60 protein-coding genes and 3 tRNA genes (2 of these 63 only partly in view) are annotated in these 53,700 nt (G+C 67.4%); 19 read left to right on the top strand and 44 right to left on the bottom strand.

All coding sequences use genetic code 11. The features are described from left to right. From ACFTSF_RS13900 to ACFTSF_RS13845, 12 genes are all read right to left on the bottom strand, one after another. On the bottom strand, positions 1-875 hold the 5' portion of the coding sequence (locus ACFTSF_RS13900; protein ID WP_380154164.1) for an MCE family protein. The gene continues 343 nt to the left of window position 1, outside the view; the window shows 875 of its 1,218 coding nt (coding positions 1-875); its start codon is at positions 873-875; the stop codon falls past the left edge of the window. Further along, complete coding sequence (locus tag ACFTSF_RS13895) at positions 872-2,071, bottom strand: MCE family protein (protein WP_380154163.1); 1,200 nt, start codon at positions 2,069-2,071, stop codon at positions 872-874. Before ACFTSF_RS13895 ends, ACFTSF_RS13900 begins: the two co-directional genes overlap by 4 nt. Then, a complete protein-coding gene (locus ACFTSF_RS13890; protein WP_380154162.1) occupies positions 2,068-3,078 on the bottom strand; it encodes an MCE family protein in 1,011 nt (336 codons plus the stop codon). Before ACFTSF_RS13890 ends, ACFTSF_RS13895 begins: the two co-directional genes overlap by 4 nt. Then, on the bottom strand, positions 3,075-4,112 hold the full coding sequence (locus ACFTSF_RS13885) for an MCE family protein (protein ID WP_344144563.1): 1,038 nt from the start codon (positions 4,110-4,112) through the stop codon (positions 3,075-3,077). Before ACFTSF_RS13885 ends, ACFTSF_RS13890 begins: the two co-directional genes overlap by 4 nt. Beyond that, positions 4,109-5,437 (bottom strand): MCE family protein, encoded by a 1,329-nt coding sequence (locus ACFTSF_RS13880; RefSeq protein WP_380154161.1) that lies wholly within the window; start codon positions 5,435-5,437, stop codon positions 4,109-4,111. The genes ACFTSF_RS13885 and ACFTSF_RS13880 overlap by 4 nt, the downstream gene beginning before the upstream one ends. Then, on the bottom strand, positions 5,434-6,252 hold the full coding sequence (locus ACFTSF_RS13875) for an ABC transporter permease (RefSeq protein ID WP_344145581.1): 819 nt from the start codon (positions 6,250-6,252) through the stop codon (positions 5,434-5,436). Before ACFTSF_RS13875 ends, ACFTSF_RS13880 begins: the two co-directional genes overlap by 4 nt. Before the next feature lie 13 nt (positions 6,253-6,265). Beyond that, entirely contained in the window at positions 6,266-6,973 is a 708-nt protein-coding gene (locus ACFTSF_RS13870) for an MlaE family ABC transporter permease (RefSeq protein WP_380154822.1), read from the bottom strand. 62 nt (positions 6,974-7,035) lie between these two features. Continuing rightward, positions 7,036-7,983: an ABC transporter ATP-binding protein gene (locus tag ACFTSF_RS13865; protein WP_344144560.1), complete on the bottom strand. Its 948-nt coding sequence runs from the start codon at positions 7,981-7,983 to the stop codon at positions 7,036-7,038. Positions 7,984-8,206: 223 nt separating this feature from the next. Beyond that, complete coding sequence (rplL, locus tag ACFTSF_RS13860) at positions 8,207-8,593, bottom strand: 50S ribosomal protein L7/L12 (protein WP_344144558.1); 387 nt, start codon at positions 8,591-8,593, stop codon at positions 8,207-8,209. Between the two features lie 59 nt (positions 8,594-8,652). Next, a complete protein-coding gene (gene rplJ, locus ACFTSF_RS13855; RefSeq protein WP_344144556.1) occupies positions 8,653-9,270 on the bottom strand; it encodes a 50S ribosomal protein L10 in 618 nt (205 codons plus the stop codon). A gap of 179 nt (positions 9,271-9,449) precedes the next feature. After that, positions 9,450-10,649: an MFS transporter gene (locus ACFTSF_RS13850; protein ID WP_380154160.1), complete on the bottom strand. Its 1,200-nt coding sequence runs from the start codon at positions 10,647-10,649 to the stop codon at positions 9,450-9,452. Continuing rightward, positions 10,649-11,461, bottom strand: coding sequence for an IclR family transcriptional regulator (locus ACFTSF_RS13845; protein ID WP_380154159.1), 813 nt, complete (start codon positions 11,459-11,461; stop codon positions 10,649-10,651). The genes ACFTSF_RS13850 and ACFTSF_RS13845 overlap by 1 nt, the downstream gene beginning before the upstream one ends. A gap of 53 nt (positions 11,462-11,514) precedes the next feature. On the opposite strand from ACFTSF_RS13845, the gene ACFTSF_RS13840 reads away from it, so the two are divergent. After that, entirely contained in the window at positions 11,515-12,108 is a 594-nt protein-coding gene (locus ACFTSF_RS13840; protein ID WP_380154158.1) for a hypothetical protein, read from the top strand. Here the strand turns inward: ACFTSF_RS13840 and ACFTSF_RS13835 are convergent. The 3 genes from ACFTSF_RS13835 to ACFTSF_RS13825 are packed head-to-tail and all read right to left on the bottom strand — an operon-like array spanning position 12,101 to position 14,247. Next, positions 12,101-12,505 (bottom strand): RidA family protein, encoded by a 405-nt coding sequence (locus tag ACFTSF_RS13835; protein ID WP_344144549.1) that lies wholly within the window; start codon positions 12,503-12,505, stop codon positions 12,101-12,103. The genes ACFTSF_RS13840 and ACFTSF_RS13835 overlap by 8 nt on opposite strands. Positions 12,506-12,520: 15 nt before the next feature. Beyond that, positions 12,521-13,255, bottom strand: a complete 735-nt coding sequence (locus tag ACFTSF_RS13830; RefSeq protein ID WP_344144547.1) for an IclR family transcriptional regulator — start codon at positions 13,253-13,255, stop codon at positions 12,521-12,523. Further along, positions 13,252-14,247: a sugar kinase gene (locus ACFTSF_RS13825; protein ID WP_380154157.1), complete on the bottom strand. Its 996-nt coding sequence runs from the start codon at positions 14,245-14,247 to the stop codon at positions 13,252-13,254. Before ACFTSF_RS13825 ends, ACFTSF_RS13830 begins: the two co-directional genes overlap by 4 nt. Positions 14,248-14,384: 137 nt before the next feature. Between ACFTSF_RS13825 and ACFTSF_RS13820 the strand changes: the two genes are divergently transcribed. From ACFTSF_RS13820 to ACFTSF_RS13810, 3 genes are read left to right on the top strand one after another with little or no spacing between them, the layout of a single operon-like run. Continuing rightward, complete coding sequence (locus ACFTSF_RS13820) at positions 14,385-15,680, top strand: amino acid deaminase (protein WP_380154156.1); 1,296 nt, start codon at positions 14,385-14,387, stop codon at positions 15,678-15,680. A gap of 1 nt (position 15,681) precedes the next feature. Further along, entirely contained in the window at positions 15,682-17,391 is a 1,710-nt protein-coding gene (locus tag ACFTSF_RS13815) for an amidohydrolase family protein (protein ID WP_380154155.1), read from the top strand. 12 nt (positions 17,392-17,403) lie between these two features. After that, positions 17,404-18,042 carry a bifunctional 4-hydroxy-2-oxoglutarate aldolase/2-dehydro-3-deoxy-phosphogluconate aldolase gene (locus tag ACFTSF_RS13810; RefSeq protein ID WP_380154154.1) on the top strand — a complete coding sequence of 213 codons (639 nt, stop codon included), beginning with the start codon at positions 17,404-17,406 and terminating at the stop codon, positions 18,040-18,042. On the opposite strand, the gene ACFTSF_RS13805 is transcribed toward ACFTSF_RS13810, so the two are convergent. From ACFTSF_RS13805 to ACFTSF_RS13795, 3 genes are read right to left on the bottom strand one after another with little or no spacing between them, the layout of a single operon-like run. Then, positions 18,035-18,733 (bottom strand): DUF4097 family beta strand repeat-containing protein, encoded by a 699-nt coding sequence (locus ACFTSF_RS13805; protein ID WP_380154153.1) that lies wholly within the window; start codon positions 18,731-18,733, stop codon positions 18,035-18,037. The two genes, ACFTSF_RS13810 and ACFTSF_RS13805, sit on opposite strands and share 8 nt — an antisense overlap. After that, positions 18,733-19,377, bottom strand: coding sequence for a response regulator transcription factor (locus ACFTSF_RS13800; protein WP_344145577.1), 645 nt, complete (start codon positions 19,375-19,377; stop codon positions 18,733-18,735). Before ACFTSF_RS13800 ends, ACFTSF_RS13805 begins: the two co-directional genes overlap by 1 nt. A 5-nt stretch (positions 19,378-19,382) precedes the next feature. Then, on the bottom strand, positions 19,383-20,660 hold the full coding sequence (locus ACFTSF_RS13795; protein ID WP_380154152.1) for a sensor histidine kinase: 1,278 nt from the start codon (positions 20,658-20,660) through the stop codon (positions 19,383-19,385). A 179-nt stretch (positions 20,661-20,839) separates the two neighbouring features. Here ACFTSF_RS13795 and ACFTSF_RS13790 point away from each other — a divergent pair, with 179 nt between their 5' ends. After that, positions 20,840-21,361, top strand: a complete 522-nt coding sequence (locus ACFTSF_RS13790; protein WP_344144533.1) for a hypothetical protein — start codon at positions 20,840-20,842, stop codon at positions 21,359-21,361. Here the strand turns inward: ACFTSF_RS13790 and ACFTSF_RS13785 are convergent. Then, positions 21,358-22,476 carry a hypothetical protein gene (locus ACFTSF_RS13785; protein ID WP_380154151.1) on the bottom strand — a complete coding sequence of 373 codons (1,119 nt, stop codon included), beginning with the start codon at positions 22,474-22,476 and terminating at the stop codon, positions 21,358-21,360. The genes ACFTSF_RS13790 and ACFTSF_RS13785 overlap by 4 nt on opposite strands. Before the next feature lie 223 nt (positions 22,477-22,699). Between ACFTSF_RS13785 and ACFTSF_RS13780 the strand changes: the two genes are divergently transcribed. The 3 genes from ACFTSF_RS13780 to ACFTSF_RS13770 are packed head-to-tail and all read left to right on the top strand — an operon-like array spanning position 22,700 to position 24,242. Continuing rightward, positions 22,700-23,233: a CGNR zinc finger domain-containing protein gene (locus tag ACFTSF_RS13780; protein ID WP_380154150.1), complete on the top strand. Its 534-nt coding sequence runs from the start codon at positions 22,700-22,702 to the stop codon at positions 23,231-23,233. Next, complete coding sequence (locus tag ACFTSF_RS13775; protein ID WP_380154149.1) at positions 23,230-23,937, top strand: AzlC family ABC transporter permease; 708 nt, start codon at positions 23,230-23,232, stop codon at positions 23,935-23,937. The genes ACFTSF_RS13780 and ACFTSF_RS13775 overlap by 4 nt, the downstream gene beginning before the upstream one ends. After that, entirely contained in the window at positions 23,934-24,242 is a 309-nt protein-coding gene (locus ACFTSF_RS13770; RefSeq protein WP_380154148.1) for an AzlD domain-containing protein, read from the top strand. Before ACFTSF_RS13775 ends, ACFTSF_RS13770 begins: the two co-directional genes overlap by 4 nt. Positions 24,243-24,259: 17 nt before the next feature. Here ACFTSF_RS13770 and ACFTSF_RS13765 read toward each other — a convergent pair whose 3' ends face one another. Beyond that, entirely contained in the window at positions 24,260-24,937 is a 678-nt protein-coding gene (locus ACFTSF_RS13765; protein WP_380154147.1) for a VOC family protein, read from the bottom strand. 52 nt (positions 24,938-24,989) lie between these two features. On the opposite strand from ACFTSF_RS13765, the gene ACFTSF_RS13760 reads away from it, so the two are divergent. Continuing rightward, a complete protein-coding gene (locus tag ACFTSF_RS13760; RefSeq protein ID WP_380154146.1) occupies positions 24,990-26,024 on the top strand; it encodes an alpha-hydroxy acid oxidase in 1,035 nt (344 codons plus the stop codon). An 88-nt stretch (positions 26,025-26,112) separates the two neighbouring features. Here the strand turns inward: ACFTSF_RS13760 and rplA are convergent, their stop codons facing one another. The 5 genes from rplA to ACFTSF_RS13735 form a co-directional block, all read right to left on the bottom strand. Beyond that, positions 26,113-26,835 (bottom strand): 50S ribosomal protein L1, encoded by a 723-nt coding sequence (gene rplA / locus ACFTSF_RS13755; protein WP_380154145.1) that lies wholly within the window; start codon positions 26,833-26,835, stop codon positions 26,113-26,115. 83 nt (positions 26,836-26,918) lie between these two features. Further along, on the bottom strand, positions 26,919-27,350 hold the full coding sequence (gene rplK, locus ACFTSF_RS13750) for a 50S ribosomal protein L11 (RefSeq protein ID WP_380154144.1): 432 nt from the start codon (positions 27,348-27,350) through the stop codon (positions 26,919-26,921). A 12-nt stretch (positions 27,351-27,362) separates the two neighbouring features. Then, complete coding sequence (gene nusG, locus ACFTSF_RS13745; protein WP_380154821.1) at positions 27,363-28,226, bottom strand: transcription termination/antitermination protein NusG; 864 nt, start codon at positions 28,224-28,226, stop codon at positions 27,363-27,365. A 370-nt stretch (positions 28,227-28,596) separates the two neighbouring features. Beyond that, entirely contained in the window at positions 28,597-28,839 is a 243-nt protein-coding gene (gene secE / locus ACFTSF_RS13740; protein WP_132175403.1) for a preprotein translocase subunit SecE, read from the bottom strand. A 55-nt stretch (positions 28,840-28,894) separates the two neighbouring features. Continuing rightward, positions 28,895-28,967 (bottom strand) — tRNA-Trp (locus tag ACFTSF_RS13735). A gap of 300 nt (positions 28,968-29,267) precedes the next feature. Between ACFTSF_RS13735 and ACFTSF_RS13730 the strand changes: the two genes are divergently transcribed. From ACFTSF_RS13730 to ACFTSF_RS13715, 4 genes are all read left to right on the top strand, one after another. Continuing rightward, on the top strand, positions 29,268-30,461 hold the full coding sequence (locus ACFTSF_RS13730) for a pyridoxal phosphate-dependent aminotransferase (RefSeq protein WP_380154143.1): 1,194 nt from the start codon (positions 29,268-29,270) through the stop codon (positions 30,459-30,461). Between the two features lie 64 nt (positions 30,462-30,525). Beyond that, a complete protein-coding gene (locus tag ACFTSF_RS13725; protein WP_380154142.1) occupies positions 30,526-31,563 on the top strand; it encodes an adenosine deaminase in 1,038 nt (345 codons plus the stop codon). Further along, positions 31,563-32,135 carry a histidine phosphatase family protein gene (locus tag ACFTSF_RS13720; protein ID WP_380154141.1) on the top strand — a complete coding sequence of 191 codons (573 nt, stop codon included), beginning with the start codon at positions 31,563-31,565 and terminating at the stop codon, positions 32,133-32,135. Before ACFTSF_RS13725 ends, ACFTSF_RS13720 begins: the two co-directional genes overlap by 1 nt. 62 nt (positions 32,136-32,197) lie before the next feature. Continuing rightward, on the top strand, positions 32,198-33,568 hold the full coding sequence (locus ACFTSF_RS13715) for a TrpB-like pyridoxal phosphate-dependent enzyme (RefSeq protein WP_380154140.1): 1,371 nt from the start codon (positions 32,198-32,200) through the stop codon (positions 33,566-33,568). Here ACFTSF_RS13715 and ACFTSF_RS13710 read toward each other — a convergent pair. Beyond that, positions 33,565-34,071 (bottom strand): hypothetical protein, encoded by a 507-nt coding sequence (locus ACFTSF_RS13710; RefSeq protein WP_380154139.1) that lies wholly within the window; start codon positions 34,069-34,071, stop codon positions 33,565-33,567. The two genes, ACFTSF_RS13715 and ACFTSF_RS13710, sit on opposite strands and share 4 nt — an antisense overlap. Positions 34,072-34,324: 253 nt before the next feature. On the opposite strand from ACFTSF_RS13710, the gene ACFTSF_RS13705 reads away from it, so the two are divergent. The 3 genes from ACFTSF_RS13705 to ACFTSF_RS13695 are packed head-to-tail and all read left to right on the top strand — an operon-like array spanning position 34,325 to position 36,934. Next, positions 34,325-35,668 carry a hypothetical protein gene (locus ACFTSF_RS13705; protein WP_380154138.1) on the top strand — a complete coding sequence of 448 codons (1,344 nt, stop codon included), beginning with the start codon at positions 34,325-34,327 and terminating at the stop codon, positions 35,666-35,668. Between the two features lie 2 nt (positions 35,669-35,670). Continuing rightward, positions 35,671-36,297 (top strand): 2'-5' RNA ligase family protein, encoded by a 627-nt coding sequence (locus tag ACFTSF_RS13700; RefSeq protein WP_380154137.1) that lies wholly within the window; start codon positions 35,671-35,673, stop codon positions 36,295-36,297. Continuing rightward, complete coding sequence (locus tag ACFTSF_RS13695; RefSeq protein ID WP_380154136.1) at positions 36,290-36,934, top strand: type IV toxin-antitoxin system AbiEi family antitoxin; 645 nt, start codon at positions 36,290-36,292, stop codon at positions 36,932-36,934. The genes ACFTSF_RS13700 and ACFTSF_RS13695 overlap by 8 nt, the downstream gene beginning before the upstream one ends. A 105-nt stretch (positions 36,935-37,039) precedes the next feature. On the opposite strand, the gene ACFTSF_RS13690 is transcribed toward ACFTSF_RS13695, so the two are convergent. The 3 genes from ACFTSF_RS13690 to ACFTSF_RS13680 are packed head-to-tail and all read right to left on the bottom strand — an operon-like array spanning position 37,040 to position 38,888. After that, the gene (locus ACFTSF_RS13690; protein ID WP_380154135.1) at positions 37,040-38,065 is read right to left on the bottom strand and encodes a UDP-N-acetylmuramate dehydrogenase; all 1,026 of its coding nucleotides are present in this window, start codon (positions 38,063-38,065) and stop codon (positions 37,040-37,042) included. Next, entirely contained in the window at positions 38,062-38,469 is a 408-nt protein-coding gene (locus tag ACFTSF_RS13685; protein WP_380154134.1) for a MaoC/PaaZ C-terminal domain-containing protein, read from the bottom strand. Before ACFTSF_RS13685 ends, ACFTSF_RS13690 begins: the two co-directional genes overlap by 4 nt. After that, entirely contained in the window at positions 38,466-38,888 is a 423-nt protein-coding gene (locus ACFTSF_RS13680; protein ID WP_344144490.1) for a MaoC family dehydratase N-terminal domain-containing protein, read from the bottom strand. Before ACFTSF_RS13680 ends, ACFTSF_RS13685 begins: the two co-directional genes overlap by 4 nt. Before the next feature lie 81 nt (positions 38,889-38,969). Here ACFTSF_RS13680 and ACFTSF_RS13675 point away from each other — a divergent pair, with 81 nt between their 5' ends. Continuing rightward, the gene (locus ACFTSF_RS13675) at positions 38,970-39,716 is read left to right on the top strand and encodes a hypothetical protein (protein WP_380154133.1); all 747 of its coding nucleotides are present in this window, start codon (positions 38,970-38,972) and stop codon (positions 39,714-39,716) included. 62 nt (positions 39,717-39,778) lie between these two features. Here the strand turns inward: ACFTSF_RS13675 and rpmG are convergent, their stop codons facing one another. From rpmG to ACFTSF_RS13660, 3 genes are all read right to left on the bottom strand, one after another. Then, positions 39,779-39,946 carry a 50S ribosomal protein L33 gene (gene rpmG, locus ACFTSF_RS13670; RefSeq protein ID WP_012923742.1) on the bottom strand — a complete coding sequence of 56 codons (168 nt, stop codon included), beginning with the start codon at positions 39,944-39,946 and terminating at the stop codon, positions 39,779-39,781. A 63-nt stretch (positions 39,947-40,009) separates the two neighbouring features. Further along, a tRNA-Met gene (locus ACFTSF_RS13665) sits at positions 40,010-40,086 on the bottom strand. A 50-nt stretch (positions 40,087-40,136) separates the two neighbouring features. Further along, positions 40,137-40,209 (bottom strand) — tRNA-Thr (locus ACFTSF_RS13660). Positions 40,210-40,402: 193 nt separating this feature from the next. On the opposite strand from ACFTSF_RS13660, the gene ACFTSF_RS13655 reads away from it, so the two are divergent. Further along, positions 40,403-41,026 carry a DUF899 family protein gene (locus ACFTSF_RS13655; RefSeq protein WP_380154132.1) on the top strand — a complete coding sequence of 208 codons (624 nt, stop codon included), beginning with the start codon at positions 40,403-40,405 and terminating at the stop codon, positions 41,024-41,026. Here ACFTSF_RS13655 and ACFTSF_RS13650 read toward each other — a convergent pair. The 12 genes from ACFTSF_RS13650 to ACFTSF_RS13595 all read right to left on the bottom strand — a co-directional run bounded on the left by ACFTSF_RS13650 (position 41,023) and on the right by ACFTSF_RS13595 (position 53,131). Then, entirely contained in the window at positions 41,023-42,066 is a 1,044-nt protein-coding gene (locus ACFTSF_RS13650) for an LLM class flavin-dependent oxidoreductase (RefSeq protein ID WP_380154131.1), read from the bottom strand. The genes ACFTSF_RS13655 and ACFTSF_RS13650 overlap by 4 nt on opposite strands. Further along, positions 42,063-42,842, bottom strand: coding sequence for a DUF1684 domain-containing protein (locus ACFTSF_RS13645; protein WP_380154130.1), 780 nt, complete (start codon positions 42,840-42,842; stop codon positions 42,063-42,065). The genes ACFTSF_RS13650 and ACFTSF_RS13645 overlap by 4 nt, the downstream gene beginning before the upstream one ends. Further along, positions 42,839-43,948 carry an LLM class flavin-dependent oxidoreductase gene (locus ACFTSF_RS13640; RefSeq protein ID WP_380154129.1) on the bottom strand — a complete coding sequence of 370 codons (1,110 nt, stop codon included), beginning with the start codon at positions 43,946-43,948 and terminating at the stop codon, positions 42,839-42,841. Before ACFTSF_RS13640 ends, ACFTSF_RS13645 begins: the two co-directional genes overlap by 4 nt. Further along, positions 43,938-45,821 (bottom strand): FAD/NAD(P)-binding protein, encoded by a 1,884-nt coding sequence (locus ACFTSF_RS13635; protein WP_380154128.1) that lies wholly within the window; start codon positions 45,819-45,821, stop codon positions 43,938-43,940. The genes ACFTSF_RS13640 and ACFTSF_RS13635 overlap by 11 nt, the downstream gene beginning before the upstream one ends. After that, a complete protein-coding gene (locus ACFTSF_RS13630; RefSeq protein WP_380154127.1) occupies positions 45,818-47,134 on the bottom strand; it encodes an NtaA/DmoA family FMN-dependent monooxygenase in 1,317 nt (438 codons plus the stop codon). The genes ACFTSF_RS13635 and ACFTSF_RS13630 overlap by 4 nt, the downstream gene beginning before the upstream one ends. Then, positions 47,131-48,234: an LLM class flavin-dependent oxidoreductase gene (locus ACFTSF_RS13625; RefSeq protein ID WP_380154126.1), complete on the bottom strand. Its 1,104-nt coding sequence runs from the start codon at positions 48,232-48,234 to the stop codon at positions 47,131-47,133. Before ACFTSF_RS13625 ends, ACFTSF_RS13630 begins: the two co-directional genes overlap by 4 nt. Beyond that, a complete protein-coding gene (ssuE, locus tag ACFTSF_RS13620; RefSeq protein ID WP_380154125.1) occupies positions 48,231-49,286 on the bottom strand; it encodes an NADPH-dependent FMN reductase in 1,056 nt (351 codons plus the stop codon). The genes ACFTSF_RS13625 and ssuE overlap by 4 nt, the downstream gene beginning before the upstream one ends. Before the next feature lie 18 nt (positions 49,287-49,304). Further along, positions 49,305-50,291: an ABC transporter substrate-binding protein gene (locus ACFTSF_RS13615; RefSeq protein WP_380154124.1), complete on the bottom strand. Its 987-nt coding sequence runs from the start codon at positions 50,289-50,291 to the stop codon at positions 49,305-49,307. Between the two features lie 8 nt (positions 50,292-50,299). Beyond that, the gene (locus ACFTSF_RS13610) at positions 50,300-51,250 is read right to left on the bottom strand and encodes an ABC transporter substrate-binding protein (RefSeq protein WP_380154123.1); all 951 of its coding nucleotides are present in this window, start codon (positions 51,248-51,250) and stop codon (positions 50,300-50,302) included. A gap of 10 nt (positions 51,251-51,260) precedes the next feature. Continuing rightward, positions 51,261-52,022 carry an amino acid ABC transporter ATP-binding protein gene (locus ACFTSF_RS13605; RefSeq protein ID WP_344144466.1) on the bottom strand — a complete coding sequence of 254 codons (762 nt, stop codon included), beginning with the start codon at positions 52,020-52,022 and terminating at the stop codon, positions 51,261-51,263. Continuing rightward, the gene (locus ACFTSF_RS13600; RefSeq protein WP_380154122.1) at positions 52,019-52,981 is read right to left on the bottom strand and encodes an amino acid ABC transporter permease; all 963 of its coding nucleotides are present in this window, start codon (positions 52,979-52,981) and stop codon (positions 52,019-52,021) included. The genes ACFTSF_RS13605 and ACFTSF_RS13600 overlap by 4 nt, the downstream gene beginning before the upstream one ends. 75 nt (positions 52,982-53,056) lie before the next feature. Continuing rightward, positions 53,057-53,131, bottom strand: a complete 75-nt coding sequence (locus ACFTSF_RS13595) for a putative leader peptide (RefSeq protein WP_355460830.1) — start codon at positions 53,129-53,131, stop codon at positions 53,057-53,059. Positions 53,132-53,496: 365 nt separating this feature from the next. Between ACFTSF_RS13595 and ACFTSF_RS13590 the strand changes: the two genes are divergently transcribed. After that, positions 53,497-53,700: the beginning of a M23 family metallopeptidase gene (locus tag ACFTSF_RS13590; protein ID WP_380154121.1), read on the top strand. It continues 645 nt past the right edge of the window; the window shows 204 of its 849 coding nt (coding positions 1-204); the start codon lies at positions 53,497-53,499; its stop codon lies off the right edge, out of view.

Raw genomic sequence — 53,700 nt, 5'->3', positions numbered from 1 at the left:
AGTGACTTCGGCAGGTTCTCCCCCGCCTCGGCCAGTTTCGTCAGGATCGGGTACAGCGACTGCAGGTTCGCAACCAGGTCCTTCTGCGCGGACGTGATCACCCGGGTCGCCGTGCTGCCCAGTGTCGACAGAGCCTGCAGCGTCTTGACCAGTGCGGCCCGCTGCTTGTCCAGGGTCGCGATCGACTTCGGCAACGAGTCGATCGCGGTCGCCAGCGTCGCCTTCTGGGCGTTCAGCTTCTTAGCGAGCGCGTCCACCGCGGTGATCGCGGTGACGATCTTCTGCTTGTTCTGGTCCAGGGTGCCGACGAAGGTGTCGAGCTGGGTGAGCACGCTCTTGATGGCCGGCTCGTTCCCGGTCAGCGCCTTGTTCAGCTCTTGGGTGATGATCTGCAGCTGCGCGACACCGCCGCCGTTCAGCAGCAGGGACAGCGCGGCCAGGACCTCTTCGACCTCGACGTTGCTGGTCGTCCGCGACAGCGGGATGACCTCGCCGTCGTCGAGCCGGCCGCGCGGTGCCTCCTGGCCGGTCGGCTGCGCCAGCGACACGAACTTCTCGCCGAGCAAGCTGGTCTGGCGGATCGTCGCGCGCTCGTTGTCCGGCAGCTCGAGACTCTTCGGCAACCGGATCCGCACCTTGGCGACGTACCCCTCGAGCCACACCTTCTCGACCGTGCCGACCGTGACGTCGTCGACCTTCACCGTCGACTTCGGCACCAGGTCCAGGACGTCCGCGAACTCGACAGTGACCGTGTACGACGGCCCCTTGATCTTCGCGCCACCGGGCAAGGGCAACGAGTACACGCTGAAATCACACCCGGTCAGCGCCATCGCCATCGCGAGCGCTCCGGCCACAATCGCCGTACGACGTCTCATCGGACCAACCCCCCGAGTGTCGGGTCAACGGGGTCGGGGCTGGTCGGCTTGGGCTTCTCGACCTCACCGGCCGGGGCCCACGGCGTACCGGCTGGGCCTCCACTGGCCGGCGCGCTGCCGGTCAGCTGGCTGAGCAACGGCAGCTTCGGCAATGAGTCCAGCACCGGCTTGAGCAGTGAGCAGGTCGACAGCGGCTGGTTCACCTGCAGCAGCAGCGAGCAGATGAACGACGACGGATTGTCGAGCTGGGCCAGGTTGATCCGCTGGTCCAGCGTGCCGAACTGCGGGTTGTAGACCCGGGCCAGGTTGCCCAGGCCGAGCGCCGCGGTGTCGAGGATCTGGGCCAGCGCGGCCTTCTCCTTGACCAGGATCTGGGAGATCTCGGTGGCGCCGGAGACCGTGTTCTTCACCAGCGCCCGGTTCTCCTTCACGAACGTCGCGACCTCGCCGAGCGCGGTCGCCAGCAGCGAGAGCGCGGACGTCAGGTCCTTGCGCTCACCGGCCAGCGTTGTGGACGTCGCGGCGAAGTTGGCGTTGAACTGCTTCACCAGCGCGTCGTTCGCAGCGAGCGCGGAGACGAAGGTCTGCAACTGCCGGATCGTCGCGAAGAGGCTCTGCGAGTTGCCCGCCAGCGTCCCGGTCAGCTTGGAGACATCGGTGATCGTCTGGTTGAGCTTCGCGCCCTGACCGTTCAGGTTCTTTGCCGAGACATCCAGCAGCCGCGACAGCGCGCCCTGGTCGTTGGCACCCTTCGGCCCGAGTGCGACGGACAGATCGTTCAGGCTCTGATAGATCTGGTCGAGCTCCAGCGGGACGGCCGTGCGCTCGATCGGGATCTGCGCCCCGTCGGCCATCACGTCGCCCTTGGAGTACACCGGGGTGAGCTGCACATAGCGGTCGGCGACGATCGACGGCGCCGCGATCACGGCCTTCGCCGTGGCCGGCACCTTGTGCTTGGCCTCCCACCAGAACTTCACCCGGATCGTCCGCCCAGCCGGGGTGACGCTCTCCACCTCACCGACCTTGATCCCGAGGATCCGGACGTCGGAACCTGGATAGACCGACACCGCCCGCGGGAAGTACGCCGTCGCTGACACCCGCTCGGGGTTCGGCCACAGCGAGATCACGCTGACCGTGAGGATCACGAAGACGACCGCGATCGCGATCAGCCGGGAGAACGACGAGACCTTCGTCATCGGCCACCGCCCAGGATCGGCGGCAGACCGAGATCGACCTTCGGCAGCGGCACCTCGGGGACCGGCACCAGGTTCTGCAGGTAGACGTCGAACCACGGCCCGGTGCCGAGCGTGTTGGTGAAGACCCGGATGAACGGCGCGAGCCCCTTGATACTCGCGTCCAGATCCTTCTGGTTCTTCAGCAGTACGGCGAGCACCGCGTTCACCTTCTGCAGGGTCGGGCCGAGGTCCTTGCGGTTCTCCCGGACCAGCGCGGTGATCTGCGCGGACAGCTTCTGCGTCGAGACCAGCAACTGGTGGATCAGCGCCCGCCGGGCCTGCACCGCCTGGAAGACGGTGTTGCCGTCCTTCATCAGCTTGATCAGCTGCTGGTTGCGGTCGGCGAGCACCTTGGTGACCGTGTTCGAGTGCTGGAGCAGGAGCTTCAGCTGCTCATCGCGCTTGGCAACGTTGCGCGAGAGCCGGGACAGACCGGTCAGCGAGGCCTGCACCTCCTCCGGAGTGTTCTTGAACGTCGTCGACAGCGTGTCCAGGGCCTTCGCCAGCTGCGCGGTGTCGATCCGCTCGGTCGTGTTCGCGAGATCCGAGAACGCGTCCACGACGTCGTACGCCGAAACTGTCCGGGCCAGCGGGATCTCGGAGCCGGCCTTCAGCTGGCCGCCGCCGGACGGGTTCAGCTTCAGGTACTTCTGGCCGAGCAGCGTCTTGATCTTCATCTCGGCGCCGGTCTGGTCGCCCAGCTTCACGCCCTTGTCGATGACGAAGTCGACCCGGACGTGGGTGCCGTCGAGCTCGACCTTGCGGACCTGCCCGACCCGGACCCCGGCGACCCGGATCTCGTCGTTCGGCTTCAGGCCACCGGCCTCGGAGAACTGCGCGGAGTACTTGGTGCCGCCACCGATCAGCGGCAGGTCCTGCGCCTTGAACGCGGCCAGCATGATCAACCCGATCACCGTCAGGCCGATGACGCCGATCGTCACCTGGTTCTGTTCCCGGAAAGGTTTCACGGCTTCTTGCACCTCGCCGAGTTGTTGTCGTAGCTGACCGGGAGCCGCGTCCCGGTCGGCAGCGTGACGTTGCCGTCGAAGTTGCACAGGTAGAAGTTGAACCAGGAGCCGTACGACGCGGTGCGGGTCATCGTGTTCAGCTTTTCCGGCATGTAGTTCAGCGTCTTCACCCAGATGCCCTGGGTGTCGTCCAGCGTGGTCGCGACCGTGCGCAGCCGGTCCAGGTCGGCCTTGATCGGCACCCGGGTCTGCTGCAGCAGGCCGGCCGTCTTGGTGTTCAGCGAGTTGATCGAGCCGAGTGAGTTCAGGATCGGGTTGATGTCCTGGCTCAGGCCGGTGATGAACTGCTGCAGGTTGACCAGCAACTGGGAGAAGTTCTGCTGACGCTGCGAGACGATCTGCAGCGTCGAGGTCAGGTTGGTGATCAGACTGCCGATCACCTCGTCCGCGTCGGCCAGCGTGGTGGTCAGCGAGGCAGTCTTGGCCAGCAGCGACTCGATCGTGCCGCCTTCACCCTGCAGGACCTTGATCACCTCGAACGCGAACTGGTTCACGTCCGCCGGCGTGAGCGCGGTGAACAGCGGCTTGAAGCCGTTGAACAGCACCGACAGGTCGAGCGCCGGCGCGGTCCGCTCCTTCGGGATCAGGCCGTTCGCCTTCAGCCGCTCGCCACCGCCGACGCCGTCGGTGAGGGCGATGTACCGGTTGCCGACCAGGTTGCGGTAGCGCAGTGTCGCCTTCGTCGAGGTGTCGACGATCTGATCGGAGTCCACGCTGAAGGTCACCATCGCCAGCGTGTTCTGGTAGAGCGCGATCTTGTCGACCTGCCCGACCTTCACCCCGGCGATCCGGATGTCGTCACCCTGGTTCAGCCCGACCGCGTCGGTGAACACAGCCCGGTACTTCGTCGTCGCGTTGAAGGTGATGTTGCCGATCGTCACCGCCAGCAGCGCGGTCGCGATCGTGGTCACCACGACGAAGATCGACAGCCGGACGATGTCCAGCGAGGTCTTCTTGTCCAACAACTTGGTCATTTGAGATTCACCTGCCCACCACGCAGCAGCGGGCCCACGAGGAGCGTGGTCAGATCCGGTACGTCGCTCGCCGGGACACCCATCGACGGTGCCACGACTGCATCGATCACCTTCTGCTCGGCCGGCGTACCGACGCCCTGGGTGTCCATCGCGAACCCGGGCATCGCGCGGTTCAGCGTCAGGTTCAGCGGGAACTTGGCCAGCTTGCCGTGGTCGCCGATCACGCCGTCCTCACCCGTGATGTACGGCGCCGGGTTCTGCTGCGTGTACGGCCCCGGCTTCGCACCCGGGTGGCTGTAGTTCTTGCCCACGCAGGTCGGCCCGCGGTGATCCGCGTACTTCGGCAGCTCGTTCGGCTCGTACGGCGTCGGCTGGTTGGTGATGATCTCGAGGTTGATGTTCAACCGCCCGTCGCGGAACGTGTCGTTCAGGATCGGGGTGGTGTCCGTCATCACCTTGAGGAAGCACGGCACCTCGGGCGAGTAGCGCTCCAGCAGATCGAGCACCGGCCGGCTCACCTCGCCGAGGCGGATGACGCGGTCCTCGTTCTGCTTCAGGAACGTGTCCGTGGTCGAGGACAGCGTCTGTACGTCGACGAAGAACTTCTGCAGCTGCTGTTCCTTCTCGACCACCGTGTTCCCGGTGATGGTCAGGTTGCGCAGCGCCCGGACGAGATCCGGCGTCGCATCGCCGTACAGCTCGGAGACCTGGGTGAGCTTGGTCAGCGCGGCCATCAGCTTCGGGACGTTCGGGTTCAGCTTCTTCAGGTAGCTGTCGAGCTGGGTCAGCGTCCCGGCGATCTCGGTGCCGCGACCCTCCAGCGCGGTGGCCAGCGTGTTCAGCGTCGCGTTCAGGTCGGCCGGGTCGACCGCCTGCAGCAACGGCAGGGCGTCGTTCAGCACCTTCTCGATCTCGATGCCGACCGCGGTCTTGTCCCGGGCGATCACGTCACCGGCCCGGATGTGGCGGCCGGTGGCACCGCTCGGCGGCACCAGGGCGACGTACTTCTCGCCGAACAGGGTCTTGGGCAGGATCCGCGCACTGACCGCGCTGGAGATCTCGTTGATCTGATCCGGCTTCAAGGCGAGTTTGACGGTCGCCTCGTCGCCGTTGGTCGACGTCCCGACGACCTCGCCGACGATGATGCCGCGCAACTTCACATCCGCGTGCTCGTTGAGCTGCAGACCGATGTGACTGGTCTTCAGCTCCACGTTGACGGTGTCGGTGAAGACCTTCGCGTAGAACGCGTACGTCAGCCACAGCAGGAAACACAGCACGCCGATGAAGGCCACGCCGTACGCCTTGTGCGGGAGTCTGTTGATCATCCGGCCAACCTCACGGTGGTCGTCGTACCCCAGATGGCCATCGACAGCAGCAGGTCGACGACGTTGATGACGACGATCGACGTACGGACTGCGCGGCCGACGGCGACGCCCACGCCCGCGGGACCGCCGCTCGCGTGGTAGCCGTGGTAGCAGTGCACGAGGATCACCAGCACCGCGAAGACCAGCACCTTGCCGAACGACCACAACACGTCGCCCGGTGGTAAGAACAGATGGAAGTAATGGTCGTACGTCCCGGTGCTCTGCCCGTAGAACGTGGTCACGGTCAGCCGGGTCGCGAAGTACGACGAGAGCAGACCGACGACGTACAACGGGATCACCGCGATCAGGCCGGCGATGATCCGGGTGGTGACCAGGAACGGCAGCGACGGGATCGCCATCACCTCGAGGGCGTCGATCTCCTCGCTGATCCGCATCGCGCCGAGCTGGGCGGTGAAACCGCAGCCGACGGTCGCGGCCAGCGCGATGCCGGCGATCAGCGGGCCGATCTCGCGAGTGTTGATATAGGCGCTGACGAAGCCGGCGAAGGCCGACGTACCGATCTGGTTCAGCGCCGAGTAGCCCTGCAGGCCGACCTCGGTACCGGTGAAGAAGGCCAGGAAGGTGATCACGCCGACGGTGCCGCCGATGACGGCGAGCGCGCCGGTGCCCAGCGTCACCTCGGCCAGCAGGCGGAGGATCTCCTTGCGGTACCGGGTGATCGACTTACCGGACCAGGCCAGAGCCTTGATGTAGAAGGCAAGCTGCTCGCCGAGCCGGTCGAGTGAGTTCAGCGGCTTCTTCACCAGGGTGTCCATCAGGGCCGACACGTCACGCCCCCTTCGGCGGGACGAGCTGGAAGTAGATCGCGGTCATCGAGAAGTTCGCGACGAACAGCAGCATGAACGTGATGACGACCGACTGGTTCACGGCGTCGCCGACACCCTTCGGCCCGCCGCCCGCGTTCATGCCCTTGTACGACGCGACGACCGCCGCGATGAAGCCGAAGACCAGCGCCTTCGCCTGGCCCTGCCACAGGTCCGGCAGGTGGGCGAGCGCGGTGAAGCTGGCTATGTAGGACCCTGGCGTGCCGTCCTGCAGGACGACGTTGAAGATGTAACCGCCCATCACGCCGACGACACTGACGAAGCCGTTCAGGAAGAAGGCGACCAGCATCGTCGCCAGCACCCGCGGCACCACCAGCCGCTGGATCGGGTCGATCCCGAGCACCATCATCGCGTCGAGCTCTTCGCGGATCTTCCGCGCACCCAGGTCGGCGCAGATCGCCGAGCCACCGGCGCCGGCGATCAGCAGCGCGGTCGCGATCGGCGATGCCTCGCGGACCACGGCCAGTACGGCGGCCGATCCGGTGAAGGCCTGCGCGCCGAACTGCTTGATCAGTCCACCGACCTGCAACGCGATCACCGCACCGAACGGGATCGCGACCAGCGCGGTCGGGATGATCGTCACGCTCGCCACGAACCAGGCCTGCTGCAGGAACTCCTTCAGCTGGAAAGGACGACGTACCGACGCCCTCATCGTGTCGAGGGCGAAGGAGAACAGCGAGCCGGCGTGCTTCAGCGGGGCGGTCGCAGACAGGGTCACGTAGCCCCCACGACATCCGTGGCGAACGAACCGGGTGGCGGGGTGACGCCGTTCTCGCGGCACCAGTCACCTGGCGGCCGCTGCGTCGGACGCAGTACGCCGCTGCTCGGCAGCTGCTGGATCGGAATCGGCGGCAGTGGCGGCAGCTCCTGGTCAGCCTCGCGAGCGAGCTCGTCGGCGTCCTTCTCCTCCGACATGCCGATCGGGCCGACGCGCTGCGCGTTCAGGAACTGGCGGACCACCGGCTCCTCGCTGGACAGCAGCATCTCGCGCTGCCCGAACATGGCCAGGTGCCGGTGGTACAGCAGGCCGATGTTGTCCGGGACCGTGCGGGCGGTGTTGATGTCGTGGGTGACGATCAGACAGGTCGCCTGGGTCATCTCGTTCAGATCGATGATGAGCTGGTTCAGGAACGCCGTCCGGACCGGGTCCAGACCCGAGTCGGGCTCGTCGAACAGCAGGATCTCCGGCTCCAGCACCAGCGCCCGGGCCAGCCCGGCGCGCTTGCGCATACCGCCCGAGATCTCGCCGGGAAGCTTGCGCTCGGCACCGACCAGACCGACCATCTCCATCTTCTCCATCACGATGGAGCGGATCTCGGCCTCGGACTTCTTGGTGTGCTCACGCAGCGGGAACGCGACGTTGTCGTACAGGTTCATCGAGCCGAACATCGCGCCGTCCTGGAACAGCACCCCGAACAGCTTGCGGATCTCGTAGAGCTCCCGCTCGCTGCAGGTGGCGATATCGGTGCCCTCGATGTGGACATGGCCGCGATCCGGTTTGAGCAGGCCGATCAGGGTCTTCAGGAATACGGACTTCCCCGTACCGGAAGGGCCCAGCATCACGCAGATCTCACCGGCCGGCAGGGTCAGGGACACGTCGCCCCAGATCAGCTGGCTACCAAAGGATTTGGTGAGACCTTCGACGCGGACTTCTACGCCCACCGGTCCTCCTCACGGGATCTAAGTTCTTGCCCCGAACCGACGAGTACTTCGATTCCAACGAGGGAGCAGTGGCCTAGGTTACGCACGAGTACGGTTTTGCGTAACCCCTCATAGTCAAGCGATTGCGATCCTAGCCAGAGTGAAATGCGAGAAGGGCAGCCTCCTCGCGGAGACTGCCCTTCTCTACACATTCGTTACGTCCCTTAGCGGAACGTAACCGAGGTCACTTGAGCGTGACGGTGGCCCCGGCGCCCTCGAGGGCCTCCTTGGCCTTCTCCGCGGACGCCTTGTCAACCTTCTCCAGGATCGCCTTCGGGGCGGACTCAACCAGGTCCTTGGCCTCCTTCAGACCAAGGCTGGTGAGACCGCGCACCTCCTTGATGACCTGGATCTTCTTGTCGCCGGCGCTCTCGAGGACGACGTCGAACTCGTCCTGCTCGGCGGCCTCTTCGACCGGGGCGCCCGGGGCACCCGGGGCGGCGGCAACGGCAACCGGGGCGGCGGCGGTGACGCCGAACTCCTCCTCGAAAGCCTTAACGAACTCCGACAGCTCCAGCAGGGTCAGTTCCTTGAACTGGCCGAGGAGCTCTTCGGTGCTGAGCTTCGCCATGGTGGCGGTCCTTCCTTAACGGTGAATCACTGAAATGGGGTCGTGCAGTGAGATCGGCCTCAGCTGTCAGCTGCGGCAGTCTCCTCGGTGCTCGCCTCGGCAGGTGCGTCGACCGTGTCCTGCACGGTCTCCTCGGCCGCGGCCTCGGGAGCCGAAGCCCCGTCCGCCGGCAGCGTGTCCTGCAGCGCCGCGAACAGGCGCGCGGCCTGCGACAGCGGAGCAGCGAACAGCGACACCGCTTGCTGCGGAGCCGCCTTCATCGCACCTGCGAGCTTCGCGAGGAGGACCTCACGCGACTCCAGGTCAGCGAGCTTGCTGATCTCGTCAGAGCTGAGCGCCTTGCCTTCGAGCACTCCACCCTTGATGACGAGAAGGGGATTCGCCTTGGCGAAGTCACGCAGACCCTTGGCCGCAACCACCGCATCGCCCTTGATGAAGGCGATGGCCGACGGACCCTCGAGCAACGAGTCGAACGACTCGACACCCGCGTCCTTGGCCGCGATCTTGGTCAGCGTGTTCTTCACCACGGCGTAGTTCACGTCGTCACCGAGCGCAGTCCGCAGATTCCGCAGCTGCGCCACAGTGAGTCCGCGGTACTCGGTCAGCACGGCGCCGTTCGAGCTACGGAACTCGTCCGTCAGCTCTGCGACAGCGGCTGCCTTGTCCGGCCTCGCCATGGGGTCTCCTTCGTTTGGCTTTCTCGCCACAGACCCCTGGAACAAAGAAAACGCCCCTGCACAGGCGGCAAGGGCGTGAACATACAAACTACACTCACACTTCTCATCACCTGCGCGGGCCGCCCACCTGAGTGGGACTTTCAGCTACCTAGGCAGCCACCAGCGGTCTTCGGCAAGGTTCATTGTGCCTGACCGTTCCGCTGGGACCAAATCGGCGGAATCCAGCGATGCATCGCCGCCGCGGCAGCCCATCCCGTCGCGGCCATCACCACGACCGCCGGCCCCAGTCCCAGCACCGCTGTCGCTCCCGCGAGCAACAACGGTCCACCGCCGTTGCCTGCGTCCGCGAACAGGCGGAACGCCCCGAGGAACTGCGCCCGCCCGACTGGTGGCGAGGCGTCGGCCCCGAGCGTCATGATCACTCCCGCACCGAGCCCGTTGCCAACACCCATCAGCAATGCGACCGCAGTGAGCGTCGCAGCCGTATGGGTGAGCGGTAGGAGCAGATGCGCCGTCCCCAGAACGAGCATGGACGGTACGGCGACCCACTTGCGGCCGAAGCGATCCATGACTGAGCCGGCTGGATAGAACAGCAGCATGTCCACCGCACCGGAGAGTCCGAAGATGATGCTGGTGGTCTGAGCGTCCAATCCGATGTGCAGGGCCCACAGCGGTACGACGACCTGACGCGACGCGCGGACTGCGCCGACCAGAAGGGCACCGGTACCGAGAGTTCGCAGTACCGGCAGGTGCTCGCGGATCACGCCCAGCGTGGACTGGGCTGCGACTGGCCTGCTGCCGCGAGTCCGGCGTACCGATTCGATGTCGGGGAGGCTCACGAGGACTATGCAGGCCAGTACTGCGCCGACGAGGTGGACCCAGTAGGCACCGTCGGTTCCGAGGAAGCGCATCGCCAGTGCACCAAGGAACGGGCCGATGAAGGAGCCGATGCGTTGGACACCGCCGAGAGTGGACAGGGCGCGGGCGCGGAGCTCGATCGGCACTGCTTCGCTGAGGTAGGCCTGCCGGGCCAGACCCCACACTGAGCCGGCCAGTCCGGTGACGCCGATCGCCAGAGCGAGTCCCCAGACAGTCGGTGCCAGGAGACAGGCGACCAGGGCCAGTGAGACGAGGACAGTCGCGCCGAGCATCGCGCGGCGTTCGCCGATCTTCGTGGTGAGAGCACCGGCCGGGATGTCGCCGATGACCTGACCGAGACCGGCCGCTGCGACGACCACACCGGCGATGGCGGGTGATGCGCCGAGGTGAGTGGCCGAGACCGCGATGACGGGAGCTATGGCGCCTTGGCCGATGCCGTAGAGCAGTGCGGGGACATAGACCGACGGGGCGATCTTGAGCAGAGCGGCCGGGCCGGCCATCAGCGCACAGCCTGCTGTACGCCGCGGTCTCGTGCTGCAGTGGTTGCGCCGAGGAGTTCTGACACTTCCCAGGCGGCGGGAGCGACCAGTGCGCCTAGCTCGTCCAGTCGCTCCGGAGACATCCGCATCTCCGGACCAGAGATCGACAGGCAGCCGACCACCTGCCCGGAGTAGTCGAAGACCGGTGCGGCGACCGAGCAGATCCCCTGTGTCCGCTCGGTCGCCGACTTGGCGTAGCCCCGCGCACGGATCTCTGCGAACTGTGTGGCGAGGACGTCGGGGTCGGTGATCGTGTTCGGCAGCACCTGCTCGAGCCGCCCGGTCAGCACCGCCACCTGCCGTTCCCAAGGCGAGAACGCGAGCAGCACCTTGCCGGGCGCCCCCTGTGGCAGCGGCACCGGAATGCCGAACTCTGTATAGGTACGGCGCAACTGGTGCCGGCTCTCGACCTGATCGAGCACCATGCGGTGTGCGGTCGGCAGCAACTCGTGCACAGCCGCCGTCTCCTCGGAGTCGTCCCGGAGTCTCCGCAGCACCGGCATGGCCGCGTCGCGCAGTGTCGCCGGGACCCCAGTCGCATGCGCCAACCGGGCGACCAGCGGTCCGATCGCATACCGCCGTTGGGCGGTCTGGCGGATCAGCCCGTTCTCCAGCATCGCCAGCAGCAAGCGGTGCACAGTGCTCGTCGACAACCCGGTCGCCCGGGACAGGTCGCTGATGCCGAGGTCCGGCGTACGGGCGTCGAAGCAGCGCAGGATCGCGACCGCACGGTCGATCGACTGCACCGAACCGCGCTGAATGGTTTCCTGCATGGCAGGATCGTATCCCGCGATGTGGAAAACCTGCCAGCGATTAGGGTCATCCGGTGACGATCACGCAGACGTGGCGACGACTCGACAGTTGGCTGGCCGAGCACGCGCCGGCGACGTACGCCGTACTGGCGCCGCCCGCGACCGATGACGAACTGGACGCGGCTCGTCAGGTGGTCGAGCTACCGCCGGACCTCATCGAGTCACTGCGATGCCACAACGGACTGACCGCCTGGGCGAATCTGCTCCCCGAGGCGCCACCGTCGAGCGCGGCGCAGATCACCGACAACTGGCAGCTGCGGATGGACATCGCGGCGGATGTTGACGGCTTCACGGTGCACCCGTGGAACACCGAGCCCTACTGGCACCTGGCCTGGATTCCCTGGGCGGACGCCGATGGCGATCTGCAGGTCATCGACGGTTCCGGCCGGCTCGGCATGGCCAGCCACGACGGGGTCGGCGATTTCAGCACCGGCTGGCCGGACCTCGCGTCGTACCTCTCGGCCGTTGTCGACGCGCTCCACACGGGGACCGGGGTCAACGGCTGGTACCCGTATCTCACAACCCACCGGGAGCTGTGGTGGGACCGCGGCCCGGATCAGCAGTTCGTCAACGACGAACCCCTGATCCGGGTACCCGTCGTCAGCTGAGGACGGCGAGGGCGTCGATCTCGACGAGCATGTCCGGCAGCGGGAGGCCAGTGAAGACGGTGGTGCGGGACGGCAGGACGCCGCTCGGGGTGCGGGTGGAGACGAACTCGGCGTAGGCCTCGTTCATGGCGGCGAAGTCGTCGCGGGTGGTCAGGTAGACGCGCAGCATCAGTACGTCGTCCAGGCTGCCGCCACCGGCCTTGAGGATCGCCTCGATGTTCTGCAGGACCCGGGTGGTCTGGGCCTTCACGTCGCCGACGAAGACGAACTCGCCGGTCGCGGGGTCGACCGAGCCCTGGCCGGAGACCTGCAGGATGTTGCCCTTGCGGACGCCCTGCGAGAACACCGGCAGCGGTGCGGGTGCGTCAGTGGTGGAGACGGCGGTCTTGTCGGACATCAGGTCGGACACCTCTCAGTTGTAGTCGGCGCTGATCGCCTGGGTGGTGGCGAGCAGCTCAGGCAGGAGTTCGAGCACCTGCTCATAGTTCAGCAGCACATCCGGGACGGACACCGACACGGCCCCGACAACGCGGCCGGCCTGGTCCAGGACCGGCGCACCGATGCAGTTCATGAACGACTCGTGCTCGGCCTTGTCCTGCGCCCAGCCGCGGGTCCGGACTGTGTCCAGCTCGTCGCGCAGGGCATCCGCATCAGTGATGGTCTGCGGGGTGAACGCGTGGTAGTCCAGCGATGCCAGCACCGCCTCACGTTGCCGCTTGGGCTGCGCTGCCAGCAGGATCTTCCCGACCGCTGTGCAGTGCAGAGCCGCCGGTACGCCGATCTGCGAGTACATGCGGAACGTACGCACACTGTCGAGCTTGTCGATGTAAATGACCTCGCCGTTCTCCCACGCTGCCAGGTGAACGGTCTGACCGGTCTTCTGATTCAGCTGACGCAGATGCGGTGCAGCCACTTCCCGTACGACGTGCTGCTCGCGCGCTGCATCCGCCAACGCGAACAAGCGGGAGCCGAGCCGATAGCGGTGCGCCTCATCGCGTCGTACGAAGCGGTCTGCCTCCATGGTGCGCAGCAGCCGGAGCACTGTGGTCTTGTGGACGCCGAGTTCGGTCGCGAGCTGATCCAGCGACCGCTCTCCCTCGCCCAGACTGGCCAGGATCTGCAGGGCTCTCGCGAGGCTCTGGCTCATACCTTCGTCGCCGCCCACTCGTCGTCATCAGCGTTGAGCAGTCTGTCGCGCAGTGCGGGGTCCAGCGGCGCAGCATGGTCTTCCGGTACGGCGAGCACCGCTGCGGCATTCAGATGCCCAAGTCGCAGCCGTTGCTGCATTGGCAGGTCCTGCAGCGTCCCCGCGAGGAAGCCGGCTGCGAACGCATCCCCGGCTCCTACTGGCTCGACCACCTCGACGGTCAGCGCCGGAACCTCGGTACGGCGGCCGTCCGGCTCCAGCGCGACTGCAGTGTGTGCATCGTTCTTGACGACGAGCGTGCAGTCCTTGCCGAACCGTTCGTGCAGTTCAGCGGGGTCATTGGTTCCTGCGAACACCAGCGCCTCATCAGCACCGATCAGTACGACGTCGGCCGCGCGCAGCAACCGCCAGAGCGGCTCCGGGTCCTTGTCGCGCCACAACACCGGCCGCCAGTTCAGATCGACACTCAGAACGAAGTCCCCGCGAAGCTCGTCCAGCATCCGCGCGGTATCAGCGGACAGAGCGGCTGTGATGCCAGTGGTGTGCACGATCCTCGCGCTGCGGAGTCTGTCGGCCACCTCAGGACGCTGCAGGAACGCGGGGCTCATCGCCGACGCCGCGGAGCCGGTTCGGTAGTAGTGCATGCGAGACCGGCCGTCGATCGACTCCTTCACGTACAGAGCGGTCGGCCGGTCCGGATCGATCTCCACACCGTCGACGTCGACGCCACGTCCGCGCAGATCCCGCAGTACCTGCCGGCCGAAGCCGTCATCGCCGAGCCGGGACACCCAGCTCGTCGGTACGCCGAGACCGGCCAGGCCGCCGGCCACATTGCACTCCGCGCCACCCACCGACCGGCGGAACGTCTCGACGTCCTCGAGCGGTCCGGCGGCACCCGCGAGCATGATCATCGCCTCGCCGACGCAGACGACGGCGCTGTCCCCACCCGAATGGCCCGGCCCGAGTTCCGTCTCAGTGCGCGGGTCGGGCATCTGCGCTCCTAGGGACCGGGTGATGGGATAGGTGTGTAACTGCGGTCGTTGACGCAACTTCGAGCGCGATGCTACAACCGTCAGGTCAGAATGCGCAATGAACGTTGCGTATTCTGCAACTACTCCCAGGGGACTCGATGCCTGCTTACGATGCTGCCGCCATCGCCGCGCTTGCCGACGAGCGGGTGAGCCGCCGCGACCGGGTACTGCCGCCCGCCTTCTGGGGCCGGACCGTCGCCGAGGTCCTGGCCGAGCGCCCGCGGTTGTCGCAGCTGCCGACCCCGTTGATGACGCTGTCCGCGCCCGGGGTGCGGCACAACGTCGAGACTCTCGCCCGCTGGTGCGCGCATCACGGCGTCGAGCTCGCGCCGCATGGCAAGACCACGATGGCGCCTGCGCTGTGGGCGCAGCAGCTGGATGCCGGCGCGTGGGCAATCACGCTGGCCAACGTGTTCCACCTCGCGATCGCTCGCCAGTTCGGCGTCCGCCGGGTGCTGATTGCGAACTCGGTCGTCTCCCCGTTGCAGTTGCGCTGGGTCGCCGATGAGCTGGCCCGGGATCCCGAGTTCGAGGTGACGGTCTGGGCCGACTCCGTCCGGACTGTCGAGATCATGGAGGCGGCTCGGTCGGCGCATGTCGGCTCGGACGCGCGACCGCTCGACGTACTGGTTGAGTTGGGTGCACCCGGTGGTCGGACCGGTGCCCGGGACTTCGAGACCGCCGAAGCCGTCGCCTCGGCGGTGGCGGAAGCCTCGACATTGCGACTGGTCGGGGTGGCAGGCTACGAAGGCGCGGTTAGCAGCGGCGTCGACGAGGCCGCGCTGAGCGCCGTACGGGCGTTTCTACGCGACATGGCTGAGCTGCATTCGCGACTCGGCAAGCTGTACGACGAGGGTGTCGAACCGATCGTCACCGCGGGCGGCAGCGAGTACTTCGAGCTGGTGGCCGAGGTACTGGGTCCGATCGACGATGCCCGGGTCGTGCTGCGTTCCGGCGCCTACATCTCGCACGATGACGGGCTCTATCGGCGGGTGTCACCACTGGGCCAGTCACCGCGCACCGACGGCGAGCAGTTGGTCGCGGCGATGCACGGGTGGATGCGGATCACCTCGCAACCCGAGCCAGGGCTGGCGATCTTCGACGCCGGGCGACGGGATTTCCCGGTCGACCAGGACATGCCCGAGCCGCAGCTGATCCGGCCGCGCTCGGCTGGTGAGCCGGTGCTCCCGGCGACCGGCATGACGGTGACCAAACTGAACGACCAGCACGGTTATCTGCGGTTCGGCGAGGAGCCGGTGGTGATCGGCGACGAACTCCGGGTCGGTCTCTCGCACCCGTGTACCGCGTTCGACAAGTGGGGGTTGATCCCCGTCGTGGACGACCCGGACGCGGCCGATCCCGTCGTCGTCGACCTGATCCGGACGTACTTCTGAGATGGCAGACCTGCTGATCACCGGTGCCACGATCCTGGACGGCACGGGCGCACCCGGTTTCGTCGCGGACGTCGCCGTCGACGCCGGCCGCATCGTCGCTATGGCCACCACCCAGGCCAACCGATCCCGACCTGGCGACGACCTGCTGACCACGAATTCGGCCGACCGATCCCGGCGCACTGGCGATCTGCCGACCACCGGCTCGGCCGACCGGTCCCGACGCGGCAACGACCTGCCGACCGCCGCCCGGACGATCGATGCCACCGGGCTCGTGCTCTGTCCCGGCTTCATCGACATGCACGCACACTCCGACCTGCAGATCCTGGCGACGCCGGACCACACCGCCAAGGTCAGTCAGGGCGTCACGTTGGAGGTCCTCGGTCAGGACGGTCTGTCGTTCGCGCCGATCGACGACCCGACCAGGGCCGCGCTCCGCCGCCAGATCGCCGGCTGGAACGGCGAACCGGACGACTTCGACTTCTCCTGGTCCACGGTCGCCGGCTATCTGGATCGCCTGGATCAGGGAATCGCGTGCAATGCGGCCTACCTGGTCCCGCAGGGCACGCTGCGGATGATGGTCGTCGGCACCGACAACCGCCCGGCCACTCCCGCCGAACTGGCGCAGATGATCGAGCTGCTCACGCAAGCATTGCGCGACGGCGCGGTCGGGATGAGCAGCGGCCTCACCTATACGCCAGGCATGTTCGCCACCACCGACGAACTCGTCGAGCTGTGCCGCGTCGTCGCACAGCACGGCGGCTACTACTCCCCACACCAGCGCTCTTATGGACAAGGCGCTCTCGACGCGTACGCCGAGATGGTCGAAGTGGCGCGCCGCTCCGGCTGTGCTCTGCACCTGACCCACGCGGTGATGAACTTCGGCCCGAACCAAGGCCGCGGCGCCGACCTGATCGCGATGATCGACAAGGCGCTCGCCGACGGTCTCGACGTCACCACTGACACCTACCCTTATTTGCCTGGGGCAACAACTCTCGCGGCGACCTTGCCGAGCTGGACGGCCGAGGGCGGCCCGGATGCCCAGCTGGACCGGTTGCGGGATCCGGCGACCCGGGCCAGGATCGCGCACGAGATGGAGCAGGTCGGCTCCGACGGCTGCCACGGCTGTGTGATCGAGTGGAACACGATCGAGATCGGCGGCGTCCGCAACCCCACCCTCGGCGACGCCGTCGGCCGGACCGTCCAGGACCTCGCGGTCCGTCGCGGTCAGCCGGCTGCCGACGTCTTCTTCGACCTGCTGATCGCGGACGACCTCGGCACCTCGATCCTGCAGCACGTCGGGCACGAGGAGAACGTCCAGACGATCATGCAGCACTCGAGCCACACCGGCGGCTCGGACGCGATCCTGGTCGGCGGCAAACCGCACCCGCGCTCGTGGGGCACCTTCCCGCGCTACCTGGGTCGGTATGTCCGCGAGCTCGGCGTCCTGGAATTGGCCGACTGCATCCACCACCTCACCGGCCGACCGGCTCGGCGTCTGCGGCTCACCGACCGCGGACTCGTCCGGGAGGGCTACCGGGCCGACCTGGTCCTCTTCGATCCGGACACCGTCCACGACACCGCCACCTTCGACAACCCCCGGCAGCAGGCCGAAGGCATCCCGTACGTCTTCGTCAACGGTGTCCCCGTCATCGACGACGGCCACCGGACCGACGCACTGCCCGGCCGCGCCATCCGCCGTACTGACGTCTGAGAGGACCTCCTTATGACCAACACACTGGACCTGCTGCGCACCGATCGCGTGCTGACCGTCGTCAGAGCGCCGGAGATCGCTGACGCCCGGGACCTGTGCGCAGCGTTGGTCGCCGGCGGCATCCACGTCGTGGAGCTGACCTTCACGACCCCGGACCTGCCGCGCCATCTGGAACGCGCTGCCTCGACGGCCGACGAAACCGGTGCCGTGGTCGGCGCCGGGACTGTGCAGACCGCTCTGCAGGCGCAGCAGGCAATCGACGCGGGCGCGCAGTTCCTGGTGACACCTGGTCAAGGTCCGGAGGCGTCCGCGATTGCCGCAGCTGCGCAGACAGCCGGCATCACGGTGGTGTTCGGTGCGTTCACGCCGTCCGAGGTGATGTCCGCACTCGCGCTGGGATCGTCGGCGGTCAAGATCTTCCCGGCTCACCAGCTCGGGCCGAAGTACCTCAAGGATTTGCGCGGACCGTTCCCGGAGGTGCAGCTGATCCCGTCGGGCGGCATCAACGCCGGAAACGCCAGGGACTATCTGGAGGCCGGAGCGCTGGCTGTCAGCGCGGGCACCGACGTGGTCTCCCCCGCCGATGTCTCGGCGGCCGATTGGCAGGCCATCACTGCGAAGGCCAAAGCCTTCGTGGCCGCGATCAACTGACCGTGATGCTGCCATAGCTGGACCGTAGAAAGAGGCGATGAGTCGAGGTCGGGTCGTTGTTCGGACCGAGCTCGACGGAGCCCTGCGCCGCGACCGCATTGATGGCGTACGTCGTCGTACCGGGCACCCGAACGTTGAGCGAGCCATCGCTCACTGTGGCCATCACTTGCTCCGGCGGGTCGTCGAACTGGAGGGAGAGCGACCCCCGTCGGGCGTCGATCGACACTTGGGGGCTACGCATCCGGTTCATCGTCACGGACCCTTCGCTGGCATCGATCTGTACCTTCGCCGTCAGACCCGAGACGTTGAGTGAAGCCCCTTCGGCCTTGGCCTGCACGGCAACAGCGACCGGGACCTCGACGGTCAGTTCGACCTCGCAACTGCTGTCCGGGCAGGTGGTCCGGACATCCAGCACGCCGTCGACGGTCCGGACGTCGACCTTCGGCTCTTGCGCCCCATAGGTCCCGTCGACGGTCACCCGCACCTGGCTGCCCGCGCCACCGATCACGTTGGCCGGAACCTCCGAGTAGATCCGCACCCCCTGTGGCGCGGTCGCGAAGCTGGACGAGTAGTCGAAGGGAAGCTTGCCGCGAATCGTCGCGACCGTGACCGCGGCACCGGCGACCACGAGCACCACCAGTGGCACCACACCGATCAGCAGCATCCGACGCTGCGCTGTACTGAGTGCCATCAGCTGTCCAGGAACCGCAACACGGCCAGGACCCGGCGGTGCTCGCCCTCGGTCGACGACAGCCTCAGCTTCTGGAAGATGCTGCTGATGTGCTTCTCGACAGCACCCTCCCCGACCACGAGCGCCTGCGCGATGCCGGTGTTCGACTTGCCCTCCGCCATCGCCCGCAGGACCTCTTGCTCGCGCGGACTCAGCGCGGCCAACGGATCCGCCTTGCTGGACCGCACCAGCAACTGCGAGATCACCTCCGGGTCCAGCGCTGCACCCCCGCCGGCCACGCGGCGCAATCCGTCGAGGAACTGATCCACGTCGGCCACCCGGTCCTTCAGCAAGTACCCGACGCCGCCCGGGTTGCTGCCGATGAGCTCGCTCGCGTACCGCTCTTCGACGTACTGGGAGAGGACCAGCACACCCGTGTCCGGATACTGCTCGCGGAGCACGAGCGCTGCCCGCAGCCCCTCGTCGGTGAATGTCGGCGGCATCCGCACGTCGACCACGCAGACATCCGGCCGATGCTCGGCGACTGCCTTCAGCAACTCGTCACCGTCGCCGACCGCCGCGACGACCGTGCACTCCTGCTCCTCCAGCAGTCGCACGATGCCCTCGCGGAGCAGCACCGAGTCCTCGGCGATCACGACTCGCAGGCTGGTCATTCGCACGGTACCTCCGCGGTGAGGACGGTCGGACCGCCCGGTGGACTGCTGAGACTGAGCCGGCCGTCGACCCCGGCGACCCGATCGGACAGGCCCTGCAGGCCGGTACCACCCTCAGGATGCGCGCCGCCCCGGCCGTCGTCGGTCACCTCGACCCGGAGCAAGTTACCGATCCGCACGATCCGGACCTCGGCCTGGGCCGCGTCGGCGTGCTTGGCGATATTCGTCAGGGCCTCGGTGACGACGAAGTAGGCGATGGACTCGATGGTCAGCGACGGCCGCGGGTCGACCTCGACACTCACCCGGACCGGCACCGGAGACCGCGCAGCGACTGCGGAGATCGCGGCATCGAGCCCGCGGTCGGTCAGCACCGGCGGATGCAGGCCCCGGGTCAGATCCCGAAGCTCCGCAATCGCCTGCAGCGCCTCGGAGTGCGCCTCCTCGATCAGCGAACGCACCGCCGGATCCTTGTCACCCAACCGGTTCTTCGCGCGGCCCAGTGTCATGGCCAGCGAGACCAGCCGTTGCTGTGCGCCGTCATGCAGGTCGCGCTCCATCCGCCGCCGCTCGGCCTCCGCCGAATCGACCACCTGCTGCCGGCTCGTGACCAGCCGGCTGACCCGCTCGGTCAGCGCCCCGGTCTCGTCGCCGCCCAGGTAGATCCGGGCGAGATGTCCGTCCAACGCGGACGCTGTCCGCATCAGCACCGGGGAGAGCAGCGCCAGGAACAGCGCTCCGAACACCGATGCGGCGATGGCCTTGTCGCTGGTGTCGATCACGAACGGTCCGAGCTGAGCCTGCGCCGCCGCGAACTTCGAGAAGTAGAACGGCAGGCCGATCAGCACCGGCGGGACCGACCAGGCGACCACGATCAGCAGCAGCCAGAACATTGCTGCGGGCAACAACAAGACGTAGTACAGGAACTGGCGCCACAGGTTCGGATCGGCGAGCGCCCGGCGGGCGTCGGCGGCGCGACTGCCGGAAGGCTCCGGTGGCTCGAGTGGTAGCACCTCCTGCCCGCGGGTGATCCGGGCTCTGGCCCGCTCCCACCGGGCCAGCCCGTAGACCGCTCGCGCCGCGGCCGTGGTCAGCGGCACCCCGACGAAAGCCAGCGGCCACCCGAGCACGGCCACGCAGATCGCGACCAGAGCCAGTAGCCCAGAGGTCAGCACCACCACGGAATCGCCGAGCAGATGGACCGTTGCCAGCCACAAGTACGGCGAGCGCCACAGCCGCCAGGGTCGCCGGGGAACCGGACTCGCGATCGTCGTCACCCGAACCACCTCCCGTTGTCTGTGCCGCTGTGCTGGTTGTGGCGACGGGCTCAAACCTACGACGCTGCCGAGGCCGCCGGTATGAGGACATCCCCCGTATCGAGTTCGGGTTAACCCCACCCCCGATTCGTGGGTTGTCCTCAATGTGCCGAAGCCGCCGCGACGGAATGCTCGAAGCCATGACGACGACAATCCCGCAGGCTCCCGCATCCCGGCCGCTCGGGCCGCAGCTGACCGTGCAACTCGGTGACGCGATCGACGACCGCGTCGCCGAGGCTCTGGACGACTACATCGCGGAAGGCCGCCTCGACGGCCGGATCCGCCCGCGCCGCTCCCCCGGCGGTCTGGCCGCGCTGGTGGCCGGCGGCGTCGCGGCCGTGCTGCTGCCGTGGTGCCTGATCCTCGCGGCGACGCTGCCGAGCACGTACCAGGTCAATCACTGGAAGCTCACCTGGATAGGCCTCGACGTCTTGACCGCGATCGCCGCCGGCCTGACGGCGTACCTGCTGCACACCCGCAACAGATACGCCGTCCTGACCGCGATGGCCGCCGGGACCCTGCTCCTGGCCGACGCCTGGTTCGACGTCAGCACCGCCGGCGCAGGCTTCGACCGCACGCTCTCACTGGCCGAGGCCTTCCTCCTGGAAGTCCCCCTGGCCGTGTGTGCCTGGGTCGTCGCTGCCCGCGAGCTGCGGCGCTAGCCGATCAGCTCGAGGACGGGGCCCTCATGCAAAGCTCGGTAGACCTGGTCGCGCAGCAGGTTGGCCTCGGCATCGGTCAGGGTTCGATCGACCGGCCGGAGGACCAGCCTGACCAGGAGGTTTCGTTGTCCTGGGGTGATCTGCAACCGCGCCCGCGCAGCGGGTGGCAGGTCGTCGTACGTCGTCTCGCCCAGCACCTCCAGCGATTCCGCGGCATCCGCGTCCGGACCGAGCGCATCCCGCACCTTGTCGCCGAGCACCTCCGGCGACACATCCGCCTCCGCGCCCACCACGACCGAGAGGTCCCGGCGGACGGGTGGCATCGTCGACACCGATCGGTAGGGCTGCAGGTCGAGCATCTGCCCGGCCACCCGCGGATCCGTCGACCTGAGCAACCGGATGTCGCGGATGCCCTTCCGCAACATCAGCAACCGGTCCAGGCCCGGACCCATCGCCAGTCCGGTCCAGCTGTCGTCGAGACCAGCCTTGCGCAGGACCTCCGGCGCGGCCACCCCGCATTCACCGATCTCGATCCATTGATCGTCCAGCAGGACATCGATCTGCCGGCCGTGAATCGTGTAGGGGTGCACCGCAGGCACCGTCCGGTAGGCCTGCCCGGGCAGCACGGTCGCGACCAACCGAGCGATCATGTCCTCCAGCTCGGGCTCTCCGAGCGTGACGTTGCGGCTGAGCCGCCAGAGGTCGAGCTGATGTGGCGTGCCGGTGTGCTGCCAGTCCACGGAGTCCCGGCGGTAGCAGATGCCCGCACAGATCATCAGCACATCGGACGCATCGGAGCCGGCGAGCTCGCGCAGCGCCGGCGGGATCATTGCCGACGTGTGACTGCGCAGGACCTCACCCTCCGACGCGTAGCGGGTGTAGCGAGCTTCCCGGGTCACCGCACCGGCGGCGTACCCGAGGTTGTCGTAGTTGTCGGCCAGGCTGACCACGGGATGGTCGCGCCGGGTCCAGATCGCCGTGTAGGGCCAAGCGGCGCCCAGAGCCGTCCTGATCGAGTCGACGATCAACTGGACGGCGTGTGGACCCTGAGCCGGATCGGTCAGATCGCGCAGCGACAAGGCGGAGTGCAGTTCCTCGAGAGTGAGGACAGACATAAGAGTTCTCCAAAGGTGACGGTCTCGACGAGGGGGTCTTCACACCCCGGTCGGCCACGGTCACCTCAGGAGAGAGCGCAGCAGCAGCTCACCCCGTCGGCACCGTTGTGCCGGCCGGGGCGAAGAAATCGCCGCCCGTACTGCGTCATGCAGACAGCCTACCTCGTCCCGACCTTGCCTAACAGTCAAAACTTCTTTAGGTTGTTAGGTAGAGGTGATTCCGATGCTCTATCAGCCGGAACTGATCGGCGGTCACGTTGCTCTGGACCTGCTGAACACCGTTTCCTGGCGGCTGGACCCACCCCGTACCGTCGACCGGATCGCCACCGCGGAGGCGTTGGCGACGTGGCGTGCGGCGGCTGGTCTCAGCGGAGACAGCGATCCCCGCCGAGTCGCCACTGTGCGCGCGGTCGTCTACGACGCGGTATTGCCGATCGCGCGAGGCACCGGACCAGCAGAGCTGCGGGAGCTGCAGACCTTGCTGGCAGGTGCCGTGCGGCGAGCCACTCCGGCAGGACCGCGGCCGATGGACTGGGGTGGCGCCAACCTCGTGGACGAGTTGGTCCTCGCGGCAGGGCGCCTGCTGGAGCGGGAGGACCTGAGCAGACTGCGGGAATGCCAGGACGACGGCTGTGGATGGCTCTTCCTGGACCGCAGCAAGAACGGGTCTCGTCGGTGGTGCAGCTCAGGCGACTGCGGGAACCGGGCCCGGGCGAAGCGGCACTACGAGCGAGTTCGCGCCGGACGGGAATCATGAAGGCCCCCGCGGTGATGACCGAGCTGCTCGATCGGCGGCAGGACTTCCTCGAGGGCATGCGCCTGGGCATCGGGCCAGGCGCCGCCGCCTTCGTGCTCGCGTTGAGCTTCGGAGCCGAGGCTGTCGCGCGCGACTGGGGATTCGGACTGCCGGTGCTGTTCTCGATGTTCGCGTGGTCGGGGTCGGCGCAGTTCGCGTTGCTGACCTCGCTGGCCGGTGGCACGGCGGTCGTCGCGGTGACGTCCGCGGTCCTGATCAACGCTCGCTATCTGATGATGAGCCTCGCGCTCAACGAGAGCCTGCGCGGTGGCAGGCTTTCGCGCGCACTACAGGCGCAGGCGCTCTGCGACGCATCCTTCGTCGTTGCCCACGGCACCAAAGGGGGCTACGACATCGTCCGGCTGGTCGGTGCCAGCGTTCCGCAATGGGTGCTCTGGGCCGCCGGTACGGCGGTCGGTGCGCTGACCGCGCCCTCGCCTGACTTGATGCACAAGCTGGGTCTCGACGTCACGTTCCCGGCGTTCTTCCTGATCCTCGCACTGGACGAGCTGCGCCGATCGAAGCGTGCGTTGGCAGCAGGCCTGCTCGGCGCCTCGATCGCCGCCGCGCTGCTCTTCGTCACCACCCCGAGCTACGCCTTGCTGGGCGCCATTGCCGCGGCGCTGCTCGGCGTTCTCCCCGAGAAGGAGGGTGCACAGGCATGAAGCTCTGGCTGTCCGCAGGTGTCGTCACTCTGATCAGCTGGCTGATGAAGGCGAGTGCTCCGCTCGTGATCGGCGGCCGCAAACTCCCGCCGACCGTGCTCCGGCTGACCGCCCTCACCGCACCGGTTCTACTGGCCGGCCTGATCGTCACGGAGCTGGGCGGCGAGCACTGGCAGGAGCTCGACTGGACGAAGCTGGTCGGCGTCGGCGCCGCCGGTGGACTCACCTTGGCGAAGGTGCCGATGTTGCTGGCCGTCGCCGGCGGCATCGTCGTCACCGCCCTGATCCGCCTCGTCCTGCGCTAGGGCCTAAGGGCGCAAGTTCAGTCCCGTCCCTGCCAGGTGGTCACGCAGACTTCGTTGCCCTCCAGGTCCGCGAGCACCCAGAACGCCGGAGCACGCGTCGCGGACACGAGTCGGCCGCCAGCCGCCAGTGCGGCCTCGATGCGAGGTGCTGCCTCGTCATGCGGAACACAGACATCGAAGTGGATGCGATTGCGCTGCGGGCGCGCCTCGTCCATCTGCTGGAACCAGATGGCCGGGTCCTGCCCAAGCGGGTCGACGAGCGGATCCTCCGGTCCGTCGGCACCCCCCTCAGCGGCGTACCCGAGGACCGCCTTCCAGAACGGCCGGATCGCGGCGATGTCCAGTGCATCAATCGCGATCTCCAGCACCTGAACGGATCGCGGTGCCGCCGTTCCGAAGCCCGGCTCCGTCCCGTTCACAGCAGCTGAGATGCGAAGGGCGAGCTCGACATCGCTGGTGGTGACCGCTGCGTGCTCCAACGACTGCAGAGTGAAGACGACCCGCTCCGGACGGACATCGACGCGAAGGTGCTGGTCCGCGTCATCGCCGGACGCCGAGACGGCCTCCGCGGCCACACCAATTGCCTGGGCCAACGACCCGACCGGAACCGTCGTTCGCAACGTGCCCAGCAAGAAGCGCCACCCAGCGTCCTCGACTGCTTCCGACGCTTCCTGCCGACTCAGTACTTGTTCCATAGCCACATTATCCGGGTGCCGCTCGCGCAGACCGGATGCGACGATGGACCGCATGCGATGGATTGATGCGTTGGAGGGGAAGGCCGCCGAGAAGTTGCCGGAGGCCGTGCATCGTTACTACCGGCAAGGATCCGCCGGGGGGATCAGCGTCGGGGAGGCGGTCGCCGCCTGGTCGTCGTACCGGTTCCGGCCGCGTGTGCTGCAGGACGTGTCGTCGATCGAGCTCGGCACCACAGTGCTCGGTACGCCGGTCGCGTCGCCCGTGCTCGTCGCGCCGTCGACCCTGCAGCGGCTGGCGGATCCCGACGGTGAGATCGCGATGGCGAACGGTGTCCGTGACGCCGGATCGCTGCTCGGCGTCTCCAGCAACGCCGGGACCCGGTTCGCCGAGCTCGGGGCGACCGGGGTGCCGTGGTGGCTGCAGATCTACATCGTGCGGAACCGCAGTATCACCGAGCAGATGCTCGACGCGGCCGTCGCCGGTGGCGCCAAGGCGATCGTCCTCACGGTCGACACCCCGGTGGTCGGCCGCAAGGAGGACGACGGCCCGGTGGTGTGGTCGTACGTCCAGCCAGGTCAGCTGCGGATCAACGTGCCCGACGGCGACTGGACCGACGAGGACCTCGACAAGGCCGACGACCTGACCCCCGACGTGATCGGCTGGCTGGCCGAGCGCACCGGACTCCCGGTTGTCGTGAAGGGCGTCCTGCGCGGCGACGACGCCAAACGGATCTCCGACGCCGGCGCCGCCGGCATCATCGTCTCCAACCACGGCGGTCGCCAGCTCGACGGCTCGATCCCCACCGCCCAGGCCCTCCCCGAGGTCGCCGAGGCCCTGGCCGGTACCAGCACCGAGCTGTACGTCGACGGCGGCATCCGTCGCGGCGAACACGTCCTCGCCGCGCTGGCTCTCGGCGCCCGCGCGGTCTTCGTCGGCCGCCCAGCTCTCTGGGCGCTCACGGTCGACGGCCACGCCGGGGTCACTCGCCTGCTGACCGAACTCGCCGAAGAACTCGAACACACCCTGCAACTCGTCGGCGTCCCCCGCCTCGACAACCTCACCCCGGACCTCGTCGTACGGGCCTGAGCTCCGAAGCCCGCCGTACCAGCGCTCGCCAGGAACAGCGAAGGCCCCGGGAACGAATCCCGGGGCCTTGCTGTGTGGAACCTGTGGATCAGGCGTCCGCGTTCTCCTCGAGGAGGTTGCGGGTGGCGTTCGGGTCGACCGGGACACCGGGGCCCATGGTCGTCGAGAACACCGCCTTGCGGATGTAGCGGCCCTTGGAGCTGGCCGGCTTCAGTCGCAGGATCTCCTCGAGCGCCGCGCTGTAGTTCTCCACCAGCTGGGCCTCGTCGAACGACGCCTTGCCGATGATGAAGTGCAGGTTCGCGTGCCGGTCGACCCGGAACTCGATCTTGCCGCCCTTGATGTCCGTGACGGCCTTGGTGACGTCCGGGGTGACCGTGCCGGTCTTCGGGTTCGGCATCAGGCCACGCGGGCCGAGGACGCGACCGAGACGGCCGACCTTGCCCATCAGGTCAGGGGTGGCGACGACGGCGTCGAAGTCCAGCCAGCCGTCGGTCACCTTCTTGATCAGGTCGTCGTCACCGACGAAGTCGGCGCCGGCGGCCTTCGCGGCCTCGGCCTTGTCACCGGTGGCGAAGACGAGGACCCGTGCCGTCTTGCCGGTACCGTGCGGAAGGTTGACGGTGCCTCGCACCATCTGGTCGGCCTTACGGGGGTCGACCCCGAGGCGCATCGCGACGTCCACGGTCGAGTTGAACTTCTTGCTCCCGGCGGCCTCCTTGGCCAGCCGGATCGCCTCGAGCGGGGAGTACAGGTGATCGAAGTCGATCTTGTCCGCGATTGCGCGGTATGCCTTGCTGCGCAGTGCCATTGCTGTTTCCTCTCTGGGGTGTGGTCTCCGGGCGGCGCTACGCCCTGCCACAACTACTGGTGGTGCTGGTGCTGCCGCGGCGCTCAGGCCTCGACGTTGACACCCATGGAACGGGCGGTGCCCTCGATGATCTTCATCGCGGCGTCGATGTCCCGGGCGTTCAGGTCCGGCATCTTGGTGGTGGCGATCTCGCGGACCTGGTCCTTGGTGATCTTGCCGACCTTGTCCTTCTGCGGGACGGCCGAACCCTTCTGGATACCGGCGGCCTTCTTGATCATCTCGGGCGCCGGCGGCGTCTTCGTGACGAACGTGAAGGAACGGTCTTCGTAGATGGTGATCTCGACCGGGACCACGTTGCCACGCATGGATTCCGTCTGGGCGTTGTACGCCTTGCAGAACTCCATGATGTTGACACCGTGCGGGCCGAGCGCCGTACCGACCGGCGGGGCCGGAGTCGCTGCACCGGCCTGGAGCTGCACCTTGACCAGGGCAGCGATCTTCTTCTTGGGAGGCATTCTGTCGGGTCCTTAGACTTTCTGGATCTGGTTGAAGCTGAGTTCCACCGGGGTCTCCCGGCCGAAGATCTCCACCAGCGCCTTGATCCGCTGTGCGTCGGCATTGATCTCCGTGATCGTGGCGTGCAGGGTCGCGAACGGCCCGTCCACCACCATGACCGAGTCGCCGACCCCGAAGTCGGCCACCTCGACCTTCTTCTTGGCCGCCGTCTTGGCGGGTGCGGCACCGGCTTCGGCTGCCGCCGCCTCGGCCGCCGCAACGACGGCCGGAGCGAGCATCTTCTCGACCTCTTCGAGGCTGAGCGGGACCGGCTTCTGGCTGTTGCCGACGAAACCGGTGACCGACGGCGTGTGCCGCACGGTCGACCAGGACTCGTCGGTCAGATCCATCCGGACCAGGACATAACCGGGGAGGACGGTGCGCTTGACCATCTTGCGCTGACCGTTCTTGATCTCGGCGACCTCTTCGGTCGGCACGACGATCTCGAAGATGTAGTCCTCCATGTTCAGGGAGTTGATCCGGTTCTCCAGGTTGCCCTTGACCCGGTTCTCCATCCCTGAATACGTGTGTACGACGTACCAGTCGCCGATCTGCGAGCGGAGCCGGCTGCGCAGCTCCTCGAGCGGGTCGCCCGGCTCGGCGGGCTCCTCGTCCTCGTCGGCCTCCGCTGCCGCGGCAGCAACCGCCAGGGCCGCGTCGTCGGCGTCGTCGTCCGCGCTCGAGAAGACCACCGCGTCGACGGTCGGCTCGGCCTCGGTGCTGTCGTCGGCCGCGGTCTCCGCGGTCTCGTCGGCCAACTCCTCGGCGGCGTCCTCGACATCGGCCTGCGTCACGACCTCGGCCGCTTCGCTCTCGTCCGCGGCGGCGACCACCACGACCGGCTCGTCGTCGGAGTCGTCGGTCTCGGCGGGGCCGTCCTCGGCCTCGTCGTCGGCGGAGTACTCCGGCTCCTCGACGCCGACCTCGTCGGTGTCGTCCTCGTCGTCGGAGTCTTCGTCATCGAGGCCCGCGAACGGGTCGTCGTCATCGTCGGCGAACAGGTCGTCGTCGTCCTCGACGGTGGTGGTCTCGTCGAAGTCGAGATCGAGGTCGTCGTCGGAGTCGGATACGTCGAACTCGTCCTCGAGCTCAAGGACCTCGTCGTCGCGCTCTGACACGTCGTACTCCGTCATCTGTGGATCGGTTCTGGATCTGGCGTCGGGGTGGGCCGTGGCCCGTCCCGGCCTGCGTGGGCGGTGTCCGGCCTCAGCCGAAGATCTTGAGTACTGCCCAGCCGAAGGCGAGGTCGAGGACCGAGACGATCGCGATGACGAACACCACGAAGGTCAGCACCACCACGAAGTAGGTGGACAGCTGCTTGCGGGTGGGCCAGACGACCTTGCGGAGCTCGGCGACCACCTGGCGGTAGAAACGCAGCAGGCCTCTGCCTTGCTTGCCTTCCGCAGGCTTACCGGCGCCGGACGGTGCCGGGGTGCGCGTCTCCGTCACGACCTACCTCTTTCGCTAGCGGCGGCCTGACCGGCCCTGCGCCGGTCAGGATGTGCAGGGCACGAGGGACTTGAACCCCCAACCTTCGGTTTTGGAGACCGATGCTCTGCCAGTTGAGCTAGTGCCCTCTGCAATCCATCCGGACGCCGCACAGGACCTGAACTCGGGCATGCCGAGTCAGGGCCATCAACGCCCGGACTAGAAGAGTGTACGGGTTCGGAGCCACCTGGTCGAACTCGGCCTGTCGGCCTCGTTCTTCCTGCTCCTGACCCGCACAGCCCCCGCACCGGGCGCCGTACCGCGACCAGAACCATACAGCCTGCACTCGGACACAACGGACCGCACCCCCTCCGTGTTCCCCGGATCACACCGGTCCGGGTCCCGATATTTCTTTCGGCCGGGCGAGCGGGTGCTGCCAGGATGGCGGTATGAGTTCCAGGATCTCGGCGCGGATCGGCGCCATCAGCGAATCGGCAACCCTGGCGGTCGACAGCAAGGCCAAGGCGCTCAAGGCGGCCGGCCGCCCGGTCATCGGCTTCGGCGCGGGCGAGCCGGACTTCCCGACGCCGGACTACATCGTCGAGGCGGCCGTCGAGGCCGCCCGGGATCCGAAGAACCACCGCTACAGCCCGGCCGGCGGCCTGCCCGAGCTGAAGCAGGCGATCGTCGACAAGACCAAGCGCGACTCCGGGTACGAGATCGAGGCTGCCCAGGTCCTGGTCACCAACGGCGGCAAGCACGCGGTCTACAACACGTTCGCGACATTGCTCGACCCAGGTGACGAGGTGCTGCTGCCGGCGCCGTACTGGACGACCTACCCGGAGGCGATCCTGCTGGCCGGCGGAGTGCCGGTGGAGGTGCTGGCCGATGAGTCACAGGACTACCTGGTCACTGTCGAGCAGTTGGAGGCCGCCCGGACCTCGAAGACCAAGGCATTGCTGTTCTGCTCACCGTCCAACCCGACCGGTGCGGTCGACAGCCGGGAGTCGATCGAGGCGATCGGCCGCTGGGCGCTCGAGCACGACATCTGGGTGATCACCGACGAGATCTACGAGCACCTGACGTACGACGGCGTGCAGTCGACGTCGATCCCGGTTGTCGTGCCGGAGCTGGCGGACCGGACCGTCGTACTGAACGGTGTCGCCAAGACGTATGCGATGACCGGCTGGCGGGTCGGCTGGATGATCGGCCCGAAGGACGTCATCAAGGCCGCCACCAACCTCCAGTCGCACCAGACGTCGAACGTCGGCAACATCGCCCAGCGGGCCGCGATCGCCGCACTCACCAACGACCTGAGCGCGGTCGAGGAGATGAAGGTCGCCTTCGACCGCCGTCGCCGGACCATGGTGCGGATGCTGAACGAGATCCCCGGTGTCGAGTGCCCGACGCCGACCGGCGCCTTCTACGCGTACCCGTCGGTCAAGGGTCTGCTGGGCAAGGACATCAACGGCCGGACGCCGACCACATCCGCCGAGCTGGCCGAGATCATCCTGGACGAGGCGGAAGTGGCCGTCGTACCGGGTGAGGCCTTCGGGGCGCCCGGGTACCTGCGGATGTCGTACGCGCTCGGCGACGAGGACCTGGCCGAGGGCATCGGCCGGATGGCCAAGCTGCTGGGCTGAATCACCCCGGGTCCCTACCCGCCCGGATTTCACCGGGCGGGTAGGGACTCTGTAACCTTCGGTAATGACGCAGCGTGACCTGCGGGTGCTGCCGAAGGCGCATCTGCATCTCCACTTCTCCGGCTCGATGCGGCATCTGACGCTGGTCGAGCTCGCGGACAAACACGGGGTCCGGCTGCCCGACGCACTACGTACCGAATGGCCGCCGGAGCTGTCCGCGGCCGACGAGCGCGGCTGGTTCCGCTTCCAGCGGCTCTACGACATCGCACGCTCGGTGCTGCGCACGGAGGACGACGTACGGCGTCTGGTCCGGGAGGCGGCCGAGGACGACCGCGCCGACGGTTCCCGCTGGCTGGAGATCCAGGTCGACCCGTCCGGTTACGCGAACCGCTTCCACGGCATCACTGAGTTCACCGACCTGGTGCTGGACGCGGCCCGGGACGCAGCGGCGTCGACCGGTATCGCAGTCCAGGTGATCATCGCCGCCAACCGCACCCGGCATCCCCTCGATGCCCGCATCCTCGCCCGCCTCGCCGCGCAGTACGTCGGCCGTGGCGTGGTCGGCTTCGGCCTCTCGAACGACGAACGCCGCGGTACGACGTCAGAGTTCGCCCCGGCCTTCCGCATCGCCCGCAACGCCGGCCTGCTCGCCGCACCGCACGGCGGCGAGCTCTGCGGCCCCGCCACAGTCCGCACCTGCCTGGACGAGCTAGGCGCCGGCCGCATCGGCCACGGCGTCCGCTCAGTCGAGGACCCAGAGCTGCTCAAGCGCGTTGTAGACGCTCAGGTAGCCCTAGAGGTCTGCCCAGCCTCCAACGTCTCGCTAGGCGTCTACCGCCACCCTGAAGACGTCCCCCTCCGCCAGCTCTACGAAGCCGGCGCCCGCATCGCTCTCGGCGCCGACGACCCGCTCCTGTTCGGCTCACGCCTGGCAGAGCAGTACGAGACCGCTCGCACCGTCCACGCCTTCACCGACGAAGAGCTGGCCGACCTCGCACGCTCCTCCATCCTCGCCGCCACCGCACCCCCAGACGTCCAGAAGTCCCTCCTCACCGACATCGACGACTGGCTCAACACCCCCGCCACCATCCCGTCGTACTAGTGCCGACCTACCTGGCCCGCCACGGCCAGACCGAGTGGAACCTCGCCGGCCGCCGCCAGGGCCGGCTGGACTCACCCCTGACCGCGCTCGGCGTCCAGCAAGCCCAGCGCAACGCCGAATCGTTGCGAGGCGAGCCGATCCACACCATCTACAGCAGCCCACTCGGGCGGGCCCAGCGAACCGCTCGCATCATCGGCGACGCCCTCGGCCTCCCCGTTCAGGTGCTGCCGGACCTCGCTGAGCTCGACCATGGCGATTGGTCCGGCCTCACCTCGGCCGAGATCGATGCCCGTTGGCCGGAGGAACGCGCGGCGCGGGCGCTGTCGAAGTACACCTATCCGTTTCCTGGCGGCGAGAGCTACGCAGACGCGGATCTGCGGATCGCGCAGGTGCTCGCAGGTATTGAGGTTCGGGGGGCTCTGATCGTGTCGCACGAGATGGTGGGGCGGTTGCTGGTACGGCGGTTGGCGGGGCTCGAGGTGGATGTGGCGATGCGGCGGGATCATCCGTCGGACGTGGTCTTCCGGGTGGGCGCCGACGGGCGGATCGACCGCTTGCAGAGTGCCGGATAAATGCCTCGTGGGTTCGGGTTCAGGGCATTGTGAGGGGTGCCGGGCGCGGCCAAGATTGCAGCATGACGGCTACCAAGATCTTGTTACCCGAGGACGAGCTGCCGACCCGGTGGTACAACGTGCTGCACGACCTGCCGACACCGCCGCCGGCGGTGTTGCATCCGGGGACGGGTCAGCCGGTGGGGCCGGAGGATCTGGCGCCGTTGTTCCCGATGGACCTGATCATGCAAGAGGTGTCCCAGGAGCAGTACGTCGACATCCCTGGTGAAGTGCTTGACGTGTACCGGTTGTGGCGGCCGAGTCCGTTGTACCGGGCGCATCGGTTGGAGAAGGCGCTCGATACGCCGGCGCGGATCTACTACAAGTACGAAGGGGTGTCGCCGGCTGGGTCGCACAAGCCGAACACGGCGGTCCCGCAGGCGTATTACAACGCCAAGTCCGGGGTCCGGAAGCTCACGACCGAGACCGGGGCCGGTCAGTGGGGGACGGCGTTGGCGTTTGCCTGTGCGCAGTTCGGGCTCGAGTGCGAGGTCTGGCAGGTGCGTGCGTCGTACGACCAGAAGCCGTACCGGCGGACGATGATGGAGGTCTTCGGTGCGACCGTGCACCCGAGTCCGTCCGAGCTGACCGAGGCCGGGCGGAAGATCCTGGCCGGGGACCCGACCTCCACCGGATCACTCGGGATCGCGATCAGCGAGGCGGTCGAGGCCGCGGTGCAGTCGCCGGAGATCCACTACGCGCTCGGCTCGGTGCTCAACCACGTGCTGCTGCACCAGACGATCATTGGTGAGGAAGCGCTGATCCAGCTCGCGATGGTCGGCGAGACGCCGGACCTGCTGGTCGGCTGCACCGGCGGCGGGTCGAACTTCGGCGGTCTCGCCTTCCCGTTCCTCCGAGAGAAGTGGGCCGGCCGGATGTCACCGACGGTCCGCGCGGTCGAGCCGGCCGCGTGCCCGTCGCTCACCCAAGGCACCTACGCCTACGACTTCGGCGACACGATCGGCTTGACCCCGCTGATGAAGATGCACACGCTCGGCCACGACTTCGTTCCGGACCCGATCCATGCCGGCGGCCTGCGGTACCACGGGATGAGCCCGATCATCAGCCACCTCTACGAGACCGGCGAGATCGAGGCCGTCGCCAAACCGCAGTCGGAGTGTTTCGCCGCCGGGCTCCAGTTCGCCCGCACCGAGGGAATCGTTCCGGCACCCGAGCCGACGCACGCCCTCGCAGCCGCCATCGAGGAGGCCCTGCTCTGCAAGGAGTCCGGCGAGGAGAAGGTCATCCTCACCGCCCTCTGCGGCCACGGCCACCTCGACCTCGCGGCGTACGACGCCTACCTCAGCGGCACCATGACCGACCGCAACTGGGACGACGCCGACCTCCAGTCAGCAGTCGCCCAAGCACTCACCCGACTACCGGCGATCAACTAGCTGCCGCGTTTCCACCAGGGCTTGGGCTGCTTGCCGACCGCTGCCAGCCAGTCAGCAGGCACCGCCCAACCCCTGGCCTGGATCGCGTCGAAGAACACCACCTTCAGACTCTCCGGCAACCAGTACGTCGCGGTGACCGCGTCCGCCGCCTCGAAGTACGTCGTACGGCGTCCCTCGCTCCACACCGTCGCCAGCTTCGAGCAGTGGGCCAGCCGGACGAAGTCCCACCGCGCCTGCGGATCCGCCATGTCGTACTCGCGCTCCGTCGACCGGAAGATCCCCGTCACCGGCGGCTCCGCCTCGATGATCTCGATCAGCCCCTGGACCAGCACCCGGTCGTCCGTCATCTCGTCCGGCAACCGCAGCCCCACCGGATCGAGCACCACCGGCCCCATCCACGGCCCCGCCACCTCCAAGAAGACCTCCAGCAAGGCGAACCCCTCCTCGCCCCGACCGAACCGTCCCAACTCAGCACGCAACGTCGTCACAGCTTCCTCAGCCACGTGACGACCCTAATTCACTGAGGGAATCCCCTATCTGCCCCGGGATGCCCCGCGAGTTCACGCTCAGCGACCACCCCGGCTGCCCCGAACTACCCCGAAACCTCCACAGAACGTCACTTTTTTCGGTCACGACCGTATTTATATCGTTGCAGAACGGGGCATCTCGGGGCATTCCGGGGCATCCAGGGGCAGATGGTCCGCAGTCGCACTTTCCGTCGTTGCGGAGGGTGTTCGCACACCTACAGTTACCGCCATGCCAGCCGCCAATGACCTGTTGCGCAGCGCACGAGAGCGCACACCTTCTCGGCGCGCACCCGGCGAACGCATGTCCCGCGTCGAGCTCGCCGACGCCGTCTGTGCGTGGCTCTGGGACACGACCGAGGTCCGCTACGAACTCGACGGCCACTACATCGCGAAGATGGAGCGGGGCGCGGTCCGCTGGCCCGGCGCCGCCTACCGATCCGGCCTGCGCTACATCCTGAACGTTGCCTCCGACAACGAGCTGGGCTTCATGCCGCCGCCCGGCACACCCCCGACCGAACTGGAGCTCGAGCCACCGTCGACACTCGGGCTCGACGAGGAGGTCGGGCGCGCCGGCGACGAGTCGATCGCCCTGCTGACCTTCGCCGAGGAGTCGAACGTCGGCGAGCTCACCGTCGAGCAACTCCACGCCGACATCGAGCGCATCTCCCAGCTCTACCTGCACACTCCCACCAAACCCCTGTTCGAACGCAGCCGCGCGGTCCGCGACCGGGCCTTCGTCCTGCTCGCCGGCCGCCAGTCGCCGAAACAGTCCCGCGACCTGTATGCCGCCGCGGGCTGGGCGATCACCCTGCTGGCCTGGATGTCCGTCGATCTCGGCCGCCCCGAAGTGGCCGAGAGCCACGCCCGCACGGCCTGGGCCTGCGCCGAAGCGGCGGACCACAACGAGCTCCGCGGCTGGATCCGCGCGACCCAGCACACGGCGGCGCTTTGGCAGGACGAGTTCGACCGAGCTGCCGACCACGCCGAGGACGGCCTGCGGTACGCCGCGGGATCGTCCCGACTGTTCTTGTCCAGTGCCCTGGCGGTCGACCTCGCGCGATCCGGCCGGATCAGCGAGGCTCGTGACGCACTGGCCGCTGCCCAGGAAGTCCCGAGCATGCCGTCCATTCCTGAGCTCGGCGGACCGTTGCTGTGCACCTCAGAACGCGCCGAGGGCCTTTGGGCCCACGCTCAACTGGCGCTCGGAGATGCCCACGAAACGCTCGTCCATGCCGACCGTTCGGTGGCGGGCTTCGAATCCAGACCGCACAGCCTGCGCAACCCTGGCTCCGAGCGAATGGTCAGACTCCAGCAGGGCATCGCTCAGCTGACTCTCGGCGAGCTCGACGGCGCCATCGCCGCTGTCGAGCCGGTCTTCGACACTGCCCTGGAGTATCGCGTCCGGCCGTTGGTCCACCGGATGGGCGAGGTCGCCGCCCTGACCGCGCCGTACACCCGTGTAGCGAGAGCGCGACAACTCCGCGAGCGCATCCGGGACTTCATCTATCGCCCCGACCTCCCTGGCCGGCGACCGGCGTACCGGCCGCCGTCTCTCACCGCAAAGGAGTCCTAGCCATGATCGACGACGTCCGCGATCACTGGTACTGGCGTCCGGGCTGGCGGCAAGGACGATCCTTCTACACCTGGCACATCACCTTCCGCTACGCGTCCGCACTCGCGGCACTGCACAGCAGCTACGACTCACTGCTGTCCTCGCTGCCCGAGCTGACGCCTGTCCCCCGCCAATGGCTGCACCTCACCCTGCAGGGCGTCGGTTACACCGACAAGCTCAGCTCCGACGACTTGAGCCCGATCGTCGACGCGACGCGCCACCGGCTCGAGTCGTTCGCTCCGTTCAGCGTGACCGTCGGCCCAGCAGTCGTCGACGTCGAAAGCCTGCAACTACCGGTTCGCCCCGCCAACGAGCTCCGCCGGCTCCGAGTCACGCTCCGCGATGCGATCGAGGAGATCTGGGGCGAGGACTCACTCCCCGTGTCCCCCGACCTCGACCCGCACATCTCGCTGGGCTACTGGAACCAGTCGGCCCCGGCAGAACCACTCCGCAAGCGCCTCACGGAGTTCGGCGACAAGTCCACCCAGCTCTACATCAACGAGGTCAGCTTGATCGACTTGAACCGCGACCACCTCTGCTACCAGTGGACGCCGTACGTCACCATCACCCTCGGCCGCACCCATGACTGACCCCCTCCCGGAGATGTCAGCCGAGGAGAGCTCAGCCCGCGTGATCCGCGCGCTCCTGGACTACCGCTCGATCTGGACCACCCACGACCTCGTCGAGCTCAGCCAGGCCCCGAGTGTCGACGTACGCCGCATCATCGACGACCTGCAAGCGGAGTCGCTGATAGAACGCCGACGCGGCGGCATCATCGCCGTACCCGACTGGTCTCTCCTGCTCAGCCGCTGGGCCGCCAACTCCCCCGTGCTAACAACCAGCCAGCTCTCCCGTTGGAAGGCCCCCAAGGACCTCTTCGACCGCCTCGCCACCAGCCCCCTCAAATACGCCCTCACCAGCGAACACGCAGCCGCCTTCTGGACCGCAACCCCCACCGCCAGCAACGCCGTCATCTACACCCCAGACGCCCAATCCGCCGCCACCGCCTGGCACCTCACCCCAACCCCCAAGGGCGACGTAGTCCTAGCCGAACCCCCACTGGACGTCGTCTACCTGCGCCGCCGAAGCACCCCCACCGGCCTCCGCCTGGCCGCCCCAGCCCAAGTCCTGGCCGACCTCCTCAGCACCTCCAACGGCAGGCCCACCCCCGTCTCCACCAACCTCACCAACTGGATGCACGCCCACCTCTTCGAATGGCGCTACTGACCCTTCAAGGACAGCAAAGGCTTCGGCTTCGGACCTACCCGGTTCGTGAGCCAGGTTGGCCCCCGGTGTAGCTACGGCAGCCGGGGGTTTGCTGTTCGCGGCAGGTCAGAGGGTGCAGTTCACCAGGACTGGTTCGTTGATGAGGGTGATGGCGAAGGCTTGGTGGACCTGGGAGCGGACGTGGGTGGCCAGGGAGAGGAGGTCCTTGGCGGTGGCGGTGCCTCGGTTGGTGAGGGCGAGGGTGTGTTTGGTGGAGACGGCGGCGGCGCCGAGGGTGAAGCCCTTGGGGATGCCGGCGTGTTCGATCAGCCAGGCGGCGCTGGTTTTGGTGCGGCCGTCGGGCTGGGGCCATTGGGGGGCGCCGGCGGGGACTTCGGCGGGGGTGTCGAGCATCGGGTTGGTGAAGAAGGAGCCTGCGCTCCAGGTGTCGTGGTCGGCCGGGTCCAGGACCATGCCTTTGCTGCGGCGTAGGGCCAGGACGGCTTCGCGTACGTCGGTCATGGGGGCGCGGGCGTCGGGTTCGACGTCCAGGACGCGGGCCAGCTCGGCGTAGCCGATGGGGGCGGAGAGGTTGCCGAGCTTCAGCTGGAAGGCGACCTCCAGTACGACGAAGCGCTCGGGCGCGGACTTGAACATCGACGACCGGTACTCGAAACCGCAGTCGGCGGCGAAGATCGTGCGGATGCGGGATTCGGCGCGGTCCCAGACGCGGACCGAGGCGACGGTTTCGGCGACCTCGTGGCCGTAGGCGCCGACGTTCTGGACGGGGGTGGAGCCGGTCAGGCCGGGGATGCCGGACATCGACTCGAGGCCGCTCCACTGTTCGGCGATCGCGCGCTGGACGACGGCGTCCCAGTCCTCGCCGGCCTGGATGTGGATCATCGCGCCGGAGCAGGCGTCGGCGTCGACCTTGATGCCCTTGGTGGCGACCTTGATCACGGTGCCGCGGAAGCCGTCGTCGCCGATCACGACGTTGCTGCCGCCGGAGAGCAGCAGGACGGGTTCGGCGGCCGCGTCGGCGTCGCGGACGGCGGTGATCAGCTCGTCCTCGGTGGTCACCTCGACGAGTTTGTCGGCCGGCCCGCCGATCCGCAGGGTGGTGAAGCCGGCCAGCGGTACCTGGGTTCTCACGAGACGCGCACGACCGCCCGGGACCGGCCGAGGACCTTCTCGCCGCCGAAGATCGCGGTGATGTCGAACTCGGCGAGTCCGTCGGCGACCTTGTCGGCCTTGGCGGAGAACGTCACCTCGGCGCCGTCGGCGTCATCCGGTACTACTACCGGCTTGGTGAACCGTACGCCGTACTCGACCAGGTCGGCGGGGTCGTCGAGCCAGTCCGTGACGACGCGGACCGCGGAGGCCATCGTGAGCATGCCGTGCGCGATCACGCCGGGCAGACCGAGAGCGGCCGCCATCCGGTCACTCCAGTGGATCGGGTTGAAGTCGCCGCTGGCGCCGGCGTACCGGACCAGGTCCTCGCGCCTCAGCGTGACGGTCAGCGAGGGGAGCTCGGTGCCTACCTCAACCGATTTCATGAGTCCGCCCGGTTGTGCGAGATCGTGGAGGTCGAGGTGGCGATCGGCTCGCCGTCGACCGTGGTGAGGGCGGTTTCGTACATGATCACCTCGACGTCACCGGCCTTGCGGACGGTGGTGATGGTCGCGGTCGCCGCGATGTCGTCACCAGCCTTGATCGGGCGGGTGTAGCTGAACTTCTGCGCGCCGTGCACGATCCGGTCGAGCCGCAGCCCGAGCTCCTGGTCGTTCAGCAGCTGCTCCAGCGCCCGGCTGCCGAGCATGAACGCGAACGTCGGCGGTGCCACCGCGTCGTCACCGGTGTACGCCGGGTTGTCGTCGCCGATCGCGGCGGCGAACTCCCGGATCTTCTCCCGGCCGACCTGGTAGCTCTCGGCGGCCGCATAGCTCCGGCCGACCATCGTGGCGTCGATCGTCATAGCGCCAGAGCCTACTGGCAGACTAGGACGCCCGGAGCCGCCACCCGGGAACCGTGCGACCCGAACTGGGGAAGGTTGAACGTGACGGCAGTAACGGCGCTGGCCAGGTACGCGCCTCGCTACAAGCTGGAGATCGGTACGCCGAGTGGCCCGGAATGGCTGCGGGTGAGCCACATTCTGGAGCCGGACGGTCCGGAGCTGACTGAGCTGCTCAAGCGGGACAACGACGCGAGCGGGCACGTCTCGGCGCATGCGAACGCGCTCAGCCTGATGTCCTTCTACGCGGGCCGCGCGCCGGCGGCCGCACTGCTGTTGTGGGCGCTCGAAGGCCACGTGCTGGACATCCGGCCGCAGAACCTGTGGGTAAGACCACACGACGGCCACGGGCTGGCCGCAGTCGCCATCGGGTCCGCCGACTACCTCCCAGGCGGTCTGGAGACCCTGTACGACGTCGTGCTGCGTCAGCACCTGCTCCCGCTGTCGGAGGAGCTGCACCGGCGGACCAGGGCCGGTCTGCGCCAGGTGCACGGTGGAGTGGCGGCGGGCTGCGCTATGGCGTTCTGCGCGGCCACCCGCGAGGACGAGTCGATCGACCCCGGTTTCCTGCTGGAGCGCTGGCAGACGTTCGTGGCGAAGGCTCCGGCCGGGCTGAACAAGCTGGGCGACGTGGAGCTGGCCGGCGGGAAGCTGGTCTACCTGCGGAAGACCTGCTGTCTCTACTACACGAGCGAGTCCGGCGACGGGGCGCTCTGCGGCTCCTGCTGCCTGACACCGCGCGACGAGCGACTGGCGGCGTACGAAGCGGGCCGCCCGATCGTCACGGTCTAAGCGGGCACAACGAAAGGGCCGCCCCGGTCACCCGGAGCGGCCCTCGCGAAAGACTGCTGAGGTCAGCGGGTCTCGCGGTGGTCCGTGTGGTCGTTGCAACGCGCGCAGTACTTCTTCATCTCCAGGCGATCCGGGTCGTTGCGCCGGTTCTTCTTGGTGATGTAGTTCCGCTCTTTGCAAACCGTGCACGCCAGCGTGATCTTCGGGCGGATGTCGGTCGACTTGGCCACTGCTGCCTCTTTACCTCATGAGTGCGCAACTTGGGTGATCGCACTCTCGAATACTGCGTTGCGTGGTAGCGGGGGCGGGAGTCGAACCCGCGACACCACGATTATGAGCCGTGTGCTCTAACCACCTGAGCTACCCCGCCGGGAGAGTTCTTCAGGTCACCCGGCGAACCGGATGACCTGTCGATCTCAGAGCCCCTTTACGGAATCGAACCGTAGACCTTCTCCTTACCATGGAGACGCTCTGCCGACTGAGCTAAAGGGGCGGGCCGAGGAGAGAGATTACACGGTCTGCCGCCTCGATGTGAAATCGAGCCAGGCGCACTGTGTGCCCCCCTCTGTCCGACTCGGAAATCATACCGGGTCCCGAGTAGTGCTTTTGACCATCCCCCGATGTCGAGAGCCGCCGCGCAGCTTCGACTTCAGTTCGTAGGCACTCAACGACGAGAGGACGATCAGATGACCGCGCTACCGACAGTGGTCTCGGCCGAGGAGTGGGAGAAGGCCCGGGCCGAGCTGCTCACCGCCGAGAAGGCGGCGACCCGGGTCCAGGACCAGCTGGCGGCGCAGCGAAGGCGGCTGCCGATGGTCCAGTTCGGCGACTACACGTTCCAGTCCCCGGCCGGTCCGGTGACGCTGCTGGAGCTGTTCGGCGACCAGCAGCAGCTCGCGCTCTACCAGTTCATGGACGCCGGCCCGGAGCACTTCTGCCCCGGCTGCACGTACTTCACCAAGCAGGTCACCGACCTGGACGGCCTGCTGGGCAGCGGTATCGCCTGGGCGACGGTCTCGGACATGCCGCTCGCCCAGATGAGCGGGTACTGGGAGCAGATGGGCTGGACCGTCCCGTTCGCCTCCTCAGCCGGTACGACGTTCTCCGCCGACTGCGGTGCCGGCGGTGGGTTCCTGCTCAACTCGTTCCTGCGGGACGGCGACACCGTCTACCGCACCTACTCCACCACCCAGCGCGGTGTGGACCGCGTCCTGTTCGGCAACAACATCCAGGACCTGTCGGTCTACGGCCGGCAGGAGGAGTGGGAGGACTCCCCCGCCGGCTGGCCACAGCACCCGACGTACGGCTAGTTCCAGACGCGTGAGGGGTACGACGACCGCAGTACCGGGAGCACGTCTGTGACGAAGGTCTCCACCGAGGCGCGGTTCTCGGCCTCGGGGAGGCCCGCCACTTCCAGTGAGACGCCGGACAGCTCGTGGCCGAACGCCTCCTGGTAGCGGCCGAACTTGTCGATCACCTGTTCCGGCGACCCCACCAGCACGGACCCCTGCTCGAGGAACTCCTCCAGCGTCTTGAACGGGAGCTGGTTATGACGAGCACCCGGTGAGTCCATGAACGCGTCGAAGATCGGCCGGTAGCCGTCCAGTGCGTCCTGCGAGCTCTTGCGCACGTAGAGCCCGTTGAACCCCGCCCCGACCACCGCATCAGCCGGGTCGCGCCCGTACGCCTCCCAGCGCTCCCGGTAGTGCCGGATCAGCCCGGCGTACTTCGCCAGTGGGTGGAACCCGTTCGCCGAGAACAGCGGGTCGCCAAAACGAGCGGCCAGCTCGGTGGACTCCTCAGACGACGCAGACCCATGCCAGAGCGGGATGCCATCAGGACGGAAGGGCCGGGGCTGCGTGGTGGCATCGACCAGGTCGGGGCGGTATTGACCGGACCAGCTCACCCCGGTCTCCCGTAGCAACCGCCGGAGCAGCTCGTACTTCTCCCGGTTCCGGTCCCACTGCCCGTCCAGGTCGTACCCGAACAGTGCGTTCTGATCCGGGTCGTTCCCCTTCCCGATGATGATGTCCAGCCGCCCACCGGACAGCTGGTCCAGCGTCGCGTAGTCCTCAGCCACCCGCACCGGGTCCAGCAACGACAGCACAGTCACCGTCGTCAGCAACCGGATCCGCGAGGTCGATGCGGCGATGTAGGACAGCACCACCGGCGGGGACGACGAGATGAAGCGCTGCGCGTGCCGCTCCCCCACGCCGTACCCGTCGAACCCGAGCTCCTCGGCCCACTGCGCCTGCCGGACCACGTGCTGAAAACGCTCGTACGTCGTCAGCTGCACACCACTGATCGGGTCCGGGGAGTTGTCGATCAGGGTGTAGGTACAGAACTTCACCGGACCTTCTTCTCGCCGGCCGCCACCGGCAGTCCGAGTCGGTTGCCCGTCACCGGCGCCGGGCAGGTCCCGAAGGCAGTGAAGGCGAACGGCAGGTTGATCGCGCGGTTGAAGTCGATCAGCACCGACCCGTCGCGCTCCACCACCCCAGTGGTCACAGTGCGCCAGGGCGCAGTCTCAGTGCCGTTGGTGTCGTCGTGGAACGACAGCGAGAGCCGCCCGTCCGACGCAGCCGTCGCCACCAGCTCGTACGCCGACTCCGCCAGCGCGAGGTGGACCGTACCGACCGCAGTGACGTGCTGACGCAAGTCATCGCGCGCAGTCGACACCTCGACCCGCTCGGGAGCGCCGTACGGCGTGTACCAGCCGCGCACCGCCCATTCCGGATCCAGCGGGTACGTCGGTACGCCGGTGAACCCCTGTCGAGTCGCGGCACCGGGGTCCCGCTGCCGGACGGCGTACCGACCGCCTCGCAGCACCAGCTCGATCAAGCGGTCGCCGAACAGCAGCCAGCTGAGCGAACCAGCCTCAGCGACCGTCGCCGACACCGCCCCATCCACCGGCTCACCATTCAGCGTCAGCGAGCCGTCAGCCACCACATGCGCACGGCCATCGGCCGCCCACCACTTCCCAGGCAGTCCGGACAGCGCAGCGGGCTCGGTAGGGAGCCAGTCGAACCCAACGATCGTCAGCCAGCCATAGTCCGTGTTCAGGTCCTGCTCACGCGCGACATGCCACGCGTGCCAGTCCTGCTCCAGATCCGAGACAACTGTCATGAGGCCAGGTCCTTCCGGGATTCACGGTGGGCGATTTCGGAGCGGACCAGCGGGATGACGTAGCGCCCGAAGTCGACCGCGTCGTCGTAGATGTCGTAACCACGCGCCGAGAAGATCCGGATGCCCAGGTCGTAGTAGTCCAGGAGCGCTGCGGCGATGGTGTCCGGCGTACCGACCAGTGCGGTCGAGTTGCCACCGCCTCCGGTCAGACCGGTCGGTGCGGTCCAGAGAGCGCGGTCGTGCCGGTCCCCTTCCGACACTGCCTTGAGCAGCCGCTGCGAACCGGCGTTCTCCGGGTTGGTCCGCGAGCGCAGCCGGGCCTTGGGAGACGGCGTACCGGCCTGGACGTCCTTGATCCGGCCCAGGATGCGCTCGGCCTTCTCCCATGCGAGTTCCTCGGTTGCGCCGATGATCGGCCTGAAGGCGATCTGGATCGTCGGCCGATCCGCCCGCCCGGCTCGTGCAGCCTCGGCGTCGATCGTGGCCAGCTGCTCGCGCGTCCCGGCCAGCGGCTCACCCCAGAGCGCGAAGATGTCCGCCTCGGCCGCACCGACGGCGTACGCGGCGGCTGACGAGCCACCGAAGGAGATGCGCGGCCGGGGCTGCTGCAGTGGCTTGATATCCGCGACGAACTGCTCGAACTGGTAGTGCTTCCCCGCGAAGTCGAACCGCTCGTCGGAGGTCCAGGCCTGCTTGAGGATCTGGATGAACTCCTGCGTCCGCCCGTACCGGTCGTCCTTGCTCAGGAAGTCGCCCTCGGCGGCCTGGTCCGCGGTCGACCCACCGGTGATGACGTGCACCTCGAAACGCCCGCCGCTGATGTGATCGAGCGTGGCGAAGGTCTTGGCGGTCAGCGTCGGGTAGGCGACGTTCGGCCGGTGCGCGACGACGAGGTTGATCCGCTCGGTGCGGCCGGCGACGTACGCCGCGACCTGCGACGGATCGGGCGAACCGGAGTGGTACGCGAACAGGATCCGGTCCCAGCCGTTGTCCTCGTGGGCGCGCGCCAGCTTCGCGGTGTACTCCAGATCGAGGGCACCACCGGTGCGCGGCTCGACCTCACTGGCCGGGTTGGTCCCGGCGATCCCCAGGAACTCAACTGGCATGACGTTCTTCCTTCCGTACGGCGGGTGCGAGCAAACTGAGCAGATTCCGGGCGACGGCGTCGTTCTGCCGGAAGCCGGGACCGTTGAAGTTCGGGCGGGAGAATCCGGAGGAACCGGCCGAACCAGAGACCGACGGCCCGAGGAGAAACAGCCCCGGATGCACAGAACCGTCGGCGCGAATCGCCCGGCTCTGCGCGTCGGCCTTGAGCTGACCGCCGCCGAGGCTCGTGCCATCAGTGGCAAACAACTCGTCAGCCGCCAGCGTTCCGTCCGCCAGAAGTCCACGCAGCAAGGGATCCGTGGCAGCCAGTACGTCGGGCCGCGGCAACCGCGCCTCGACAAAAGCGCGGGCCTGGATCGTCCCAGCCACCGCCGGGGACCGCGCGACGAAGCGATCGTTGTCGATAGCAACTTCCAGGTCAGGCCCGGCGAACCGGACGATTCCGGCCCGGTGCAAGGCGAGCAACTCCTCGAGCCGGCGCGGCGGCGGACCACTGGCCACGAACGAGAAGAACCCGTGCCACTCGGTCTCGACTCGTCGTACCCGATCCTCGTCGGACAGCCGACCCTCGGTGATCGCGACCGACAACACGCTGTAGATGCTCAGCAACGCGTTGAAGACGGCGAGATCGGCCGAGTACTCCGGGTTGGCGCGGCGGAGCAGGTCGTTCTCGATCAGCTCGGTCAGGAACTGTTCGAACGTGTACCAGTCGTCGAAGAACCTTCCATGCAACGGCCGATCCACGTCCGACCGCACAAACCGATCCAACGGATCCGGTACGGCGGTCTCCACCGCAGCCACGAAATCCGGTGCGTCGGGCAACGATCGGTCCAGGACATCCCGGAAGAGAGTCCACTCCCAGCGAGTGCGTTCGGGGTGCGCGGTGAACAGCTGCTGGTAATGCGCGAAGGCCAGTTCCTTGTCGATCAATGGCTGCAGCTGACTGTCGAAGTCGAGCACGCCATCGCCAAGAGCGTCGAGTGCGGCCTTGGTCAGGTAGCGCGTTGGCACGGGCTTGGTTCCGGCCACGGTGTAGCCGAGTTTCGCGTGATACGGCACGCCGCGCCGGGAGCCGACGTACAGGATCGGCTCGGCGCCGGACGGGTGGTACGTGAGTAGGCCGTCATGTTCGTCGTACCAGCCGCCGCGGGCCTCGGTGAGTAGCACCATCAGGTCGATGAAGGCCTGGCCGAAGCCGCGGACGATGACGCGTTCACCGGGCTGCAGGCCGCCCAGGTCGACGTCGGCCGTGTAGCCGGGTGGGATGTAGGTGAGACCAGCCGCCGCGGCCTTGTCGGCCCAGGCCGTTTCTGATGCTGTCGGCAACCGATCGAGATACCCGAGAGCCAGTACGACGAGGTCTGCCTGGATCTCGTGTCCCGACGCGAGGATCACGCGCTGGTCGGGTGTCAGCTCGACCGCCCGCTCGAGATGCGTGGTCACCGTGGCCGGTAGGTCGCCGACGACGCGCTCCCACACCCAGGACAGGTACTCCGCCTGGACCAGTCGCGGCGGGAAGTCCATCGGACCGGGCTGCTCGATGCCAGCTCGTTCGAGGATGGTTGCGCCGGCACCGGCCACCCAGGTCGCGAGGTCGGGGCCTGGGCGGATCGGACCTTCGCACTCGACGGACTCGTCGGTGAAGATCGTGACGTCCGAGGTCATCGAGTTCATCCAGAGCAGACGGGATTGCTCCCGCCGCCAGATCCGGCCACCACCGGCGGGGAACGGATCCACGACATGGATCTCGACCGGTCCGTCGGCAAGCAGTTCGCCCGCGTTGGCGGCGAACCGCTCGAGCAGGCCGACCGTGCGTGGTCCACCGCCGACGAAGACCACGGTTGGGCGGCGGTGGATCGTGCTGACGCTCATTGGGCGAGCCCGAGATGCGAGCGGAGCGTCGTACCGGTGTATTCGGACCGGAAGACGCCTCGTTCGCGCAGCAGGGGGACTACGCGGTCGACGAAGTCGTCGAGGCCGCCAGGGGTCAGGTGCGGGACCAGGACGAAGCCGTCGGCCGCGTTCTCCTGGACGTGGCGGTTCATCTCGGTGGCCACGGTTTCCGGCGAACCGATGAAGGTCTGACGGTTCTGCTGGTTGATCACGGTCTGCCGCAAGGACCAGCCGTTCGCGTCGGCGGCCTCGCGCCACTCCTTGATGATCGACGCCGGATCGTTGAATCCGGCGCGGCCTTGGGTGACAGTCGAGCCGATGACCGGATCCTCTGCAGGCAGTGGACCGTCCGGGTCGTACGCCGACAGGTCGCGTCCCCAGATGAGCTCGGCCAGCACGATCGCGGTCGGGCCGGAAACCTGCTGCTCGCGGATGTGCCGCGCCTTCTCGACCGCCTCGGCGTCGGTGTCGGCGACGACGACCGTCACCGCGGGCATGATCTTCAGCGACTCCTCGGTGCGGCCGTGCTTGGCCAGGCGGTCCTTCACGTCCTTGTAGAAGGTCTGCCCGGCCGCGAACGAACCGTGCCGGCTGAAGATCACATCCGCGCCGGAGGCCGCGAAATCGCGCCCCTGATCGCTGTCACCGGCCTGGATCACCACCGGCCGCCCTTGCGGCGACGGCGGCAACCCGAACCGGCCATGGATCCCGAAGTGTGCGCCCTCGTCCGCAAAGGCCCCAGTGCCTTCACGGGCGAACACGCCCGCCTCTTGATCCAGTACGAGGTCGTCGTCGGCCCAGGAGTCCCACAGCTTCCGGACGATCCGGAGTGACTCCTGCGCCCGGACGTAGCGGTCGGCCTTGTCGAGGTAGCCGCCGCGGCGGAAGTTCTCGCCGGTGAACGCATCCCAGGAGGTGACGACGTTCCAGGCCGCGCGACCGCCGGACAGGTGGTCGAGGGTCGCGATCCGCTTGGCGAGTTCGTAGGGTTCGTTGAACGTCGAGTTGACGGTCGCTGCCAGGCCGAGGTGTGTGGTGACCGCAGCCAGCGCGCTGAGCACGGTCAGCGACTCCGGTCGCCCGACGACATCGAGGTCGTGGATGCGGCCTTTCACTTCGCGCAACCGCAATCCCTCGGCCAGGAAGAAGAAGTCGAACGTACCGCGCTCTGCCGTCGCCGCAAGGTGTTTGAACGACGTGAAGTCGATCTGCGAACGGGACTCGGGATCGGCCCACACCGTCGTGTTGTTCACGCCCGGGAAGTGCGCCGCCAGATGAATCTGCTTCGTCATCGCGCCACCCCGTTCGCATACCGATTGGCCGGCCGCGCAAGCCCCAACCTGTTCCGCAACGTCGTCCCAGGACGATCAGCCGCCGCTACCTGCAACAACGGCAACAACTTCTCCGCAATCACCGGTACGTCGAGCTCCAACGAGGCCGGCCTGAAGTGCACCCCGTCGACACCGGCCGCCTGCCACTTCCTCACGAGGTCGGCCAGCCCTTCAACCCCACCCACGTAGTCGAACGAACCACCTTCCGCCCGCCGCTCAGCCGCAGCCGAGTCCGCATCCAGCAGTACGCCGACCGACACCAGCACCCGAGGCCCCCCACTCCCCGCCGCCGGCTCCGACCCGTCACCGCGGGCGGCTGCTCGGATCGCGTCCACCCGCTCCGCGAGGTGCTCGGCCCCTGGCAGCAGGACCAACTCGGCGTGGGCTGCGGCTTCGAGGGCGTCCGGGGTGTTCACTCGGACGGCGGTGACTGGGTGGCCTTGTGGGGGTCTTGGGACGATGGAGGGGCCTTTGATGTTGAAGTTCGGGCTTTGGTAGTCGACGTAGTGGAGGCGGTCTCGGTCTACGAAGCGGCCGGTGGGGGCGTCGCGGATGATGGCGTCGTCGTCCCAGGAGTCCCAGAGGCGGCGGCTGACATCGACGACGTACCGGGCTTCGCGCCAGAGGTCGGCGGCCGGGGCGGGTTCGCGGCGGCCGATGACGGAGGCTGCTTCGGCGGAGGTGGAGACGTCGGCTACCCAGCCGCCGCGGCCGGAGGAGACGTAGTCGAGGGTGGCTACGGACGCCTGCACGTGGAAGGGCTCGGTGTGGGTGACGGTGATGGTCGGCAGGAGGCCGATGCGTGAGGTGGCGGGGGCGATGCGGGCCGCGAGGCCGAGGGCGTCCAGTCGCACGCTCACCGCGTCCGCCACATCAGCAGGTGCCTCCAACGTGTCGGCGAAGGTGGCGATGTCGATGCCGGCGGCCTCGGCACGTTGGACGGCGCGTAGGGCGAGCGAACCGGTGAGGATCGCTCCCGGGTCGACGTCCGCTCCGCGCCACGCACCTGGGTGGCCGCCGGCGCCGTCGATCTCGAGGGCGGTGATCAGTCGACGACTCATGAGGCCACCTTGAAAGCGAGGGTGAGGTCCTTCGTGAACGGCAGTGGGCCGATCGACTCGGGGTCGGCGTCGACGTCGAACTGCGGTTCGAAGCCGACGGCTCGGTAGAGCGCGGCGGCCTCGGGCTGGCGAGGGCCGGTGGTGAGGTAGAGCTTGCGGTAGCCGAGATCTGCGGCCGCCTGCTCCAACTCCGCGAGTACCCGGCGACCGAGCCCTTGGCGACGATGCAGGTGTGAGGTCCACATCCGCTTCACCTCGGCGGTCTGGTCGTCGTACCGGCGAATGGCACCGCCGGCCACGGTCTGGCCGCCGTACCGGAGTAGGACGAAGGCACCGCCGCTGTCCGCGTGGAAGTCGGTCGGTGGGACCTCGGTGAGCTGGGTGTTCTCGTTCGTGCGGCCGTAGCGGGTGCTGTACTCGACGACCAGGTCCGCGAGCAGCGGCGCGGCCTCGGGGTCCTCGGGGCGTGCCCGGAGCACCTCGATCGCCGCGGCCTGCACCGGTGGGCTGTCGACCGCCTCACCACCTTCGACGGCCGTCAGGAAGCCCTCGACAACCTGGTAGAGCGGCACCGACGCCGCCTGATCGAGCAGTACGCCGCCCCCGTCGTACAGGTTGATGTGTGACGAGAGGACGAACCAGCCCTGCGTGATCGCACCCGGACCGAGACTCGACAGCACCGGCCGCAACGCGTAGTCGATGACCAGCACGTGGGCGGGTGTCCCACCCGTTGCCAACGGCAACACGGTCTTGCCCTTCAGCGCGTACTGCGGCAGCAGGTCGAGGAACACCTTGAGCAGACCGGCGTACGCCGCCTTGTACACGGGAGTCGTGACGACGACGGCGTCGGCCGACTCGAGGGTCTTGACCGCGGCCGCGATACCGGGGTCGTCGGCGTCGCCGTGCAGCAACGGCTCGGCCGGGAGGTCGCGGAGCACGATGGGGGTGACCTCGTGGCCGTGACTGATCAGACGCTTGGTGACGTAGTCGAGGACGGCGTCGGTCCGGGACGGTACCGACGGGCTGCTGGAGATCGTTGCGATGGTCGCCATGTTTCTCCTACTCGTGCACTACTTGGCTGGAGGCTTGGGAAGGCCGGGCGGGTTGACCAACGACTTCGGGACGGCCTCGTCGTTGAGCCCCCACTTGGCCAGCACCTTGGCGTAACTGCCGTCGGCGATCGCCGCGTTCAGGGCGTCGGCCAAGGGCTTGACCAGGCCGTTGTCCTTCTTGGTGGTGACTCCGACCAGCCCTTGGATCGGATAGCCGGACGACACCGTGCCGACGATCTCGGTCTGGTGCTGGGTGGCCACGTGATAGGTCGCGTTCGGGTTCGGCCCCAGGTACAGGTCGATCCGCCCGGACTGCAGTGCGAGGAACGTGTCAGCGGACTGCTGGTAGTACTTGAGGTTCGCGGCCGGCCGGCCCGCGGCGGCGTTCTGCTTGTTCCACTCGAGCAGGATCGCCTCCTGCAAGGTGCCGGAGCTGACCGCGACGTTCTTGCCGCTGATATCGGCCGGACCGGCGATCTTCAGGCCGGAACCCTTCTTGCCCTCGAAGGCGTGCAAACCGAGCCGGTACGTCGCGAAGTCGTACTTCTCCTTGCGCAGTTCGGAGACGCCGATGTTGGAGATGCCGACCTGGTACTTGCCGGAGTCCAGTCCGAGGAACAGGTTCTCCCAGCTGGTCGTCTGCACCTCGGCCTGCAGACCGAGCACACTGGCGACGAGATGCGCGATGTCGATCTCGACACCGATCGGTGTCTTGTTGTCATCGGCCGTGAACCCGAGCGGCGGCTGACCACCACCCGCCGAACCGTTGCCAACCACCAACTTCCCGCTGGCCTTCACGTCCGCCGGCAGCTCGGCCGCGATCGAGTCGACCTTCGCCGTCGTGATGTGCACCTGCTTCGCCGAGGTGTCGAACGAAACCGCCGAGGTGTCGCCCCGGGGAGCCTCGGTAGGCGGATCAGCGCACGCAGCTGCCGCGAGGAGCAAGACCGCGCCTAGCGCCGCCGCTCTCCACCCCGCTCGGCGCGGTTCCTGTGTTGATCGCATGGTCGTCCTCAGTTCGTGATCGGTAGGCCGGGTGGGTTGATTTCCGACTTCTCGACCGCTTCCGAGGCGACGTTCCAGCGGGCGAGGACCTTGGCGTAGCTGCCGTCCGCGATGGCCGCGTTCAGCGCCGCCTGGTAGGCCTCGACAAGCCCGCTGTCCTTCTTCGTCGTCGCCGCGATCAACCCCTGCAGCGTCGGCCCCGCACCGGAGAACTTGCCGATCGACTCCGTCTCCCCGGAGGTCGCGATGTGGTACGCGATCGACGGGTTCGGCCCGAAGTAGCCGTCGATCCGCCCCGAGCTCAGCGCCAGGTAGGTGTCGGTGTTCTTCTGGAAGTACTTGATCGTGGCGGCCGGCAACCCAGCCTTGATGTTCTCCTCGTTCCAGTCGACCAGGATCTTCTCCTGGTTCGTCCCGGACCCGACCGCGATCGTCTTACCGGCGATGTCCTTGCCGGACGTGACCTTCCAGGTCCCACCCTTCTTCGCCTCGAACGCGATGTCGTCCTTGCGGTACGTCGCGAAGTCGTACTTCTGCTTGCGCTTCTCGGTAACCGTGATGTTGCTGAAGCCGACGTCGTATTTGGCCGAGTCGAGTCCGACGAACAGGTTCTCCCAGCTCGTCACCTCGATCTCCGGCTTCAGCCCGAGCTCACCGGCGACCAGATACGCGATGTCGACCTCGAGACCGATCGGGGTCTTGTTGTCGTCGGCGTAGAAGCCGAGCGGCACACTGCCGCTGCCGTAACCGCCACCGACGATCAGCGTGCCGCGCTCACGGATCTTCGCCGGCAGCAACGCGGCCGCGGCGTCGTTCTTCTTCACCTCGACCCGCTTCTGATCCGCCGAGGTGTTCACCCCACCGGTTTCGGCCGAGACCTGCGTCGTCGGGTCGGCGGTGCAGGCAGTTGCCGCCAGCAACACGGTGGCTGCAACGGCGAAGTACAGGGGACGTTTCATTTCAGCTTCCTCAGAGGACTTTGGAGATGAAGGCGCGAGTGCGCTCGTGGACGGGGTTGTCGAGCACCTGGTGCGGCGGTCCCGACTCGACGATCACGCCGCCGTCGATGAAGACCACCGTGTCGGCGATCTCCCGGGCGAAGCCGATCTCGTGGGTGACGACGACCATCGTGGAACCGTCGCGGGCGAGTTCCTTGATCACATCGAGGACCTCGCCGACCAACTCGGGATCGAGCGCCGACGTCGGTTCGTCGAACAGCAGCACCTTCGGTCGCAGCGCAAGAGCCCGGGCGATCGCGACCCGCTGCTGCTGACCACCGGACAGCTGCCGCGGATACACGTCGGCCTTGTCGCCGACGCCGACTCGCTCCAGCAGTTCGCGGGCGAACGGTTCGACTTCACTGCGCTTGCGGCGCTGGGACGAGACCGGCGCCTCGACGACGTTCTGCAACGCGGTCAGATGGCCGAACAGATTGAAGTTCTGGAACACGAACCCCACCTGCGAACGCTGATGCAGGATCTCGCGCTCACGCAGTTCGTACAGCTTGTCGCCGCGCCGCTTGTAGCCCATCAACTGGCCGTCGATCCGGATCAACCCGCGATCGACCTTCTCCAGATGGTTGATCGACCGCAGCAGCGTCGACTTCCCTGAACCGGACGGTCCGAGGATCACCGTGACAGTGCCGGCCCGGACCTCGAGATCAACACCCTTGAGAACCTCGAGCTCCCCGAAACTCTTGTGCACACCCTTGATATCCACCATCGCGCTCATCGAGCCGCCCTCGCCTTCAGGTCGCCCCAGGTTCGCCGTACTCGCTGGATAGGTGTCGGCGGCAACGATCTCGCCGTACCGCGGGCGAAGTGCCTCTCGACGTAGAACTGGGCGATCGACAGCAGCGTGGTCAGGACGATGTACCAAACTGTTGCCACCATCAGCAGCGGGACGACGCGGCTGTTGCGGCCGTAGATCACCTGCACCTGGTAGAAGAGTTCGGGGATCGCCATCACCGAGACGATCGACGTTCCCTTGAACAGGCTGATGACTTCGTTGGCGCCGTTCGGCAGGATCGACCGCATCGCCTGCGGAAGCACGATCCGGAAGAACTGCCGCAGCTTCGGGATCCCCAGCGCCGCAGCGGCCTCCACCTGACCGGCATCGACCGAGATGATCCCGCCGCGAATGATCTCCGCCGCGTACGCCGCCTGGTGCAACGCCAGCCCCAGTACGGCGGCACCCAGCGGACCGAACAGGTTGTTCGTACTGAAGTGCACGAACTCCGGTCCGAACGGGATACCCAGGCTCAGTTCCTGATACAGGTAAGCGATGTTGAACCAGAACAGCAGCTGCACGATCAGCGGGATCGAGCGGAACGCCCAGATGTAGCCCCAGGCAACGACCTGGAGAAACGGACTGCTGGACAGGCGCATCGTCGCCACCACGGCACCGAGCGCGAAGCCGAGCACAGTCCCGTAGACGGTCAGCTGGACGGTCACCCAGAGCGCGGAGAAGATCGTCCGGGTGGTGAAGAACTGGAAGAACGTCGGCCAATCCCAGCCAGGGTTGGTGACCAGGCCGTTGACGAACATCGCGAGCAAGGTGAGGACGACGACGACACCGACCCAGCGCCACGGGTGACGGCGAGCGATGACAGGCAGATCGGCATCGGCCGGTACGCCGTTTGCCGGTGGATCGGCGGTGTCCTGTGCGGACGTGAGTGAGGTGGTCGACACGTGTTCTCCCTGGCGGTGGGCAGGCTGACGCGGACGTCCGGACCCGGACGTCGAGAGGGCAGTACTAGAGAGCTGTCAGCGCCGACAGAGTGCGCTGGAGACCCGCAGCAGGTCGATGTGGAGGCGGTAGTACGGCAGTGCGCGCGTCATCTCCGTCTCCTTCGTTTGCCACTGAAATCTGCGGACTTCACCCAGTATGGGACGAACTTGAAAGATCAGTAAGTTAGTGGACAAACCTCTCATTATATGGACGGCTTATATCGGGTCCCGGGGCCGTGGTAAGCCAACTTCACGGGTGATCCCGGTCACGCGGTGATCGCCGTTTCAAGCAGCTGCCGCCACGCCTGAGCGCGCACAAGGCGAAGGACGGCAGTCGCTCAGTGTCACCGAATTCCGTGATCCGGTTGCAATCCGCATTTGAGGCCGTCGTGATCTGCTCGTTATGGTCGATGAGCTGCCGAGGACCTCACCCGGTGGCTACCCCCACCTGGAAGGCCATCGTGTCCTCTCACCCTGTGGCCAAGCACCGGTCAAAGGCCCGTAACAAGCAACGAAGTACCAGCCGCCGGACGCAACTGGTCGGTCTCACCGCCGCCCTCGCCGCGACCGCGGGCACCATCGGCTTCACCGCCTCCATGGGCGAGGCCTCCACCGCGAGCACCGGACTGAGCCCCTCACAGGCCGACGCTCTCACCGCAGCCCGAGTCGAGCGTCGTGAC

The organism is Kribbella sp. NPDC056951 (genome assembly GCF_042674205.1).
In the GTDB taxonomy this organism is placed as follows: domain Bacteria; phylum Actinomycetota; class Actinomycetes; order Propionibacteriales; family Kribbellaceae; genus Kribbella; species Kribbella yunnanensis.
Note: the sequence above shows the minus strand (reverse complement) of the source record. Positions and strands in the feature narration are given on the sequence as shown.

Excerpts from the sequence above, each read along its gene's own strand:
- rplA (WP_380154145.1), bottom strand. The coding sequence starts at position 26,835 with ATGGCACTGCGCAGCAAGGCATACCGCGCAATCGCGGACAAGATCGAC.
- ACFTSF_RS13625 (WP_380154126.1), bottom strand. The coding sequence starts at position 48,234 with ATGAGTCGTCGACTGATCACCGCCCTCGAGATCGACGGCGCCGGCGGC.
- ACFTSF_RS13730 (WP_380154143.1), top strand. The coding sequence starts at position 29,268 with ATGAGTTCCAGGATCTCGGCGCGGATCGGCGCCATCAGCGAATCGGCA.
- rplK (WP_380154144.1), bottom strand. The coding sequence starts at position 27,350 with ATGCCTCCCAAGAAGAAGATCGCTGCCCTGGTCAAGGTGCAGCTCCAG.
- rplJ (WP_344144556.1), bottom strand. The coding sequence starts at position 9,270 with ATGGCGAGGCCGGACAAGGCAGCCGCTGTCGCAGAGCTGACGGACGAG.
- ACFTSF_RS13870 (WP_380154822.1), bottom strand. The coding sequence starts at position 6,973 with ATGAGGGCGTCGGTACGTCGTCCTTTCCAGCTGAAGGAGTTCCTGCAG.
- ACFTSF_RS13635 (WP_380154128.1), bottom strand. The coding sequence starts at position 45,821 with ATGAGCGTCAGCACGATCCACCGCCGCCCAACCGTGGTCTTCGTCGGC.
- ACFTSF_RS13780 (WP_380154150.1), top strand. The coding sequence starts at position 22,700 with ATGCTCTATCAGCCGGAACTGATCGGCGGTCACGTTGCTCTGGACCTG.
- ACFTSF_RS13695 (WP_380154136.1), top strand. The coding sequence starts at position 36,290 with ATGACTGACCCCCTCCCGGAGATGTCAGCCGAGGAGAGCTCAGCCCGC.
- ACFTSF_RS13835 (WP_344144549.1), bottom strand. The coding sequence starts at position 12,505 with ATGTCCGACAAGACCGCCGTCTCCACCACTGACGCACCCGCACCGCTG.
- ACFTSF_RS13810 (WP_380154154.1), top strand. The coding sequence starts at position 17,404 with ATGACCAACACACTGGACCTGCTGCGCACCGATCGCGTGCTGACCGTC.
- ACFTSF_RS13645 (WP_380154130.1), bottom strand. The coding sequence starts at position 42,842 with ATGACAGTTGTCTCGGATCTGGAGCAGGACTGGCACGCGTGGCATGTC.
- ACFTSF_RS13845 (WP_380154159.1), bottom strand. The coding sequence starts at position 11,461 with ATGCAGGAAACCATTCAGCGCGGTTCGGTGCAGTCGATCGACCGTGCG.
- ACFTSF_RS13685 (WP_380154134.1), bottom strand. The coding sequence starts at position 38,469 with ATGAAATCGGTTGAGGTAGGCACCGAGCTCCCCTCGCTGACCGTCACG.
- ACFTSF_RS13880 (WP_380154161.1), bottom strand. The coding sequence starts at position 5,437 with ATGATCAACAGACTCCCGCACAAGGCGTACGGCGTGGCCTTCATCGGC.
- ACFTSF_RS13825 (WP_380154157.1), bottom strand. The coding sequence starts at position 14,247 with ATGCCCGACCCGCGCACTGAGACGGAACTCGGGCCGGGCCATTCGGGT.
- ssuE (WP_380154125.1), bottom strand. The coding sequence starts at position 49,286 with ATGGCGACCATCGCAACGATCTCCAGCAGCCCGTCGGTACCGTCCCGG.
- ACFTSF_RS13605 (WP_344144466.1), bottom strand. The coding sequence starts at position 52,022 with ATGAGCGCGATGGTGGATATCAAGGGTGTGCACAAGAGTTTCGGGGAG.
- ACFTSF_RS13715 (WP_380154140.1), top strand. The coding sequence starts at position 32,198 with ATGACGGCTACCAAGATCTTGTTACCCGAGGACGAGCTGCCGACCCGG.
- ACFTSF_RS13815 (WP_380154155.1), top strand. The coding sequence starts at position 15,682 with ATGGCAGACCTGCTGATCACCGGTGCCACGATCCTGGACGGCACGGGC.
- ACFTSF_RS13770 (WP_380154148.1), top strand. The coding sequence starts at position 23,934 with ATGAAGCTCTGGCTGTCCGCAGGTGTCGTCACTCTGATCAGCTGGCTG.
- ACFTSF_RS13805 (WP_380154153.1), bottom strand. The coding sequence starts at position 18,733 with ATGGCACTCAGTACAGCGCAGCGTCGGATGCTGCTGATCGGTGTGGTG.
- ACFTSF_RS13680 (WP_344144490.1), bottom strand. The coding sequence starts at position 38,888 with ATGACGATCGACGCCACGATGGTCGGCCGGAGCTATGCGGCCGCCGAG.
- ACFTSF_RS13760 (WP_380154146.1), top strand. The coding sequence starts at position 24,990 with ATGCGATGGATTGATGCGTTGGAGGGGAAGGCCGCCGAGAAGTTGCCG.
- ACFTSF_RS13895 (WP_380154163.1), bottom strand. The coding sequence starts at position 2,071 with ATGACGAAGGTCTCGTCGTTCTCCCGGCTGATCGCGATCGCGGTCGTC.
- ACFTSF_RS13785 (WP_380154151.1), bottom strand. The coding sequence starts at position 22,476 with ATGTCTGTCCTCACTCTCGAGGAACTGCACTCCGCCTTGTCGCTGCGC.
- ACFTSF_RS13765 (WP_380154147.1), bottom strand. The coding sequence starts at position 24,937 with ATGGAACAAGTACTGAGTCGGCAGGAAGCGTCGGAAGCAGTCGAGGAC.
- ACFTSF_RS13875 (WP_344145581.1), bottom strand. The coding sequence starts at position 6,252 with ATGGACACCCTGGTGAAGAAGCCGCTGAACTCACTCGACCGGCTCGGC.
- ACFTSF_RS13630 (WP_380154127.1), bottom strand. The coding sequence starts at position 47,134 with ATGACGAAGCAGATTCATCTGGCGGCGCACTTCCCGGGCGTGAACAAC.
- ACFTSF_RS13700 (WP_380154137.1), top strand. The coding sequence starts at position 35,671 with ATGATCGACGACGTCCGCGATCACTGGTACTGGCGTCCGGGCTGGCGG.
- ACFTSF_RS13615 (WP_380154124.1), bottom strand. The coding sequence starts at position 50,291 with ATGCGATCAACACAGGAACCGCGCCGAGCGGGGTGGAGAGCGGCGGCG.
- ACFTSF_RS13610 (WP_380154123.1), bottom strand. The coding sequence starts at position 51,250 with ATGAAACGTCCCCTGTACTTCGCCGTTGCAGCCACCGTGTTGCTGGCG.
- ACFTSF_RS13830 (WP_344144547.1), bottom strand. The coding sequence starts at position 13,255 with ATGAGCCAGAGCCTCGCGAGAGCCCTGCAGATCCTGGCCAGTCTGGGC.
- ACFTSF_RS13790 (WP_344144533.1), top strand. The coding sequence starts at position 20,840 with ATGACGACGACAATCCCGCAGGCTCCCGCATCCCGGCCGCTCGGGCCG.
- ACFTSF_RS13655 (WP_380154132.1), top strand. The coding sequence starts at position 40,403 with ATGACCGCGCTACCGACAGTGGTCTCGGCCGAGGAGTGGGAGAAGGCC.
- ACFTSF_RS13775 (WP_380154149.1), top strand. The coding sequence starts at position 23,230 with ATGAAGGCCCCCGCGGTGATGACCGAGCTGCTCGATCGGCGGCAGGAC.
- ACFTSF_RS13850 (WP_380154160.1), bottom strand. The coding sequence starts at position 10,649 with ATGGCCGGCCCGGCCGCTCTGCTCAAGATCGCCCCGTCGGTCTATGTC.
- ACFTSF_RS13885 (WP_344144563.1), bottom strand. The coding sequence starts at position 4,112 with ATGACCAAGTTGTTGGACAAGAAGACCTCGCTGGACATCGTCCGGCTG.
- ACFTSF_RS13640 (WP_380154129.1), bottom strand. The coding sequence starts at position 43,948 with ATGCCAGTTGAGTTCCTGGGGATCGCCGGGACCAACCCGGCCAGTGAG.
- ACFTSF_RS13725 (WP_380154142.1), top strand. The coding sequence starts at position 30,526 with ATGACGCAGCGTGACCTGCGGGTGCTGCCGAAGGCGCATCTGCATCTC.
- ACFTSF_RS13705 (WP_380154138.1), top strand. The coding sequence starts at position 34,325 with ATGCCAGCCGCCAATGACCTGTTGCGCAGCGCACGAGAGCGCACACCT.
- rplL (WP_344144558.1), bottom strand. The coding sequence starts at position 8,593 with ATGGCGAAGCTCAGCACCGAAGAGCTCCTCGGCCAGTTCAAGGAACTG.
- ACFTSF_RS13820 (WP_380154156.1), top strand. The coding sequence starts at position 14,385 with ATGCCTGCTTACGATGCTGCCGCCATCGCCGCGCTTGCCGACGAGCGG.